The organism is Flavobacterium panici (assembly GCF_024499525.1).
GTDB classification, from domain to species: Bacteria; Bacteroidota; Bacteroidia; order Flavobacteriales; family Flavobacteriaceae; genus Flavobacterium; species Flavobacterium panici.
The window spans coordinates 1326445-1384115 of sequence record NZ_CP100437.1 but is presented as its reverse complement, the minus strand read 5'-3'; the positions used below and the strand labels follow the sequence as shown (position 1 = coordinate 1384115).

51 protein-coding genes and 1 tRNA gene (2 of these 52 only partly in view) are annotated in these 57671 nt (G+C 34.5%); 15 read left to right on the top strand and 37 right to left on the bottom strand.

The genetic code is table 11. The annotated features are described in order from the left end of the window. Together NLJ00_RS06230 and NLJ00_RS06225 are read left to right on the top strand one after the other, a co-directional pair. On the top strand, positions 1-340 hold the 3' end of the coding sequence (locus NLJ00_RS06230; RefSeq protein WP_256636599.1) for a helix-turn-helix transcriptional regulator. 458 nt of this gene lie to the left of the window's left edge; the window shows 340 of its 798 coding nt (coding positions 459-798); its start codon lies off the left edge, out of view; it ends in the stop codon at positions 338-340. 77 nt (positions 341-417) lie between these two features. Continuing rightward, the gene (locus NLJ00_RS06225; RefSeq protein WP_256636598.1) at positions 418-1278 is read left to right on the top strand and encodes a CPBP family intramembrane glutamic endopeptidase; all 861 of its coding nucleotides are present in this window, start codon (positions 418-420) and stop codon (positions 1276-1278) included. Positions 1279-1398: 120 nt separating this feature from the next. Here NLJ00_RS06225 and NLJ00_RS06220 read toward each other — a convergent pair whose 3' ends face one another. The 15 genes from NLJ00_RS06220 to NLJ00_RS06150 form a co-directional block, all read right to left on the bottom strand. After that, positions 1399-2595: a BamA/TamA family outer membrane protein gene (locus NLJ00_RS06220; protein WP_256636597.1), complete on the bottom strand. Its 1197-nt coding sequence runs from the start codon at positions 2593-2595 to the stop codon at positions 1399-1401. 62 nt (positions 2596-2657) lie between these two features. Continuing rightward, a complete protein-coding gene (locus NLJ00_RS06215) occupies positions 2658-3626 on the bottom strand; it encodes a SphA family protein (RefSeq protein WP_256636596.1) in 969 nt (322 codons plus the stop codon). Between the two features lie 51 nt (positions 3627-3677). After that, positions 3678-4868, bottom strand: coding sequence for a helix-turn-helix domain-containing protein (locus tag NLJ00_RS06210; protein ID WP_256636595.1), 1191 nt, complete (start codon positions 4866-4868; stop codon positions 3678-3680). A 130-nt stretch (positions 4869-4998) separates the two neighbouring features. Then, positions 4999-5577, bottom strand: a complete 579-nt coding sequence (locus NLJ00_RS06205) for a DUF4136 domain-containing protein (protein ID WP_053472892.1) — start codon at positions 5575-5577, stop codon at positions 4999-5001. A 223-nt stretch (positions 5578-5800) separates the two neighbouring features. Then, positions 5801-7201 (bottom strand): DUF2252 domain-containing protein, encoded by a 1401-nt coding sequence (locus tag NLJ00_RS06200; protein WP_256636594.1) that lies wholly within the window; start codon positions 7199-7201, stop codon positions 5801-5803. A 10-nt stretch (positions 7202-7211) separates the two neighbouring features. Next, positions 7212-8684 carry a DUF1254 domain-containing protein gene (locus tag NLJ00_RS06195; protein WP_256636593.1) on the bottom strand — a complete coding sequence of 491 codons (1473 nt, stop codon included), beginning with the start codon at positions 8682-8684 and terminating at the stop codon, positions 7212-7214. Positions 8685-8720: 36 nt separating this feature from the next. Then, complete coding sequence (locus tag NLJ00_RS06190; protein ID WP_256636592.1) at positions 8721-10172, bottom strand: DUF1254 domain-containing protein; 1452 nt, start codon at positions 10170-10172, stop codon at positions 8721-8723. A 39-nt stretch (positions 10173-10211) separates the two neighbouring features. Continuing rightward, positions 10212-11042: a hypothetical protein gene (locus NLJ00_RS06185; RefSeq protein WP_256636591.1), complete on the bottom strand. Its 831-nt coding sequence runs from the start codon at positions 11040-11042 to the stop codon at positions 10212-10214. A gap of 96 nt (positions 11043-11138) precedes the next feature. Continuing rightward, positions 11139-12152 (bottom strand): HAD family hydrolase, encoded by a 1014-nt coding sequence (locus NLJ00_RS06180; protein WP_256636590.1) that lies wholly within the window; start codon positions 12150-12152, stop codon positions 11139-11141. Between the two features lie 70 nt (positions 12153-12222). Then, positions 12223-13890 (bottom strand): arylsulfatase, encoded by a 1668-nt coding sequence (locus tag NLJ00_RS06175; protein ID WP_256636589.1) that lies wholly within the window; start codon positions 13888-13890, stop codon positions 12223-12225. 402 nt (positions 13891-14292) lie between these two features. Then, positions 14293-15726 (bottom strand): pyruvate kinase, encoded by a 1434-nt coding sequence (gene pyk, locus NLJ00_RS06170; RefSeq protein ID WP_053472897.1) that lies wholly within the window; start codon positions 15724-15726, stop codon positions 14293-14295. A 5-nt stretch (positions 15727-15731) separates the two neighbouring features. Further along, positions 15732-16220 (bottom strand): IPExxxVDY family protein, encoded by a 489-nt coding sequence (locus NLJ00_RS06165; RefSeq protein ID WP_053472898.1) that lies wholly within the window; start codon positions 16218-16220, stop codon positions 15732-15734. Positions 16221-16345: 125 nt separating this feature from the next. Further along, positions 16346-17086 carry a ribonuclease III gene (gene rnc, locus NLJ00_RS06160; protein WP_053472899.1) on the bottom strand — a complete coding sequence of 247 codons (741 nt, stop codon included), beginning with the start codon at positions 17084-17086 and terminating at the stop codon, positions 16346-16348. A 9-nt stretch (positions 17087-17095) separates the two neighbouring features. Continuing rightward, on the bottom strand, positions 17096-18349 hold the full coding sequence (fabF, locus tag NLJ00_RS06155; protein WP_053472900.1) for a beta-ketoacyl-ACP synthase II: 1254 nt from the start codon (positions 18347-18349) through the stop codon (positions 17096-17098). 243 nt (positions 18350-18592) lie between these two features. After that, positions 18593-18829 carry an acyl carrier protein gene (locus NLJ00_RS06150; RefSeq protein WP_007137004.1) on the bottom strand — a complete coding sequence of 79 codons (237 nt, stop codon included), beginning with the start codon at positions 18827-18829 and terminating at the stop codon, positions 18593-18595. Positions 18830-19004: 175 nt separating this feature from the next. On the opposite strand from NLJ00_RS06150, the gene purN reads away from it, so the two are divergent. Further along, positions 19005-19583, top strand: a complete 579-nt coding sequence (purN, locus tag NLJ00_RS06145; protein WP_053472901.1) for a phosphoribosylglycinamide formyltransferase — start codon at positions 19005-19007, stop codon at positions 19581-19583. A 152-nt stretch (positions 19584-19735) separates the two neighbouring features. Next, positions 19736-20215 carry a ribonuclease HI gene (rnhA, locus tag NLJ00_RS06140; protein WP_053472902.1) on the top strand — a complete coding sequence of 160 codons (480 nt, stop codon included), beginning with the start codon at positions 19736-19738 and terminating at the stop codon, positions 20213-20215. A 71-nt stretch (positions 20216-20286) separates the two neighbouring features. On the opposite strand, the gene NLJ00_RS06135 is transcribed toward rnhA, so the two are convergent. Continuing rightward, entirely contained in the window at positions 20287-20634 is a 348-nt protein-coding gene (locus tag NLJ00_RS06135) for a DUF6249 domain-containing protein (protein ID WP_180857093.1), read from the bottom strand. A 463-nt stretch (positions 20635-21097) separates the two neighbouring features. On the opposite strand from NLJ00_RS06135, the gene NLJ00_RS06130 reads away from it, so the two are divergent. From NLJ00_RS06130 to NLJ00_RS06120, 3 genes are read left to right on the top strand one after another with little or no spacing between them, the layout of a single operon-like run. Beyond that, positions 21098-21685 carry an RNA polymerase sigma factor gene (locus NLJ00_RS06130; protein ID WP_256636588.1) on the top strand — a complete coding sequence of 196 codons (588 nt, stop codon included), beginning with the start codon at positions 21098-21100 and terminating at the stop codon, positions 21683-21685. Next, the gene (locus tag NLJ00_RS06125) at positions 21669-22073 is read left to right on the top strand and encodes a hypothetical protein (RefSeq protein ID WP_256636587.1); all 405 of its coding nucleotides are present in this window, start codon (positions 21669-21671) and stop codon (positions 22071-22073) included. Before NLJ00_RS06130 ends, NLJ00_RS06125 begins: the two co-directional genes overlap by 17 nt. 12 nt (positions 22074-22085) lie before the next feature. Continuing rightward, positions 22086-22259: a hypothetical protein gene (locus tag NLJ00_RS06120; RefSeq protein WP_256636586.1), complete on the top strand. Its 174-nt coding sequence runs from the start codon at positions 22086-22088 to the stop codon at positions 22257-22259. Positions 22260-22522: 263 nt separating this feature from the next. Here NLJ00_RS06120 and NLJ00_RS06115 read toward each other — a convergent pair whose 3' ends face one another. After that, entirely contained in the window at positions 22523-22801 is a 279-nt protein-coding gene (locus NLJ00_RS06115; protein ID WP_256636585.1) for a hypothetical protein, read from the bottom strand. A gap of 245 nt (positions 22802-23046) precedes the next feature. Between NLJ00_RS06115 and NLJ00_RS06110 the strand changes: the two genes are divergently transcribed. From NLJ00_RS06110 to NLJ00_RS06100, 3 genes are all read left to right on the top strand, one after another. Then, on the top strand, positions 23047-23970 hold the full coding sequence (locus NLJ00_RS06110; protein WP_053472906.1) for a PfkB family carbohydrate kinase: 924 nt from the start codon (positions 23047-23049) through the stop codon (positions 23968-23970). Positions 23971-24052: 82 nt separating this feature from the next. Further along, positions 24053-25951, top strand: coding sequence for an amidophosphoribosyltransferase (locus tag NLJ00_RS06105; RefSeq protein ID WP_256636584.1), 1899 nt, complete (start codon positions 24053-24055; stop codon positions 25949-25951). A gap of 428 nt (positions 25952-26379) precedes the next feature. Further along, complete coding sequence (locus NLJ00_RS06100; RefSeq protein WP_053472907.1) at positions 26380-26685, top strand: hypothetical protein; 306 nt, start codon at positions 26380-26382, stop codon at positions 26683-26685. Between the two features lie 64 nt (positions 26686-26749). On the opposite strand, the gene NLJ00_RS06095 is transcribed toward NLJ00_RS06100, so the two are convergent. From NLJ00_RS06095 to NLJ00_RS06080, 4 genes are all read right to left on the bottom strand, one after another. Further along, positions 26750-27361 carry a superoxide dismutase gene (locus NLJ00_RS06095; protein WP_053472908.1) on the bottom strand — a complete coding sequence of 204 codons (612 nt, stop codon included), beginning with the start codon at positions 27359-27361 and terminating at the stop codon, positions 26750-26752. A gap of 139 nt (positions 27362-27500) precedes the next feature. Next, the gene (pth, locus tag NLJ00_RS06090; protein WP_053472909.1) at positions 27501-28127 is read right to left on the bottom strand and encodes an aminoacyl-tRNA hydrolase; all 627 of its coding nucleotides are present in this window, start codon (positions 28125-28127) and stop codon (positions 27501-27503) included. Between the two features lie 348 nt (positions 28128-28475). After that, on the bottom strand, positions 28476-29087 hold the full coding sequence (locus NLJ00_RS06085) for a 50S ribosomal protein L25/general stress protein Ctc (RefSeq protein ID WP_053472910.1): 612 nt from the start codon (positions 29085-29087) through the stop codon (positions 28476-28478). A gap of 120 nt (positions 29088-29207) precedes the next feature. Then, entirely contained in the window at positions 29208-30149 is a 942-nt protein-coding gene (locus tag NLJ00_RS06080; RefSeq protein ID WP_053472911.1) for a ribose-phosphate pyrophosphokinase, read from the bottom strand. 218 nt (positions 30150-30367) lie between these two features. Between NLJ00_RS06080 and NLJ00_RS06075 the strand changes: the two genes are divergently transcribed. Then, a tRNA-Leu gene (locus tag NLJ00_RS06075) sits at positions 30368-30447 on the top strand. A 106-nt stretch (positions 30448-30553) separates the two neighbouring features. On the opposite strand, the gene NLJ00_RS06070 is transcribed toward NLJ00_RS06075, so the two are convergent. The 15 genes from NLJ00_RS06070 to NLJ00_RS06000 form a co-directional block, all read right to left on the bottom strand. Then, positions 30554-30949: a hypothetical protein gene (locus tag NLJ00_RS06070; RefSeq protein WP_053472912.1), complete on the bottom strand. Its 396-nt coding sequence runs from the start codon at positions 30947-30949 to the stop codon at positions 30554-30556. A 118-nt stretch (positions 30950-31067) separates the two neighbouring features. Beyond that, positions 31068-31241 carry a hypothetical protein gene (locus NLJ00_RS06065; protein WP_165590696.1) on the bottom strand — a complete coding sequence of 58 codons (174 nt, stop codon included), beginning with the start codon at positions 31239-31241 and terminating at the stop codon, positions 31068-31070. 16 nt (positions 31242-31257) lie between these two features. Next, positions 31258-31722, bottom strand: coding sequence for an OsmC family protein (locus NLJ00_RS06060; RefSeq protein WP_053472913.1), 465 nt, complete (start codon positions 31720-31722; stop codon positions 31258-31260). Between the two features lie 204 nt (positions 31723-31926). Next, positions 31927-33105 carry an aldose epimerase family protein gene (locus NLJ00_RS06055; RefSeq protein WP_256636583.1) on the bottom strand — a complete coding sequence of 393 codons (1179 nt, stop codon included), beginning with the start codon at positions 33103-33105 and terminating at the stop codon, positions 31927-31929. A 95-nt stretch (positions 33106-33200) separates the two neighbouring features. After that, positions 33201-34709 carry an L-arabinose isomerase gene (araA, locus tag NLJ00_RS06050; protein ID WP_053472915.1) on the bottom strand — a complete coding sequence of 503 codons (1509 nt, stop codon included), beginning with the start codon at positions 34707-34709 and terminating at the stop codon, positions 33201-33203. Positions 34710-34844: 135 nt separating this feature from the next. Beyond that, positions 34845-35546, bottom strand: a complete 702-nt coding sequence (locus tag NLJ00_RS06045) for an L-ribulose-5-phosphate 4-epimerase (RefSeq protein WP_053472916.1) — start codon at positions 35544-35546, stop codon at positions 34845-34847. After that, positions 35530-37221, bottom strand: a complete 1692-nt coding sequence (locus tag NLJ00_RS06040; protein ID WP_256636582.1) for a ribulokinase — start codon at positions 37219-37221, stop codon at positions 35530-35532. Before NLJ00_RS06040 ends, NLJ00_RS06045 begins: the two co-directional genes overlap by 17 nt. Positions 37222-37388: 167 nt before the next feature. Further along, positions 37389-39374 (bottom strand): alpha-L-arabinofuranosidase C-terminal domain-containing protein, encoded by a 1986-nt coding sequence (locus tag NLJ00_RS06035; protein WP_256636581.1) that lies wholly within the window; start codon positions 39372-39374, stop codon positions 37389-37391. Between the two features lie 164 nt (positions 39375-39538). Continuing rightward, positions 39539-41521, bottom strand: coding sequence for a glycoside hydrolase family 127 protein (locus NLJ00_RS06030; protein ID WP_256636580.1), 1983 nt, complete (start codon positions 41519-41521; stop codon positions 39539-39541). 13 nt (positions 41522-41534) lie between these two features. Further along, positions 41535-42515 (bottom strand): arabinan endo-1,5-alpha-L-arabinosidase, encoded by a 981-nt coding sequence (locus NLJ00_RS06025; RefSeq protein WP_256636579.1) that lies wholly within the window; start codon positions 42513-42515, stop codon positions 41535-41537. Between the two features lie 111 nt (positions 42516-42626). Then, a complete protein-coding gene (locus NLJ00_RS06020) occupies positions 42627-43583 on the bottom strand; it encodes a glycoside hydrolase family 43 protein (protein ID WP_256636578.1) in 957 nt (318 codons plus the stop codon). A 250-nt stretch (positions 43584-43833) separates the two neighbouring features. Next, positions 43834-45453 carry an arabinan endo-1,5-alpha-L-arabinosidase gene (locus NLJ00_RS06015; RefSeq protein ID WP_256636577.1) on the bottom strand — a complete coding sequence of 540 codons (1620 nt, stop codon included), beginning with the start codon at positions 45451-45453 and terminating at the stop codon, positions 43834-43836. 12 nt (positions 45454-45465) lie between these two features. Then, positions 45466-47004 (bottom strand): alpha-N-arabinofuranosidase, encoded by a 1539-nt coding sequence (locus tag NLJ00_RS06010; RefSeq protein WP_256636576.1) that lies wholly within the window; start codon positions 47002-47004, stop codon positions 45466-45468. Positions 47005-47156: 152 nt separating this feature from the next. Further along, entirely contained in the window at positions 47157-48716 is a 1560-nt protein-coding gene (locus tag NLJ00_RS06005; RefSeq protein ID WP_256636575.1) for a RagB/SusD family nutrient uptake outer membrane protein, read from the bottom strand. 30 nt (positions 48717-48746) lie between these two features. Further along, positions 48747-51803, bottom strand: coding sequence for a SusC/RagA family TonB-linked outer membrane protein (locus NLJ00_RS06000; protein WP_256636574.1), 3057 nt, complete (start codon positions 51801-51803; stop codon positions 48747-48749). 561 nt (positions 51804-52364) lie between these two features. Between NLJ00_RS06000 and NLJ00_RS05995 the strand changes: the two genes are divergently transcribed. Then, positions 52365-53054: an NUDIX hydrolase gene (locus NLJ00_RS05995; RefSeq protein WP_053473033.1), complete on the top strand. Its 690-nt coding sequence runs from the start codon at positions 52365-52367 to the stop codon at positions 53052-53054. A 484-nt stretch (positions 53055-53538) separates the two neighbouring features. Here the strand turns inward: NLJ00_RS05995 and NLJ00_RS05990 are convergent, their stop codons facing one another. Next, positions 53539-54537 carry a GntR family transcriptional regulator gene (locus tag NLJ00_RS05990; protein ID WP_256636573.1) on the bottom strand — a complete coding sequence of 333 codons (999 nt, stop codon included), beginning with the start codon at positions 54535-54537 and terminating at the stop codon, positions 53539-53541. A 103-nt stretch (positions 54538-54640) separates the two neighbouring features. On the opposite strand from NLJ00_RS05990, the gene NLJ00_RS05985 reads away from it, so the two are divergent. The 3 genes in view from NLJ00_RS05985 to NLJ00_RS05975 are tightly spaced (at most 25 nt apart) and all read left to right on the top strand, a layout consistent with a single transcriptional unit that may run on beyond the window. Further along, on the top strand, positions 54641-55696 hold the full coding sequence (locus NLJ00_RS05985; protein ID WP_256636572.1) for an aldose epimerase family protein: 1056 nt from the start codon (positions 54641-54643) through the stop codon (positions 55694-55696). 25 nt (positions 55697-55721) lie between these two features. Beyond that, positions 55722-56882 (top strand): galactokinase, encoded by a 1161-nt coding sequence (galK, locus tag NLJ00_RS05980; protein ID WP_256636571.1) that lies wholly within the window; start codon positions 55722-55724, stop codon positions 56880-56882. 15 nt (positions 56883-56897) lie between these two features. Next, a protein-coding gene (locus tag NLJ00_RS05975) for a UDP-glucose--hexose-1-phosphate uridylyltransferase (RefSeq protein ID WP_256636570.1) crosses the window boundary here: on the top strand, positions 56898-57671 show its 5' portion. The gene runs 288 nt beyond the window's last position; the window shows 774 of its 1062 coding nt (coding positions 1-774); its start codon is at positions 56898-56900; its stop codon lies beyond the right edge, outside the window.

The following is a 57671-nucleotide window of genomic DNA, read 5'->3' as shown; positions in this document are numbered from 1 at the left end:
AAATCATTTGGAACGTTTTGATAAAAGTCCGTTTTGGGTGAAAAGTTTACAGGAATTACTGAATGACTGCTGGAACGAAAACCCGAATCTGCAGGATTTAGGACTGGTTTTAAATTTAAATCCGATTACGATTTCTAAACATTTTCCGAAGTATTTTGGCTGTACTTTAGGCGAATACATGCGCCGAATTAAAATAAATCGTTCGCTTTCGCTGATACAATCGCACGAAAGTAATTTAACCGAAATTGCCCTCGAATGCGGTTTTGCAGATCAAAGCCATTTTATTAGAACTTTTAAAAGCCAAACGGGATTTCTGCCAAAACAATTTCAAAAATTATAAAAGAGGCAAATTTCATTCTATTTTTTGTTTTTGATGTGCAATACTTTTGTCTCATCATAAATCATAAAACAAACCAAATGGAAACCCTTACCAGAAAACAAAAAATATTTAATTTCCCTGTTGTCAAAATCTTTCTTGCTCTGCTTACTTTTATGGCCGTTGTTATTATTGGCCAGCAAATTGCCGTAAAACTATTGGCTTTGACATCTCTTGACAAAGATTATAGAAATCTCTTAAAAGGACTTTTTGTTTCCTTTTCGTGTATTTTCAGTTATATTCTTTTCTTTAAAAAATATGAGAAAAGAACCATAACAGAATTTTCTACAAAAGGACTTGCCAAAAATATTAGTATTGGAGCTCTGATTGGCTTTATTTTACAATCCTTAACCATTTTAGTAATTTACCTTAACGGAAGTTACAGTGTTGTAAATATCAATCCTGTTTCGTTTATTCTGATTCCGTTTACCATAATGTTTACAGTTGCTATTATTGAAGAAATATTGGTGCGAGGAATTATTTTTAGAATTGTAGAAGAAAAACTGGGAAGTTATATTTCCCTTACAATTTCTGCTGTTCTATTTGGTGTTTTTCATTTGGCAAATCCTCACGGCACTTTAATTTCTGCAATCTGTATTACAACTGCAGGATTTTTGTTTGGAGCTATTTTCATGTACAGCCGTAATTTATGGATGCCGATCGCTTTGCATTTTGCATGGAATTTTACTCAGTCGGGAATTTTTGGAGCCATAACTTCCGGAAACGAAAAAACAAGCAGTTTATTAGAAGCAAAAATACAAGGTCCAGAATTTATTACCGGAGGAGAATTTGGTCCCGAAGGATCGATTCAGGCTATTATATTTTGTGCCGCTGCAACTATTATTCTATTAGTTTTAAACCACAAACAGAATAAAATTATCAAGCCGTATTGGGCGAAATAGAGTTTTTTTTGCCACGAATTGCACGAATTTCCACAAATTATATTTGAATTCCCGATATTTATTATCGGGAATTTTTATTTTACTTTTTATAATTAACAACTCACCATTAACAATTCACAATTATCTAAGCCAGTTACTACCAAAAACAATATAATACGCCCAATCTTCGGGGCCTTTTGCTACGTCAACTCCCATTCTCAGTTTGAATTTTCGGGCTAATAAATACCTAAAACCTGTCCCGTAACTATAGACAACGGGTTTGGCGAAAGCCTGATCCCAATCGTTAAAAGCACTTGCGAGACCTCCATAACCCATAAGACTCCATCTTCGGTATAAATCCCATCGTAATTCGGCTTCGGTAACAATGCTTGTTTTTCCCTGATATCTGGCGGCGGGAATTCCGCGTAAATTGATTCCGGGCAAGAGATAAAAAGGCGGACTCCCAAACGCCTGCTCTCCTTCTACCCTAAGCCCGCCAATTAATTTTTTTGTTAAGGGATAAAATCCTATTGCCGATAAATTGACGCGCCAGGCATCGTAATCGCTCCCTATTGCGTCATCTGACCAAAAGAAATCTGACTGAAGCCGGATTCCTTTATCTGGTGTAAATATATTGTCACGTCCGTCAAACTGAAGCGCAGCTCCAAGCTGACTTATGGTACTTTTAATGTCTTTTGGCTGTACAAATGGCGGCGGAAGATCAACATCGGGCAGGTTTATTTTTGAGTTTAAAAAAAGATATTGCGGTCCGGCACTCCATTTTGCGTTTCTAAATTGTTTAAGCCATTGTGTATAAAAAATAGTTGATCTAAAATTGAGTTTAAATTCCTGATCTTTTGCATTTGGGATATTATTAGCATAAAAAGATAAATTCATATCGCCATAACCTGCCATAACACGATATAAAATTCTGGATTTGACTAAGGTTCCAGACCGAAATGCGCCTGCCATCCAGCTTTTATTTTCGGTATACATACCAATTCCTCCTGTTATGTCTGGGTTTATAAAACGTTTTTTGCCGTTTTCGTCTACAACCGGCGGACGTTTTTTAAGAAAAACGGGAACGATTGCACCTCCAATTCCGCCCAAAGCTGGTTCTGTAATAACAGTAGGAACTACAATAAAACCGTGTGCATAAATAATATAATCGCTTAAGTCAAAAGCTCCGTCGAGAGAATCTTTTGTGGTTATATGTGGTTTCTGTGCCGTTTGTGCGGTTATGTTTTGAAGAGAAAAAAAACACAAAGCAAAAATGAAAACCAGTTGTAGAAAAAGTTTTCTGTTTTTTATGGAAGAATCTGAATATGTATTTCTCATTTAAATCAATTTAAAATTTATCTTATTCCTTTAAAAAAACATCAACTTCAATCCTTTTGAGATTATTCTTTTTTCTCTTTTGCCAGACTGAATACATGAGCAAGTGTCAGGAAAAAAGTATTTCCCTGAAAACGGCTTTCGGCTCCAAATTCTGAAATCCAGCGAAGTCCCGCAGAAGTTTTACAGCCTATATGGAAATAATTTACCTCAGCACCAACGCCTCCAATTTTGTCTTTGTCTGGTTCAATCACGAAATTGCCCACCGGAATTTTATCGTTTGAAATTTTATATTGCAAATAGTAAATTAAACCTGCATTTAATATTCCGCTTGGAGCAGTTTTCGCAGCATTAAGCGTGTAAAAGGTTTTTCCTAAACCTCCTTCAACACTTAAAATGTCTCCGGTTTTGATATCGGTATCTTTCTTTTTTCCGTTTATTTCATAAGAGGCTAAAGCCGAAAAATGAAATGTTTTTTTATCATTAAAATATACGGTTGTTCCGGCCGAAAATTCATTCATCAACATCCCTAAACCGGCATTATCTGAAGCTCCGGCGGTAAATTTTCCTGTTGGAAGATATAATTGATAACTAAAAACAAAATCGGCTCTTTTGTTGTGCCAGCCTAATTGAATGGGCTGTACATACATATCTGTAAAAGCGAGTGAATTTGTGGCATCAAGTGAATTTCCCTGAATGGTATTTGAAGCAAAAGCCAGCAAAATAGTCGCTCCGTAATTAGCTCCTAAAATTTTGAAATCACTTACATAATTAGCTCCAACTCCTGTTATAAACATGGTAATGTCTGGATTTGCGACAGATTCGTCACCGTCTGCATTTCGAAGGGAACCTGCATCATACAAATAACCCGGCACGTAAACGCTTAAAGTATTTGCCGGAGTCTGGGTTCCGGATTGTAATCCCATTGCTCCAAGAATATGACCGCCTTTTAACTGTGCATTTCCTAAAAAACAAACGAACAGAAATAATAAGATGAATACTGATTTTATGGTTTGTTTTGATTTCGTTTTCATGGTTTCTTCTTTAAATTAATGAGACTTAACAATCCGTCTTTACAAACTATTTTAATTTGTAGATTGTTTAAAAAAATAAGAACTGCTTTTTTCAGGGTTAATCCTGATTACTCTAAAATATTCTGAAGGAGATTTTCCGGTATGTTTTATAAAAGCCCTAAAGCAGGTTGTTCTGGATTTAAAACCAGATGCCCAGGCCATTCCTTCAAGGGAAAGATCTTTCCAGTCTGAATCGTTTATTTTTTCTTTAAAATATTCGATTCGTTTTAAATTAATATAATCCTGAAAGTGCAGATTGAATTCTGAATTAATTAAACAGGAAAGATTGTTTACGGTAATTCCGGTTTCTTCTGAAATATCCCGAATGACTAAATCTTTCTTTAAAAAGAGTTTTTTAGAATCAAAAATACTTTCTAGTCTTGCCAGATACAGCTGTCGTTTTTCCAGCGTTAACTCTTTTACTATTGGCTGTGAATTTTTGCTTTCCTGTGAAGCGTAGGTTCTCAAATCTTCATTGACAAAATCTGTTTCGTTTTCATTTGCATCATAAAAAAGCTGCGGTTTAAAATACAGCCATCCAACTGTAAATATTAAAACCGATGAAATAAGAATGTAGCAGGATAAATCTAAATTGTCGACGTTATTGATTAAAAAGAAATGCACGAAAAGTGTTGAAAACAAAAATAAAATAACCAGATTATAAACCCTGATCCAGCCTAATATTTTTATTCGCTGGAGGTGGTTTTCCTTAAATTTTTTAATGTCGTAATTTAAAATCATCATGGTTTGGCAAAATGCATACATAAGCCAAACGCTGAGACTTAACATTGAGAAAGGATTTTTTGTTTTTACCGAAATATAGTCTATCAAATAAATATTGGTGTAATTTCCAATCCAGACTAAAATAGTTAATGAGAAATAAATGAGGAATGGCAGAAAATGAAACCAGTCGTATTTTTTATAAGATGAGTTTGGGAATAAAATATTTCGAACGTATAAAAATGCGCACGGAGCTGCTAAAAAAATAAACGATTTGGTGATCATGAACAAATCCGGAAATTCCTTAAAAACATTTGCCGATAAGTAAAAATTATAGACACTTACAATTGCAAGACTAAACAAAAACAGTCCTAAGAAAAAACTTTTAGAATAGTTTTTCTTTGAGAAAAGAACCATAAATGAAGTAGCAAATCCTACAATTGTAGCTATAAAAAAGAAAAGCGAAAGTACTATATCGGTCATACGTTTTAAGCTTTGATTAGTTTGTCCTTTTTCTCTGAAAAGGGGGATTTTCAAAGAAAATAAAATGTGCGATCATAAGCTGTACTTACTAAATTTGAAAGTACAGCCTATTTAAAACAGTAGTTTTATGCTATTTTTTTACTGCCCCAGGAGGAAATCCTTCTAAGATTTTTTTGATAGAATTATTTATAAATTCTTCAGGATTATCTGGTTTACTGTCAATTTGAGCATTTCCAATTCCCTGCCAAAGTAATTTTTGTGTTTTTGTAGAAACTATATCGATAACTAATGAACCGTCAACATAATCATAAGTATTAAATGTTGTTGTGCCGCCGCCCATCATGGCTCCGCCGCCCCAATATCCATACGGACGATACATTCCGCCATAACCATAAAAATTAGAGTCGGCTGTAACTTGTGTTTTATTTTTTAAAATAGAAACTGCATTTACTTTTAAATCAGGATTTGAACTTTCTGTAAATCCTTTTGCAATCATTTCGGCACGAATTGCATTTGTAACACGGTCTACATTTAATTGATTTACCTGACCTTGCTGCGCTTTTAAATCATAAACTGCAAAAGTTTTATATTCACTAAAATTTGCAGAGTGATCGTAATCTGTTGTAACCTTAACTGTTGGGGAACAGCTGTAAATTAAACCCAAAAACAAAATTGGGATTATGCGAAGATTTGTTCTTTTAATATTCATTTTGTAGAATTTAAATTAATGATTAATTACTTAACTCGAAATTATTAATTCTGAAAAATCTTGAATGAAAGAATATACGGCTTCGACAATGCGTTAAAAAAACACAAAGAACTATATTACAGGCTTTTAGCAAACACTCAAAGATAATCAATTTATTTTATTGACATAAACATTTAGCAAAAAATTCTTACTTATTTATAATTGCTTTATTTATCCTGCAAAATCATATTTCTGCAGAAACCGGCAGTCTGCCTTCCTTTATGGCTTGGATCATTTTATTGTAGTCTAACTCATTTTGATCTGCATATAAAAGAGAAAACTTCGAAACTGCGTTGGCAAATTCATTATTATCACCAATATATCCGGATAAAACAGATGGATCTCCCGAACGTGCATGCGCTCTTGCAAGTGCCCATCCGCAGGCTTTGGCATAATCTTTCAGGTTTTCTTCTTTCATTATTTCAAGAACGGGTTTGACTTTAGCATCACGAAGCTGACGGATGTAAAAAAATCTTCCTCTATCGTCATTGGTCCATCCTAAAAATATATCCGAAGCAGACTGCATTAGTTTTTGTCCCATTACAATTCGCTCGCCTTCCTGATTGTATTTCTTTTTCGACTTTACATATTGTTCTAAAACACTTTGTCTTGCTTCTTTAAACTGCAAAAAAATGGGCTCGCCCGTGGCAGACATTAATAAACTTATACCGCAAAGTGTGCCTACACTTCCTACGCCTACCACTTTTATGGCAAAGTCATGCATAGAATATCTGCTTAACAAAATTTGCTTGTCTTCTGGCAATGATTCTATGTATCGCTTATGAACCAATTCTGCTTCTTTCATAATGATCTTTTCATCATTTTCCGATGAATGAAATATCAAAGGCGGTTCATCTTTTATTCGGGCGCGAACTCCATCCTGATATGTCATTTTTGCAAATTCCTTTTCATGTGCCGTATATTCGGCTGCTTTTTTTATTCGCTTTTGATGAAATTCTTTTATTTCTTCATCTTTTCCCAGTTCGATAAGTTCGGCAAGATCAATATCAGCATACCAAATTTGAAGCGCCGATAATTTGCTGTAATCCAGCATATGCCTTTTATAACTGTCTGCCACGTGCCAGGCAAATTCTTTATTGCTTTTATCAGCAAATTTGAGCCATCTTCCTGCAATCGCAAAACTTGCAGCTAACCGTTTTACATCCCATTCCCATGGACCTTGAAAAGTTTCATCAAAATCATTTATATCAAAAACCAATTTACGTTCTGGTGTCGCAAAACCTCCAAAATTCATTAAATGGCAATCCCCGCAAAGCTGTAAATCGATTCCTGTATTTGGTGTTTGTGCCAAATCTGCTGCCATAATTGCTGCTGCGCCGCGAAAAAAGGCAAATGGAGATTCCATCATTCTCCTGTATCGAATGGGCAGCAAACTTTCTATTCTTCCAATACTGGTTTTTATCAAAATATCGATAGGATCTTCCCGATTCTTAAATGGAGTATATTCCTGATGTGCAGAGCATGGAACTGTTTTTCTAATCGCTGCACCTTTCTCATAACGTTCTGCTTTTGATGCTAGTGGATCAAATGAAATTTCTGTTTTATCTGCTGCTTTTTCGACCATAAAAGGATTCTTATTTTACTTCTTTTATATCATCCATTTTCCAGCTTTTATCAAAATAAGCTGTCGTTGGTCCGTAAAAACGCATATAAGTAAACCAATGTTTTCCCGGTAAAGTCTGAACCCAGTTTTTTTCTTTTCCTGCTGGGGCTTTTGGTCCAAAATATAAATCGACAGAACCATCTTTATTTTTTATTAAATCCTTACGGGAAGATAAGTCTGCATTTTTCTGCGGATTATCTATTAAACAACGGGTTGCCGAATCATAAATCGTAATAGACCAAAAGTTAACTGCTGGCGGATTTGCCGGAATATTTAGTGTATAATTTTTTCCTCCTTCTAACCAGTTTCCTTCATTATCATAATATGATCCTAAGTAGGCCTGACCCACATTTGGTATTTTTGTTATCATGGCTTTTGAGTAGGTAACGGCTTCATAGAAATAGGATGATCGCTCAAAAAACTCATCATAATTATCAGCATGCTGCGATGGGTCTTTCATAATTAGCACATAATCCCATTTTTTATCCGGCCAGTGTTTTACATCTGAAAAACGCTTTTCAAATGAATTTGCCATTGCCATTTGCTGTCCTTTCTCTGCAGCGGCAATTAAAATTTTCTTCTGACGTTGATTTGGAGCAAAAGCTTTTCCTTTTTCTATACCAAGATTTCTTAACCAAGCCATAAAAAAACGATCTCTTTCTTCTACTGGTTCATTTTGTAAAATAGCATGAAGACGTTCCCAATATTTAATTCCTGGCGGCTGAATTCCTAACCATTTTTTACCTGTCGGCGGGCTAACCACTTTTGTTGGTCCGGGATTTGCTCTTTGTGCGTACGGATAAATTTTTACTTGTTTTAGCAGCGTTTCTGTAATTTTAGGATCAGGATCTAAAGCTCTAAACCCGAAAAACATATTTACTGTATTACATGGAACTATAAAATATCCATCGGCTTTAAAATCTTTAATTGTTGGAGGAACCAGGATGTATTTACCTCCTTTTCCTTTATCTGGTCCCATTTCTCCAATTACTGCTTGTTCTCGCTGCCAAAAATCTGCCAGTCCACCGGCAGTATGTCCAGCCGGCATTTCGATAACGGTTGGACCATTTGCTGCTAAATCTATAAACGTCATGATATAAGGCGTTGTAGCATTTGCGGTAAGAATTCCTAAACGATCGTCATAAGAGTTATATAAAACAAGATCGTTACTTGATGCTTTAAATGTTTTGTAGTGTTGCTGCTGCCATTCGGCGAAAGCCACAATAGGCAATCCCCATAAATAACATTGCGTTGCTTGTTGAAAATCCATTTCGTCAAATAATGCCGGAATAGATTCTTTTGAAGGCAGTTCGCCATCTAATTTAATCTGAGTTCCAGATTCTGAAACCAGCGTTGAGGATGCGGTTTCTGATGTTTCTTTTTTACATCCAAAATTTAATATCAGAGTAATTACTGCTAAAATTATAAAACATCTATTTTTCATAATGATTAATCATTTTGGTTTAAAATCAGGGAGTAATTATTTCACTTCTTCAACATCTCCCATTTTCCATGTTTTGTCAAAAAATCCTTTTTCCGGGCCGTAGAAACGTGCCAGTAATTCGAATTTTCGTTTTGGATCTGTCGGAACCCAATTTGATTCTTTTCCTGTCGGAGCTTTTGCACCAAAATAAATATCTACAGAACCATCACTGTTTTTTTGAAGTCCCGGCGATGTTGAGGCACGGCTTGCATATTTCATTCCTAAAATAAGTGCATGGGTTTCACGATCGTAGGCTGTTACTGACCAATATAATTTTACCGGAACTTTTGCAGGCAAATGAAGTTTATACAATTTTGAGCCGTCAAATTCTTCGCCTTTATCATCTTTAATTGATATTAAATAGAATTGTCCCGTTCCTAAATGTTTGGCACTAAAATAGGCTATTGAATAGGCGATCGCTCTTTCGCGTACCGGATAAAGGTTTGGTATGGAATAATCACTCGCTATTGATTTTACAAAATCCTGCGAAACCGGTAATGCCCATTTAGTATCATTATAAAAAGGCATTTTAAATGCACTTTGATACTCTGAATCAATCCAGGTATGAGCATCTTTTATTGCGGCATTTAAAATTTCCTGTCTTCTGGCGTCGGCCTGAAAGATTTTTCCTTTTTCAATTCCAATAGTTTTTAACTGATCAATCATTGCTAGGTCTCGGGTTATCCAAGGTTCTCTTTGAATAAACTGATTCAATATTTCAAAAAAATGAAAGTCGTACGGAATGGTGTTACTGAATGGAACTTCTAATAAATCAACAAATGTTGTTGCGGGCGGATTATCAGCTTCAGAAAGCGGATATATCTTAACTTTTTTTCCGTAGTCAACTGCTCTTTTAATATCATTTGGACTTCCGTCTGTAAGATTTGAACGCAATATTGCATATCCTTTAAAAGTTGAAGAGGGCATGGGTATATATCCTAACGGAACGGCGTCTTTATAATTTGGCGGTAAAATGAGGTATTTGCCTCCTTTTCCTTTGTCGACTCCTGCGGGGCCAATATCTTCTATTGCGGTTTGCCACCCATCATCTAAACTTCCTGTTAGCGATGAAACGCCTTCAACCGGAGGAATTTCTAAAACAACAGGGCCTTGTCGTGTGTCGTACAATGGATTTACATAAATTACGTCTGGATTTGGGGTTAAGGTTTGGTTTTTGGAATTGATTAATCCCGACCAATAAATTATTTGATTGTAATCGCCTTTTACTTTTACAAGACTTTCATGAAGCAATTCTGAATTAACGGCGGGAATTCCCCAAATCACGGCTTCAAATGCCCGATTATAAACAAGCTGTTCTTCAAAATCTGCAGGTTTAAATACTGCTGTTTTTGTAGTATCGGCAGGTGTTGAAGTTTCTTTTTTTGTTGTAGAATTGGTACACGAGACCAAGCAACTCATTATTATAATGGATAAAATTTTTAACTTCATGATTTGTTTTTTTAAGATGAAAGAAACTCCTAAACGATGTTATGAGCCCGGAAAAACAAAGGCTAAAATAGCACGTAATCCCCAATCTGGTTTTGATTCAGAAGGTCCTGTAATTGGAATTAAAGGCGAAATCGCAAACTGAACGACCTGATCACCTAATTTTGTTACGGCACCAATAGATGGATTTAATGAGATTAGGGTTGTTTTTGCATCCCAGTTTTGAGTTATTTCGGCGTTTACACCTAAACTGGCTCCGCTTTTATAACTGTGAGAAAGAAATATCTGGGTGTAAAACTGATTAAAATCGGCGCGGTCTTCATTCCCGGCAACTGACCAAATTTGATTGGCTATGAAACCTACTGAAAGTCCTTTTCCCTGATGCATTACTAATACACTTGGACCGACTCCAAATTTTTCTGTTCCTAATAATTCATCTGTTGCTGTTGGAATTAAAAATGCCGGACCTATACCTAAAATAAGGCCTTTTGTTTTTGGAGCAAAAAAAGCGGTAACCGTTGCATCGCTTAATCCAAATTGATGTGTATTGTTTCCTGTAATATCTCGTTGATCAACTACTGGCAATATATAACGGGTAATTAGATTTAAATTTTCTGTTAATTTAAACGGAATTACCGGCTGTATATTTATTATATATTTTGATCCGTTAAAAGGGCCAATACCATAATTTAAATTGTTCTGCAAAGGCACACTAATTAAACTCGCCACTGGATTTGCGAGTTTATCTGCTAATTCCTGCGCACTTGCTCCGGCTTTTGGCGCGGCTTCCTGAGCGGAAATAACAAAAGAGAAAGTAAAAAACAGAGTGCTGAAAAATAATTTATGACTGATATAATACCTGATTCGTTTCATAACTGTTTTTTTAAGTTTTTTAATCCATCTAAAAATCTCAATGAAACAACTTTTGATGTCAAAAGCTGCTTCATTTGAGATCCTAACTAATTCAAATTATTTATCTGCAAAAACTTTTTTCCAGTCGTCTTTTATACTTACTACATGCCACTTGTTTTTTGCGGCTGTACTTAATGATAAATTATCTTTTTCCTGATAGCTGTATTCTCTAATGGAATCGTTGTGATTGACCAATAATTGAAAGGATGGGTATTTGTTTCCCTGCGAATATTTCAACATGGCAATATCTCCTGCTCCGCCTTCGTTTCCGCAGGCAAAAACCGGACGCTGGCCAATATGCAGCTGTATGCCAACTGGTTTTCCTTCTTTATCATTAAAATGATCTAAAGCAGATTCTCTCTGCACGGCATTTTTGGCATCATCATATTTGTATTTAAAAGAAGTTCCTACGACCTGATCTTTTGGAATTCCGTAAAAATCCTGAGATATTGCTCTTACCACTTCAATTGTACCGCCTGTTACGATATAGGTTTTAAATCCGTTGGCACGGAGATAATTCAGCAGTTCTAATTGAGGCTGATATCGTATTTGTTTTACCGGAATATTTTTGCCCGGATAACTAGCCGTTTTAAAAAAATCATTTACTGATTTTTCAAATTCGTCCTCGGTCATTCCGGTGTGGGTTGCAGCAACAAGTTCTATAAGGGCTTTGTCACCTCCTTTTTCAAAAAAGGTTTTGTCTTTTTCTACTACAGCTTTAAAAGGTTGTTTTTGTGCCAAAGCCGGATTGGCTCCAACCATTTTTTTTACCTGATAAAAAGCAAATAATTCCTGAACATATGGTTTTTCTGCCCATAATGTTCCGTCGTTATCAAAAGTCGCAATTCTATCCTCTATCGGAATAAAATCGGGAGTTCCTTTTTTGGTTACTTTTTCAACATAAGCAATAATAGCATCTTTTAAAGCACCTTTATTCCAGCTGGGAAGCGGATCTCCAACTATAACTGCTGAACTGTCTTTAGGATTAACAGTTGTAGCGTCATCTGATTTATTTTTGCATGAAACCAATAAAAATAAAAGCAGAGACAATACATATATTTTCTGATACATAGTATTGATTTTTAAGTTATAGAGCTTGAATTATGGGGTAATAATTCAAGCTCTACTAAACATTTATTTTCTACTTTTTCTTTTTTGAATCTGTTGCTTCTTCCTCTTTTAATTTAGGTAAAACGTTTTTCTCAATATATTTTTGTGCCTTAATATCTTTCATTGTTTCTTCCATGATAGTATAAGCTGAGAAACTTGGCGGAATTGATCTTGGAGGATATTCCTTAAATGTTTCTGCAAAAACTACCACATCTTGTATCGCTCCATACATTAATTGTACGTGATTCATCTGCCAGTCCCAAAAAGTATTTGAAGTAATATCGGCTCTTTCAAAAGGATCCTGGTACAAATTGAATATTTTTTGTAAACGCAGTTTGGTAAAAGGTTCTGCCCAAACTCCCAATGTACCTCCCAAACGCTGTTCTGCAAAAACATATTTATAATCGCCTTCTCTTAAACCAACTAAAAGACCATCATCATCTGTATAAAAGAATTTATCTCTGGCACTTTTTGGTGTTTTGCCTTCTAAAAATTTACTTTGATCAAAACCATCTAAATGTACTTTATAGTTTTTTCCGTTTGCTGAGTAACCTTTTAAAAGCTTGTTAACGATATCGGGTTCTCCTGCAATTGAAGCAAATGTAGGAATCCAGTCATTATGACTCATCAATTCAGTAGTTACAGTTCCTGCTTTGATATGTCCTGGCCAGCGTACAATACAAGGTACACGAAAAGCTCCTTCCCAGTTTGTATTTTTCTCAGAGCGAAATGGTGTCATTGCTCCATCTGGCCATGTGTTCATGTGAGGGCCATTATCTGTTGAATAAACCACGATCGTATTGTCGGCGATTCCTAAATCATCTAATGCTTTTAAAATACTTCCAATAGTTTCGTCGTGCTCAATCATACCATCAATATACTCACTGTCTCCATGTGTATATTTTCCTCTATGTTCTGCTCTAACGTGTGTACGAAGGTGCATACGTGTAGCATTGAACCAACAGAAAAATGGTTTGCCTGCTGCATTTTGTCTTTTGATAAAGTCAATTGCAGCAGCTGATGTTTCATCATCTACCGTTTCCATTCTTTTTTTAGTAAGTGGACCTGTATCTTCGATTCTTTGTTTTCCAATTTTTCCAAAGCGAGGATCTACAGTTCCGTCATCTGTACTTGTTGCTGTACATTTTAATACTCCTCTTGGTCCAAATCTTTTTAGATATTCCGGATCTTTAGGATAATCCGGCAATTCTGGTTCTTCTTCAGCATTCAAGTGATAGAGGTTTCCAAAAAATTCATCAAAACCGTTTACGGTTGGTAAATTTTCATTACGATCTCCCACGTGATTTTTACCAAATTGACCTGTTGCATATCCTAAACTTTTCATTATCCCTCCAATAGAAGGATCTAACTGGCTCATACCCATTGGCGCTCCAGGAAAACCAACTTTTGTAAGTCCGGTTCTAAGACCATGCTGTCCTGTTAAAAAAGCAGCACGTCCTGCAGTACAACTTTGTTCTCCATAATAATGAAGAAAACGCATTCCTTCATTGGCTAAACGATCAAGATTGGGTGTAGTATATCCCATAAGTCCATCGCTATAGGCGCTAATATTGGTAGTACCAATATCATCGCCCCACAATACTAAAATGTTGACTTTTTTCTGAGCTTTCACCTGAACAATCGTGAAGCATATGAATGCAAAAAGCATTATGGCATTTCTAAATTTACTTTGTTTCATGGTAATAAGATTTGTTAATAATTCGTTTGTATAATGGTTTTTATCTAAAAATCGAACTATAATTTTCTACAAAAATGAAGTAGAAAAAGTAACCTGTATGTAAAGCAATTTCTTAGAACATTTAGCTGTTGCCTTTGAGGGAATTTGCAGAAACTGTTTTTTTTAACGTTTTGTTAAGTATCTCAAAATTAAGTAATAAAAACACGAATAATCCTATTTTTAAGGCTTTACGTTGTTGCAAATTATAACTTGCAACATGAAAATGGTTTTATTTTGCTCCATGATGTTGCAAATTATAACTTGAAACGGGAGGATTTATAAACTGAAGAATATATAAAGCAAAAAAAATCCACCCGAATGGGTGGATTTGATTTTAAAATATCGTGATCTTAAAAAAGAAAACTATTCTATTTCAGAAACTCTCATGGTATTAACCATTCCTTTTTCTTTAATTGGCATTGCAGCAAGATTAATTAAATAATCACCTTTTGATGCATAGCCTTTTTCAACTGCAATTTTATTTACATCGGTTACAGTATCATCTGTACTTTCTTCATTATCATAGAAGAATGATTTAACTCCCCATAATAAATTCAATTGTGTTAAGATTCTTTTGTTTGAAGTAAATACTAAAATATGTGCCGAAGATGGTCTCCAAGCCGAAATTTGGAAAGCTGTATAACCGCTGTTTGTCAATGTACAAATTGCTTTAGCTTCAATTTCGTTTGCTAATAAGGCTGCCTGGTGACAAACTGTTTTAGTAACAAAACGTTTTGTTTTAATTTGTGGAGTGTTTTGTGGAACCTGAATTAGTGGAGAATTCTCAACAGCCTCACAAATTTGTGTCATTCTTTGAATAACTTGAACCGGATAATTTCCAGTTGCAGTTTCTCCAGACAACATTACAGCATCTGCACCATCCATTACTGAGTTAGCAACGTCGTTTACTTCTGCTCTTGTTGGTGTTAAACTTGTAATCATTGTTTCCATCATTTGGGTTGCAACGATAACAGGAATTCTAGCTGTTTTTGCTCTGCGAATCAAATCTTTTTGTACTAATGGTACTTCGTGAGCAGGAAGTTCAACTCCAAGATCTCCACGAGCAACCATTAAACCATCGCAATATGCTACAATTTTATCCATGTTCTCAAGAGCTTCCGGCATTTCAATTTTAGCAATAATTGGAATTTTATATTCTGAATGCTTAGCGATTAATTCTTGTAAATCTTGTAAATCGCGAGGAGTTTTCACAAATGAAAGTGCGATCCAGTCTACTTTTTGTTCAATTGCAAAAATGGCATCTGCAATATCTTTTTCAGTTAAAGCCGGTAAAGAAATTTTAGTGTTTGGAAGATTAACTCCTTTTTTAGATTTTAATTCTCCACCCTGAATTACTTTAGCAACAACTTCTGTTTTTTTATCTGTTGAAACAATTTCGAAAATCAGTTTACCATCATCAAGCAAAATACGTTCTCCAACATTTACATCATTTGGGAAATTTTGATATTTCATGAATGCTTTTTTTGCATTTCCGATAATATCTTCTGCTGTAGTGAAAGTAATTTCGTCACCATCATGTACAACCGTTCCTTCTTCCATTACACCAACTCTAAGTTTTGGTCCCTGCAAATCTCCTAAGATCGCTGTAGTGTAACCAAACTCTTCGTTCAGGCCTCTAATAATGTTAATTTTTTCTTTTACTCCTTCGTAGTCTGCATGCGAAAAATTGATTCTAAACACATTCACCCCTGCGTCGATCATATCCTTGATAATCTCTCTCGTACCACATGCAGGGCCTAATGTAGCTACAATTTTGGTTTTCTTGTTTGTTAACATTTTTTTTAAAAAATTAGATTGTTTTTTGATTTTATTTTATTGGTATCTACAGCATAAATTGCCGCAATACTTTCTATTGAATTTAGTTGTTGCTGAATTTCTGAAAAATCGACAGCTTCCTCACTGTTATCGATTTTCAGGAAAAAATCTACTTTTTTGAATTCAGGAAGTAAATGAATTGTTGTAGAAACCTCACTTGTCTCATTAGAAAACAAATTCTGGAAATCATTTGTACTCACAGAAATGATCTCATTTTTATTCTGAATCAAATTCCACGATACAGCTTTCTCAGAATCATAATAATAAAATCTCGAAAAATTTGCCTCACCTTCTTTAGTCTGAGCATGGATCTCGTTTTTGCTCTTACTTAAGTTAATCGGAAGGTTCTTATTGATAAAATAGGCCAGTCTATAATCTTCTAATGAAGTATGAATTGCCATTAAATAATAATCAATTTCGTCAAATTCGTCTAAATCCAATCTATGAATAGCCATGTCATGAAAAATCAAGTTGTAAATATACTATTTCTAACGGAGCATCAATAGTTATAAGCAGCTTGTTTTTGTTAATTTATAAACGAAAACGATTTAGCATTAAGAAAATTACATCAAAATTGTAATTATTTCTTATCTATTTTTTCCTGAAATGCAAAATAGGCTCTTTGTGAAGCTTTCTCTTCTGCTTTCTTTTTTGAGGTTGCCCGCGCTCGTGCGATTACCTTATCGTCTATACTTAATTTGACACCAAACAAGCGTTGTCCGTCAATACCGTTATCTTCGAAAATGTCGTAATGAAAGATCCTCTTTTCTTTCTGACACCATTCGATAACTAAGCTTTTATAACTAATTACTTTTCCTTCCAGTCTTGCAATATCGACATAAGGTGTAATTACTCTTTTTTGGATAAATCTTTCGCAATACGAATAACCTTTATCTAAATAAATAGCACCAATAAGCGATTCGAAAATATTACCATGAATATTTTCTCCAAAATGCTGAACAGGTACTTTACTTTCTACAAAACGCACTAAATTCAAATCTTTGCCAAGTTCATTTAAATGTTCGCGGCTTACGATTTTTGAGCGCATTTTTGTTAAATATCCTTCGTCTCCATTTGGTGCCTTATTAAACAAATGCGCAGCAATTACAGCACTTAGCATAGCATCTCCTAAAAATTCTAAACGTTCGTAATTTATAGGATGCCCTGCTTCATCTAATTTATTTGACGATCTATGGGTAAAAGCTTTTTTGTAAAATTCAATATTTACAGGCTGAAAACCAAGAATTTTCTGAATAGTGTCAAAAAAAATCCCGTCTTCTAGAGAACGGGATTTAGAAAATATTTTTTTGATAATATTCATATACGAAAATTAGTCAGCGATTTTTTTAAACAATACACATGCATTGTGACCACCAAAACCAAATGTGTTACTCATAGCAACATTCACTTCTCTTTTTTGAGGTTGGTTTAAGGTAAGGTTTAATGCAGGATCGATATTCTCATCAACTACTGTATGGTTAATCGTAGGAGGAACAATACCGTGTTTCATTGCTAAGATAGAAGCAATAGCTTCGATAGCTCCGGCAGCACCAAGTAAATGTCCTGTCATTGATTTTGTCGAGTTGATATTGATGTTTTTTGCATGATCACCAAAAACGGCACTAATAGCTTTCAATTCTGCAACATCTCCAAGTGGAGTAGAAGTTCCGTGAGTATTGATATGATCAACATCTTCAGGGTTCATTCCAGCATCTCTCAGCGTATTTTTCATTACTGCAATAACTCCAATTCCTTCCGGATGTGGTGCTGTTAAATGGTAAGCATCAGATGACATTCCGCCTCCTCCAATTTCACAGTAAATTTTTGCACCTCTTGCTTTTGCATGTTCGTAATCTTCAAGAACTAAAGCTCCTGCTCCTTCTCCTAAAACAAAACCATCTCTGGTTGCATCAAAAGGTCTTGAAGCTGTTTCCGGACTTTCGTTTCTTGTTGATAAAGCGTGCATAGAGTTAAAACCTCCCATACCGGCAATGGTAATTGCAGCTTCAGAACCACCAGATACAATAATATCACACATTCCTAAACGAATGTAGTTGAAAGCATCAATTAATGCATTTGCAGAAGATGCACATGCAGAAACTGTAGTATAATTTGGTCCCATATAGCCGTTACGCATAGAAATATGCGCTGGAGCGATATCGGCAATCATTTTTGGAATAAAAAACGGATTGAACTTTGGGGTTCCATCACCTTTTGCATAATAAATTACTTCTTCCTGGAATGTTTCTAAACCTCCAATTCCTGCTCCCCAGATAACACCAACTCTAGTTTTGTCGACATTATCATCTGTAAGTCCGGCATCTTTAATAGCTTCATCACTGGCAGCAACTGCATATTGAGCAAATTTATCTAATCTTCGAGATTCCTTGCGATCCATGTAATCTTCAATATTGAAGTTTTTCACTTCGCAGGCAAATTTCGTTTTATGCTTCTCTGTATCATAATATGTGATAGGAGCGGCTCCGCTTACCCCATTCACAAGTGCATTCCAATAATCCTGGATATTATTCCCGATAGGAGTAAGTGCACCTAATCCTGTTACCACAACTCGCCTTAATGTCATAAATTATGTATTTTGTGTCTTTAAACAAATAAAACCCACGCTTTCTTAACAGTTTTGTTACTTAAGAGCCATGGGTATTACAATATAAATATATCTTTTTGATTGAAAATCAATCGAAATTTAAATTTAAAAAAATAATAACACCCGATTTCTAGAAATTCCAATTTTTTAAAAAAAACAAATTCCAATTTTGGAATTTGGACATTCAAACTTTGGAATTTTTAAAATTCGGGTGTGGTATTATTATTTTTTAGCTTCCTCGATATAAGAAATAGCTTGACCTACAGTAGCAATGTTTTCTGCTTGATCGTCTGGAATTTGAATATCAAATTCTTTTTCGAATTCCATAATAAGCTCAACAGTGTCTAATGAGTCAGCTCCCAAATCATTAGTGAAGCTTGCTTCTGTTACAACTTCGTTTTCGTCAACACCTAATTTGTCTACGATAATCGCTTTTACTCTTGATGCAATGTCTGACATAATCTTTAATTTTAGAATTTAATTTGTTGGCAAAAATAAAAAACTTTATTTTAAAACAACTATTTAGTTTATAAATGTGACACTAATTTATAAAATTAATTTCAAGAAAGGTCTTTTAAAGCTATTTATTTTCGATTTTTATTCCGTTTTTTGCATTCTCAAAATAAATTCTATTATGAAAAAAATTATCGTTTTTGCCTCAGGATCAGGAACTAACGCAGAAAACATTATAAAATATTTTTCGAACATTGAAATTGCAAAGGTCGTTTCGGTTTTTACAAATAATGCTTCGGCAAAAGTTATTGAAAGAGCAAAAAATCATCAAATTCCAGTCGAAATTTTCGAAAAAAACGAACTTTTAGAGCGAAACGTATTACAAAAAATACAAAAAATCGACCCGGATTTGATAGTTCTTGCTGGTTTTTTGTTGAAATTTCCTGAAAACATAATTGAACAGTATCCAAACAAAATAATCAACATTCATCCTGCACTTTTACCTAAATATGGAGGCAAAGGAATGTACGGAATGCATATACACAGGGCGATAGTTAATAATAAGGAGAAAGAAACCGGAATCTCTATTCATTATGTAAACGAAAATTATGATGAAGGCGGGATCATATTTCAGCAAAATGTTGTTTTAACTGATGAAGATACTCCTGAAACGGTGGCTGAAAAGATTCATGAATTAGAACAAAAACATTTTCCTGAGATTATTCATAGAATACTTGAAGATTCAGATTCTAAAATTTAAACCATATTAAGTTATATAAGATAATTTAAGGCTGGCGTTTAAAAACTAGATAAGAAATACTAAAAATTAGAATGAACTTTTAATAACCTAAGAAATATAAGACAATATTTTAAATGGACTTATATAACTTATATGGTTAACAAAAAAATAAAATGACCCAACACGAAGTACATATATATACAGATGGCGCTGCAAAAGGAAATCCGGGAAATGGCGGTTATGGCGTGGTCATGGAATTAGTTGGAACTCCGCATAAAAAAGAATTTTACGAAGGTTTTCGTCTTACTACTAATAACAGAATGGAACTTCTGGCTGTAATTGTTGGTTTAGAAAAATTGAAAAAGCCAAATATGAAAGTCCTTGTAATTTCTGATTCTAAATATGTAGTGGATTCTGTTGAAAAAAAATGGGTTTTAGGCTGGGAGAAAAAGAAATTTGCCGGTAGAAAAAATCCCGATTTATGGAAACGCTTTTTAATTATTTATCGTAAACATCAAGTAGATTTTAAATGGATAAAAGGTCACAATAATCATCCACAAAACGAACGCTGCGACGAACTTGCTGTTATGGCATCAGCGCAGCCCAAGCTTTCTGTAGATGTTTATTACGAAACTATTGGATCTAAAGAATAACAAAAACGCGCTTAAAACAATTGCTTTAAACGCGTTTTTTAGTTACTAACTTAAAATCTTTACAAACTCTACTACTCTTTATCCAAATCTTTTGCTGTTTTAAATCCAGTCAAAAGTCCAATTCCTGCCATTATAAAAATAATTGAAGGATAAACCGCTCCGTCATTTAGTGAAGTGTAAGTTGTAATCAATAAAGCAAGAAAAATTCCAACGCCACTTCCTATTAATAAAAATGCCAGATTTACAACAAGTATTTTCCAAGGCGAGACTCCATTTTTTTTTGCTTGTAAAAAGATACTAGCATCAACACCTTTTTCTATAAGTGCTAAACGCTCTCTGTTTCTTGTTGAGTAAACTAAATAAACGATCCCGAAGATCATTGCAAAAAAGCTAAGTGGTACTAAAATTTCTGGTCCCATAATTTTATATTTTTTTAATTGATTGATACTCCATATGACGAGGCTTTTTAAATTGAGGTTACAAGAAAATTAAAAAAATTTAAAATTTTTTAATTCCAAATTCCAAAACCTACTGATTATCAGTTAATTTTGAGATTTATTAAAAATATTTAATAACAAATACGAGTCGTAATTGTCATTTCGACGAAAGAGAAATCTCCGCGAGAAGCTCGTCAAGGATTAGACTCTCGTTGCGGAGTTTACTTGTGGAGATTTCTCCTTCGTCAAATGACAAGAATACGTGAACAAATTGTGAATATAAATTTTTGACAAAGTTCTATACTTATATATATGTATATATAACCAAATTGGAATTTGGAATTTTAATATTGGATTTTCCATTTAGAATTTGTTCTTTCAAAAAAAATAGAATTTATTTTAAATTTCTTGTAACCTAATTAAACAAACTGTCGTCCTATATAATATGAGTACAATAAGTGATCAACATTATATCGATAAAGTTCTGCAGGGCGAGACAAATGCGTTTGCCGTTCTGGTGGATCGTTATAAGGATATGATTTTTACTTTGGCACTCAAAATGGTTAAAAATCGAGAAGAAGCAGAAGAAGTTTCACAAGATACGTTTATTAAAATTTATAGTTCATTGAATAAATTTAAAGGTGAATCTAAATTTTCGACCTGGATTTATAAAATTGCTTATAATACTTGTCTGGACAGATTAAAGAAAAGTAAAAAAGATGATTTTAATATTTCGATAGATGATTTTTCATCTCATTTAATAAAAACAATGGATACTGCTTTAACCGCTTTAGAAGACAAAGAACGAAAGCAAACCATTCAAAAATGTTTAAATTTGTTACCAAGTGATGAAAATTTCCTTTTAACTTTATTTTATTTTGATGATCAAAATTTAGAAGAAATTGGAAAGATCATGAATATATCCGCAAATAATGCGAAAGTAAAATTATTTAGAAGCCGACAAAAATTAGCCGTAATTTTGAGACAGCAGTTAGAACCTGAAATAATAGAATGTTATGAAAGAGAGCGATAAAAATATAGAGCAGCTTATTGAAAAAATGATGGCCGAAGAAAAACTGCAGTCGCCATCAATAGATTTTACCTCAAAAATAATGGCAAAAGTCGAATTATTAGAAGAGAAAAAAATCAAAGTATACAAACCTTTAATTTCTAAATCGGTTTGGATTTTTATCGGATTGGCTGTAGCAGCATTATTAATTTATATTTCTCTTTTTTCAGTTTCAGAAAACAATTGGAAAATCGACGAAATTGGAAAATTATATTCTGACAAAATTTCAACAGCATTTTCAGGAATTCATTTTTCGAAAAATATTTTGTACGCCTTTTTGATTGTTCCTTTTATGATTTTAGTTCAGGTTGGTCTTTTGAAAAATTATTTTGATAAGAAGTATCAGTTGTAGATTATTTAAAAAATGAAAATAGAAAAAACAGAAAATAATTTATCTAAGGAAGATTTTTCAAATTGGATAAAAAAAGCTGAAAAATCTCCAGTGATTTCTTTAGAAGAGTTTAATGAAAAATGGGAAGAAAAAATATTACAAATAAAAAAACTTCATTTAAAAGAATCTTCTCTTTTACTTAAATAATCAATTGCTCGATAACAATCGGAGCTTATATCATATTTGTTTATATAAAGAAAGTAGGCTATAGTTGAGTGCTCCCCTTCTTTTATGACCGCTCGATTAAGAACTAATCTTTTTGATGCTGTTTCTTTTGAATACTTTTTTAAAAATTTATCAAATCCTAAATTTAAATATTCATTTTCTATTTTTGAATTCAATTTAAACCTTTGAGGATAATTCGGTTTTCCAAACAATCTTTCATCCAAGACAAGCTTTTCATTTAAAACTTAATTTAAAAAATCCTTGAAAGATTTAAATTTTTCAGAATAATACTCATTATAAAAGAAAAACAATTCATTACTATTTATTAAAACAATTTCATTGCTTTTAATGCGAAAATATAAATCTGTAAATGACGTTGGCGGAGGTGGCAATCTTACAACTCCTTCTTTTATTTCTCCCCGATCAGCTAAAATTTCTATCATTTCTTCAGAAAAATTAGGATCTTTTCTTTCACAGGAAATCAAAAGACAAAACAATATTAATAAGTTTATTATTTTCTTCATAAATGAGTTTTGATGTTTGAACAAATCTAGCAAAAATCTTTACTGCTTTTTTTCAAAATAAAACTTGCAATTTAAATCCGGAAAACATATTTTAAGCACTCGGAAAAACTAAATATAATTCATTCATTTACAATAGAATTAGACCCGAAATCGTTATTGTTTTTTTAAGAAAATTTTGAGAACCTAAACCGTTGCAAGATTGTAACTTATAGAGTATCTTTGCACCCTAATTCGAAATTCATAAAATGAATAAATTATTGATTGTTGGAACGGTTGCTTTCGACGCGATTGAAACTCCTTTCGGAAAAACAGATAAAATTTTAGGTGGTGCTGCAACGTACATTGGTTTATCAGCTTCATTTTTCAACTTGCAATCGGCCATAGTTTCTGTAGTTGGCGATGATTTTCCTCAAGAACATTTAGACTTATTAACTTCAAAAAATATTGATATCTCTGGTATCGAAATTGTAAAAGGCGGTAAAACGTTTTTTTGGAGCGGTTTATACCACAATGATTTAAATTCTAGAGATACATTAGTAACTGAGTTGAACGTTTTAGCTGATTTTCAGCCAAAAGTTCCTCAAAACTACAAAGATGCTGATGTTGTAATGTTAGGAAATTTACATCCGTTAGTACAAAGCAGCGTTTTAGATCAATTAGAGAAAAAACCAAAATTAGTTGTTTTAGATACAATGAACTTTTGGATGGACTGTGCTCTTCCGGAATTATTAGACGTTATTAAACGTGTAGATGTTATTACAATCAATGACGAAGAAGCAAGACAACTTTCTGGTGAATATTCATTAGTAAAAGCAGCGGCTAAAATCCAGGATATGGGACCAAAATATGTGGTGATCAAAAAAGGAGAACACGGCGCACTTTTATTCCACAACAGAGAAGTATTTTTTGCACCAGCTTTACCGCTTGAAGATGTTTTTGACCCAACCGGAGCCGGAGACACGTTTGCAGGAGGATTTTCTGGATTCATTGCACAAAGCGAAAACATTTCGTTTAACAATTTGAAAAATGCAATTATTTACGGTTCAAATTTAGCTTCGTTCTGCGTAGAGAAATTTGGAACTGAAAGGATGGAAACATTAAGCAAAGCAGAAGTAGCGATTCGATTACAGCAATTTAAGTCGTTAACTCAGTTTGACATAGAAATATAATGCCCAAAAGCCTCGATAACACGGGGCTTTTTTTTATTACGTTAATACACACAACTTACAACAACACAAAATACAAGAAACAATGAGCGACGCTTTAAAACACGAATGTGGTATAGCCTTAGTTAGACTTCTTAAACCGCTTGAATATTATAAAGAGAAATACGGAACTGCTTTTTACGGAATTCAGAAAATGTATTTGATGATGGAAAAACAGCACAACCGTGGACAAGACGGAGCTGGTTTTGCAAGCATCAAACTTGATGTTGAACCTGGACAACGCTACATCAGCAGAGTTCGTTCAAACCATTCGCAGCCAATACAAGATGTTTTTAAACAAATCAATGAGAGAATCAGTGAGGAATTAAAAGCACAGCCTGAAATTGGTGACGATGTTCAAAAAATAAAATCAGAAATTCCATATGTTGGTGAATTGTTTTTAGGACACGTTCGTTACGGAACTTTTGGAAAAAACAGTATCGAAAGCGTACATCCATTTTTACGTCAAAGTAACTGGATGCACCGTAACTTGATTTTGGCCGGAAATTTCAATATGACTAATGTTAAAGAACTTTTCGAAAACTTAGTTGAACTTGGACAGCACCCAAAAGAAATGGCAGATACTGTTACAGTAATGGAAAAAATTGGTCACTTCTTAGATAAAGAAGTTATGCAATTGTACCAAGACTGTAAAGCCGAAGGTTACTCAAAAAGAGAAGCTTCACCAGTAATTGCTGAACGTTTGGATATTGCAAAAATATTAGCTCGTTCTGCTAAAAACTTAGATGGCGGTTATGCAATGGCTGGTTTATTAGGTCATGGCGACGCTTTTGTTTTTAGAGATCCAGCCGGAATTCGTCCAGCATATTTTTACCAAGATGATGAAGTAGTAGTTGTAGCTTCTGAAAGACCTGTTATTCAAACTGTATTTAATGTGCCTTTTGAAAACGTTCAGGAAATCGATCCGGGTCACGCTTTGATTATCAAGAAAAACGGAAAAGTTTCTATGAATCAAATCTTAGAACCAACTGTAAAGAAAGCTTGTTCGTTTGAAAGAATTTATTTCTCAAGAGGAAGTGATGCTGAAATTTATCAGGAACGTAAAAATTTAGGTAAATTAATTTTGCCTGCAGTTCTTAACGCAATTGACAGCGATACAGACAATACTGTTTTCTCTTACATTCCAAATACAGCCGAAACTTCATTTTATGGTTTAGTCGAGGCTGCTCAGGATTTCTTAAATCAGAGAAAAAACAATTATATTCTGGAAAACAGAAATACACTTACTGCAGAAACGCTTCAGGAACTTTTAGCTGTAAAAATACGTACAGAAAAAGTGGCTATTAAAGATGCTAAACTTAGAACCTTTATTACTGAAGACAGCAGCCGTGATGATTTAGTTGCTCACGTTTACGATGTTACTTATGGTGTAATTAAACCAGAAGACAATTTAGTTATTATTGACGATAGTATTGTTCGTGGTACTACATTGAAAATGAGTATCATTAAAATGATGGATCGTTTAAAACCAAAACGTATTGTTATTGTTTCATCGGCACCACAAATTCGTTATCCTGACTGTTACGGAATCGATATGGCAAAACTTGAAGGACTTGTTGCCTTTAGAGCTGCTTTAACATTATTGAAAGAAAGAAACTTATATTATATTGTTGACGAAGTTTATGCTAAATGTAAAGCTCAGGAAAATTTCGCAGACACAGATGTTGTGAATTATGTAACTGCAATTTACGACCAATTTACACCAGAAGAAATTTCAGATAAAATTGCCGAGATGTTAAGTTCTCCGGAAATTAATGCCGAGGTAAAAATTATTTTCCAAAAAGTAGAAGACTTACATATTGCATGTCCTAAAAACTTAGGAGACTGGTACTTTACAGGTGATTATCCTACCCCAGGAGGAAACCGCGTTGTAAATCGAGCATTTATGAATTTCTACGAAGGAAAAGACGCCAGAGCGTATTAAAAAAGTATTAATAAAAGGTTAATTTGTGCATTTCATCGGTTTTTTTTGCCGTTTATCCTGTTTGTTTGGTAAAAATGAAAAGCTACAATACTTTTGGGAAACCATAACATTAGTAGGTTAAGTTTATGGTAGATTTGGGGCAAAAAGGGTGGAAGAGATTCCACCTTTTTTATTGGAATAAACTCAAGTATTTCTCCTTTAACATATTATAGTCATTTCATCGGATATATTTACCTTTCATCCGAAAAATTTTCTTAATAAAAATAACTGTCATACATTTATAAAACCATAACATTAGTAGGTTAAGTTTATGGTAGATTTGGGGCAAAAAAGGTGGAAGAGATTCCGCCTTTTTTATTACAATAAAATCAAAGTTTTTCGGTTTATAAAATTATTAATATCGCACTTCAATTATTTAAACCAATCATATGCAATTTCTTAAAAAGTTTTTTATTCTTATTATCCTAAGTCTTTCCTTTATCAGTTGTTCCGGAACAAAATCTACTACTGCAAATACAACTAAAGATGGCAGTTCAATTAAAAATGCCATCAAAGTAAAAAGTGTTTCAGAAGAATATCAAATTGTGAGACAGCTGTGCCCTAATTGCAAAATGAACGGACAGGCTCTACTGAGTGAAGGAAATAAACATTACGATTTATTAAGTTTAACTAACGAAAAAGGAGAAGAGGTTAAATATTATTTTGACATCAACAGTTTCTTCGGAAAATGGTAAAATAAAAAAAGACGGATAACTTTTTAGTCATCCGTCTTTTCTCTTTATTCTTTACTCTATTTTCTTATTTGTCTAAAGCATATCTTCTAGCAACTTCTGTCCAGTTAATTACACTAAAGAAAGCTTCAATATAATCCGGTCTTCTGTTTTGGTAGTTTAAATAGTAAGCATGTTCCCAAACGTCCATTCCTAAGATTGGAGTTCCACCATTACCAGCAACTTCCGGCATTAATGGATTATCTTGATTTGGAGTACCTACAACTTCTAATTTTCCTCCTTTAAGTACTGTTAACCAAGCCCATCCTGAACCAAACTGAGTTGCTCCGGCTTTAGCGAATTTTGCTTTAAATTCTTCAAAAGTTCCAAAAGAATCTTCGATAGCAGCTAATAAATCTCCTGTTGGTAATCCTCCTCCGTTTGGAGACATTACTGTCCAAAACAAGTTGTGGTTGTAAAAACCTCCACCATTGTTACGAACTGCAGCGTTTGATTTATCTAAGTTAATTAAGATATTTTCGATTGTTTTTCCCTCTAAATCTGTTCCTGCGATAGCAGCGTTAAGATTTGTAGTGTATGCATTGTGGTGCTTTGTATGGTGGATCTCCATTGTACGCGCATCAATATGTGGTTCTAATGCATCATATGCATAAGGTAATTGTGGTAATTCAAAAGCCATGATATAAGGATTTTTATGGTTTATAATAATTTATCCCAAATTTAGACATTTAACTTTGTAATTGAAAATACTATTTCGTTATAATTCAATTTAATTAATTGATAAATTGATTTTTTTTAATATAAATAACTGAAAATCTTTATTTTCCATTAAACGTTGTCATGGTATTTTCTAATCCTGCCGTTCCAAAAGATCTAATAATTTCGGCTGAAGTTTCTAAACGTTCCGGTAATTTCGAATTTTCATCATCATTCCATTCTCCCAAAACATAATCTATCTGCTGTCCTTTTTTAAATTGATCGCTGATTCCAAATCTAAAACGGGTATATTGCTGTGTATTCAAAACGAGATTAATGTTTTTTAATCCGTTATGGCCTCCATCGCTTCCTTTTGGTTTGATTCTGATGGTTCCGAATGACAGGTTTAAATCATCTGTAATTACAAGAATATTTTCCAGCGGAATATTCTCTTTATCCATCCAGTATTTTACTGCTTTTCCGCTAAGGTTCATGTAAGTGTTTGGTTTAAGCAGAAGAAATGTTCTTCCTTTAAACTTATATTCGGCTAAAGATCCTAGTTTTACGGTTTCAAATGACAGGCTTTCTTTTCTGGCTAAAAAGTCTAATACTTTAAATCCGATATTGTGTCTTGTGTTTACGTATTCGGCTCCAATATTTCCTAAACCAACAATTAAATATTTCTTCATATTATCTATGTTCTCTTCTTTTTGTGTTGATGAAAACAGTTTTGTTATCCATTTTATCATGTTTGCAAAAGTATGATTAATTAGAGAATGTGCCAATTGGTTGATTGGATAATTATTTTTTAACTGTGAATATTCTTTAAGGATGGCACACGGATGATGCGGATGAAACAGGTTTACACTGATTTTTATTTGTATGTTCAATATTTTATCCTGAGCGATCCCAAAGTCTCGGGAGAAGGACCGTAAGGTGTTCGATAATCTAAATTTAATACTTTGTGCGGGCTTCGACTTCGCTCAGCCTGACAGCAATGAAAAAACTTAGTATCTCAGCACCTTAGAAACTTAGAAACTCAAAAAAAAAGCCCCAATCGTAAGATTGAGGCTTTTTGTATTGAATAATTGAAAAAATTATTTTTTCTTTCCTTTTGCAGGAGCTTTTGCAGCTTTTGCAGCTTCTTGAGCAGCTTTCATAGCAGCACGAGAAATTCTTACTTGAGCAACAACTGTGTTGTCTGGGTGCATGATTTTGTATTCTGGAGCACCAACTTTAGTAACGTATAATTTGTTACCCATTTCAAGTGGAGTAATATCAGCTTCAACAAAATCAGGAAGATTTTTAGGTAAAGCTTTTACTTTTAATTTACGAGTGTTTAAACGTAAAACACCTCCAGCAAGAACACCTTTAGATGTACCAACAATTTTCACAGGAACTTCCATTGTGATTTCTTTGTCATCAAATAATTGGAAGAAGTCAATGTGTAAAATTTTGTCAGATACAGGGTGAACCTGAATGTCTTGCAAAATTGCATTGAATGATTTTCCTTTTCCAAGTTCGATCACAACTGTGTGAGCGTTTGGAGTGTAAACCAAGTTTTTGAATGCCGCAGCGTCCGCTGAGAAATGTACTGCCTGATTTCCTCCGTATAACACGCAAGGAACCGCTCCAGCATTACGTAAGGCTTTAGTTGACACTTTGCCCACGCTTTCTCTTTCTGATCCTTTAATTGTAATCGATTTCATTGTAAAAAAATATAGTTATTAATAAATATTCTTAATTTGCTTTAAGCTTTAGGCACTAGGCTTTATGCTTTTTAAAATATAAACAAAAGCTTACGGCTTAAAGCCTACAGCATACTGCTTTTACATTATAAATTTTCCACTAATGGAATTGTTGTGGTGCACCATGTGCATAACTTCTGCAAAAAGAGGTGCACAACTCACTACTCTGATTTTATTTGATTCTTTCTTTAACGGGATTGAATCAGTAACGATTAATTCTGTTAATTTCGAATTTTCAATTTTCTCATATGCACCGCCTGATAAAATAGCGTGTGTACAAATTGCTCTTACGCTTAGCGCTCCTTTTTCGATCATTAAGTCGGCAGCTTTTGCTAAAGTTCCTCCTGTATCGATCATGTCGTCTACTAATATTACGTTACGACCTTTTACTTCACCAATCAATTCCATAGTGTCGATAACGTTGGCTGCTTTTCTTTGTTTATAACAGATTACTACATCTGATTCTAAAAACTTAGAGTAAGCATAAGCTCTTTTTGATCCTCCCATATCTGGAGATGCAATAGTCAAATTTTCTAAATTTAAACTCTGCACATAAGGCAAAAAGATTGTAGATGCAAATAAATGATCTACCGGTTTTTCAAAGAATCCCTGAATTTGATCTGCATGCAAATCCATTGTCATGATTCTTGTTGCTCCTGCAGCAGTTAATAGATTTGCTACTAACTTCGCTCCAATCGGCACTCTTGGTTTGTCTTTTCTATCCTGTCTTGCCCAACCAAAATAAGGCATAACAGCTGTAATATGTCTTGCTGATGCACGTTTTGCCGCATCAATCATTAATAACAACTCCATCAAATTATCTGCAGATGGGAAAGTTGAACACACAATAAAAACACGTAATCCTCTGATTGACTCTTCGTAAGACGGTTGAAATTCTCCGTCACTATACGTTGACATCGTTACTTTTCCTAACGGAATTCCGTATTGTTCTGCAATTTTTTCTGCAAGATAAACACTTTGTGAACAAGCAAAAATTTTAGCTTCTGGTTCTAGGTGCGACATTATAATTTGTTGTTTTGTAGTTAGTTGTGTGTGCGTCGTTTTAGCGAGGTGCAAATTTATAAAATTTATTGGACACTGAAAGGAAATATTTAAGTATTTTTAGTAGATGATTTAATTTTATTTTTTACATTTGCACCGTGTTAAAGGAATGGGCACATTTTTGATCTCATTCTATTGCGTTAAAATAACTGATTTATCATTATTTTTTCGTCTGCTAAGCCCGGATGGCGGAATTGGTAGACGCGCTGGTCTCAAACACCTGTGGGAAACCGTGCCGGTTCGACTCCGGCTCCGGGTACAAAAAACCTCTTCTTAACGGAAGAGGTTTTTTTAGTTTGTAGAATTAAGAAAAGTTAAAAGAAACAATTCTTGACCATCTCTATATGAATGATTTTAAATAATAATCATTTATGAACGTTGTTTTTTATTTTTAAAGCAGTATGTCTTTTTAAAATTAAATCATAATTTTCATTAATATCAATTAATGGTATAGTTTTTCTATTTTTAATTTCATCATAATCTGAATATTCTGGATTATATTTTAGAAACTCTTCTACTTTATATTCTCTTTCTTGAAGCATCTCCCGGTTAACTTTTATTCTTACAATTATACTATTTAAAGAATCGATTGGTAAACCATTTATCTTTGACTCATCTAAAGTGCTTACTAAACTATCATAATCTCTACATATTTTTTTAAAGACATCTAAATCATACAACGCACTTGATACATTAGAAGGTAATTCTTTTTTTTCGCATGAAGCAAAGACAATAAACAATAGTATTAATGTTTTTTTCATTTCCTTTTATTAAAATTTGTAATTATCAAATCTATTCTTTTTAGATTTTGTTTATTTACGGATATCCATAATCTTTAAAACGAAACAACATATATGTCGTTAATTTTCATCAACCAGACTATCTATTGAACAAATGAGGAAAACGTTTTTTAGTTTCCTTCATAACCTCATCCTGAGGAATCACTTTTCCTTTTTCAATATCATCCAAAGCCTCATCAATAGCTCTCTTTTGAAAATCACTTAATAAAGATTCATCATCTTCATTCTTATTTTTTATCTTTTCTGTTTTCATAGTTTATTATTATTCATTAATCAATCTCACAACTCGCCTCATGCAAAACAGGAAAATTGCACGAATTAGCAATAAAACACAATTGATTTGCTTTAAAATGTAAATCCAGAGCTAGTTCGATTTGATCTGGATTTGAGATTTTTACTTTCGGATATAATCTAACCTCAACAAAACGTCCGCTTCCGTCTGGAGAAACTTCGAGTGTTGCCTCAGCGTTGTCTGAATATTCGAGAACCTCAATTGCATTTTGAGAACATACATATAAGTATGACATCATATGACAGGAAACCAAACTACTCAACAATAAATCTTCAGGATTATATAATGATGGATCTCCTTTGAACGCTTTTGCTGCTGAAACATCTAAAACTGGTTTTCCTTCAATTTTAATTTGATGGTTTTTGCTGTAGAATTTTTTTAATTCTTCAGATGGGCTTTGTTTCGAAGTCCAGTTTAGTTGCGCTTTAAATAAATGTTTCATTTCGCTAAGTTAAGATTTTTATAAGTTCTAAATAGATTAATCTCGCAAAGGCGCGAAGACGCCAAGAAAATAAAAACTTTGCGTCTTCTCGCCTTTGCGAGATTCAAAAAACTCACTTTTAAACCGCAGAAAACATAAAAAAACCTCGAAAGCATAAACTTTCGAGGTTTCTTAGAGAATTAAACTAATAAACAAATTCTAAAACTATTTCTTCACTGAGAATTTAAAGGTAGTTTTAGTTTTGTATTTTTCTCCCGGGTTTAAAACCGTTGTTGGGAAATTTTTCTGGTTTGGAGAATCCGGATAATGCTCTGTTTCTAAACAAAGTCCAGTTCTGTGAGCGTATGTTTTTCCATCACGTGTTGGAAGAGTTCCGTCAAGGAAATTTCCTGAGTAAAACTGAATTCCAGGTTCGTCTGTAGTCATTTCCAGAATTCTTCCGCTTGGTGCGTGATATACTTTTGCAATGATGGTTTTTCCCTTTTCAGGATTGTTCAATACCCAGCAGTGATCGTATCCTTTTCCTCTTTCTAATTGTTCATTCTTCACTTCGATATCTTTTCCAATTAATTTTGGTTTTCTGAAATCAAAAGGCGTATTGGCAACATCGTCTAATTTTCCTGTTGGAATTAAAGTTGCATCAACCGGAACAATTTTATCAGCATTTAAAGTCAATTCATGATCTAAGATTGTTTTCGAAAAATCTCCGGATAAATTAAAATAAGTGTGCTGTGTTAAATTCACAACCGTCTTTTTATCAGTTTCTGCTTCATACAAAACTTCTAATTCATTATTATTTGTCAACGTGTATGTTACAAAAACTTTTAAGTTTCCAGGATAACCTTCTTCCATATCTTTACTTAAATAAGATAATTTTAAAGAAGCTGTTTCACCCGATTTAATTTGCTCAGCTTTCCAAACCACTTTAAAGAAACCTTTTGGTCCGCCGTGTAAAGCATTTGGAGCGTTGTTAATTGCCAATTGATAGTCTTTTCCATCTAAAGTAAATTTTCCTTTAGCGATTCGGTTTCCAAATCTTCCAATTAAAGCTCCAAAAAACGGGTTTTCTTTTTCATATTCTGCCAAAGAATTGAACCCAGTTACCACGTTTTCAGAAACACCTTCTTTATTCGGAACTTTTAAATCCGTAATAATACCACCAAAAGTGATGATATCTACTTCCATTCCGTTTTGGTTTTTCAGCTTGTAACTATCGATTTTTTCTCCTTTTGCAGTTGTTCCATAAGAAGATTTTTCAATTGTTACCGCTGCTTTTTGATCTGAAACTGTCGAATCCATTTTTTTATCGTTTTTGCATTGAACTGAAACTAAAGCCACACTTAAGAGGCCGATTCCAAAAATACAACGTTTTAATACATTCATAAATGATATTTTTTGGTTTGTAAAAAGTTAGATGTTAAAGGTTAAAAGTACAAAAAACTCTGAACCTTTGCCTCTTTGAACCTTTGCAACTTCAATTAAAGTCCATGCTGAAACAAATGAAAATAAGCTTCATTGGCATTAATCTTATCTTTAAACTCTCTTACTGTAGTTTTTTCATCAATAACCAATAATTCGATTCCGGCAATATCAGCGAAATCTTCCATATATTCTGTTGTTAATGACTGACTGTAAACGGTATGATGCGCTCCTCCGGCAAGAATCCATGCTGTTGCAGCAATTTCAAGGTTTGGTTTACAATCCCATAAAACTCTTGCAACTGGTAATTTTGGTAATTCAGCCATTGGTTTAACTGCTTCAACTTCGTTTACAATTAAACGGAAACGAGTTCCCATATCAACTAAAGAAACATTAATTGCATCCCCTGCAGGCGAATTAAATACCAAACGTGCAGGATCTTCTTTTCCACCAATTCCTAAAGGATGTACTTCGCAAGAAGGTTTTCCATCGGCAATAGATGGACAAATTTCCAACATGTGTGATCCTAAAACATATGATTTTTGTGGTGTAAAATGATACGTATAATCTTCCATGAAAGAAGTTCCCCCTTCAAGCCCAATATTCATTACTTTTAAAGCTCTCACCATTGCAGCGGTTTTCCAGTCTCCTTCTCCACCGAAACCGTAACCATCGGCCATTAATCTTTGTGTAGCAATTCCCGGTAATTGTTTCCAAACACCAAGATTTTCGAATGTATCTGTAAAAGCACCAAAACCTCCTTCTTCAAGGAAAGCTCTTAATCCTAGTTCGATTTTTGCAGCTTCAACTAAAGAAATCCTTTGTGCTCCGCCTTCTTTTAAAGAATCCGTTAAAGTATATGATTGTTCGTAAACGGCTAATAAATCGTTTAGTTCCTTATCCGATACTTTTTCAATATGTTTCGTTACATCTGAAGAATCATATCCGTTTACTGAAACGCCAAAACGAATTTGAGCCTCCACTTTATCACCTTCTGTAACGGCAACTTCACGCATATTATCTCCAATACGAGCTACTTTTAAATTTTGAAGTTCATCCCAACCTAAAACGACTCTTGACCAGATTCCTAATTGTTTTTGAACTCTTTGATCTTCCCAATGTCCAACAACCACTTTACGTTTTTTACGCAATCTTGACATAATGAAACCAAATTCACGATCTCCGTGAGCTGATTGATTCAGGTTCATGAAATCCATATCGATAGATCCCCACGGAATTTCAGCATTGTATTGTGTATGCAAATGGCATAATGGTTTTTTTAGGATATTTAATCCGCCAATCCACATTTTTGCCGGTGAAAAAGTATGCATCCAGGCAATAATTCCAATACAGTTTTTAGTAGAATTCGCCGCTAAACAAACATCTAAAATCTGCGAAGGCGATTTTACCACATCTTTATAAACCACTTTTACTGGTATTGAAGATGAAGCATCTAATCCTTTTGCAATTATCTGAGAATGTTCCGCTACTTTTCTTAATGTTTCTTCACCGTATAATTCCTGGCTCCCTACTACAAACCATACTTCTTTTTGAGATATATCAATCATTGTTTTGTTTATTTTGTTTCAAGTTTCAGGTTTCAGGTTGTTGAACCTAAAAAGCTTGAATTGTTATTTTATTATTTTGTTTTGTTTCAGATTTCAATCCTAAATCTAAAATCGTTAATCTAAAATCTAAAATCCTTACTGTCCGTAATACGAATCTTTTCCGTGTTTACGGTTGTAATGTTTCTTTATTAATGAATCTTTTAATTTTGGTGCGTTTGGGTTTATTTGCAAAGTGAGGTACGCCATTTCAGCCACTACTTCCAAAACTTTACTATTATAAACTGCTTTTGCTGCATTTTTTCCCCATGCAAATGGACCGTGATTTCCTATCAAAACCATTTCTACTTCTTCGTAGGAAAGATTTTTTTCTTTGAAACAATCCAAAATCTGAATTCCGGTATTGTGTTCGTAGTTTCCTTCAATAAGAGAATCTGCCATTGGCGGAGCACACGGAATATCAGCAGTCAAGTGATCAGCGTGTGTTGTTCCGAAAATTGGAATATCCCTTTGCGACTGTGCCCAAGCAACAGAGTAGGTTGCGTGTGTATGTGCAACTCCGCCAATATTTGGCCAGTTTTTATATAAATAAGCATGCGTTTTAGTGTCTGATGACGGACGCATTGTGCCTTCAATAATGTTGTTGTCAAAATCGACAATTACGATATCTTCCGGTTTTAAATCTTCATACGGAACACCACTTGGTTTAATAGCAAAAACACCATTTTTTCTGTCCACGGCACTCACATTTCCAAAAGTATATACCACCAAATTCAATGCATTTAACTGCATATTGGCTTCGTAACATTCCTGTTTTAAATCTTTATAAAGAGAGCTCATGTTCCGATATTTTAAGGTTTGGATCTGCAAAAGCACTTAATTGTTCGTATCCCAAAAGCAGTTTGTGATACGCTGCCACTTTATCTAATTGAGGGAAATATTCTCCGTCAAAATCACTTCCTATTTTTTGGCTTGCTTCGATTACATTTGGATAAATTCCTGCTGCAACGGCTGCATAGATTGCTGCTCCTAAAGCCGGAGTCTGATCTGAAGCCGCAATTTTAATTGGCTTATTTAAAACATTTGCCAAAGTCTGCATGATAAAAGGAGATTTACGAGCAACGCCTCCAATTCCGATTACGCTATCAATTTTTACGCCTTCTTCTTCAAAACGATCTACAATTTTCTTCGCTCCAAAACAAATTGCGTTTACTAAAGCTTTGAAAATATGTGGTGCTTTTGTTCCTAAAGAAAGATTTGAAATCGCACTTTTTAATTCCTGATTAGCATCTGGAGTTCTGCGTCCGTTGATCCAGTCTAAAGCAATTGGAAGACTTTCTGAAACTGGAATTTTCTCTGCTTCTTTAGTCAACTCCACAATTAATTTATCACTGAATTCTTCTCTTAATTGTTCTTTTTGAGCATCATTTAAAACAGATGAAGAACCTAATAAATGATCTGTAGGCCAAAGCAATAATTCTTTGTACCAAGCCAATAAATCTCCAAAAGCAGATTGTCCAGCTTCTAAACCAATAAATCCCGGAATTACAGAGCCATCAACTTGCCCGCAGATTCCGCGAACAGTTTTTGTTCCTACTTCATCATAAGAACCAACCAGAATATCGCAGGTTGAAGTTCCCATAACGCGGACTAAAGTATTTTCTCCAATCTTAGCTCCAACAGCTCCGGAATGTGCATCGAAAGTTCCCACAGCTACAACTGTTTCTGTCGAAAGTCCTAAACGGTCTGCCCATTCTTTGCTTAAATTTCCTGCTGATAAATCAGATGTATAGGTTTCATCATATAAATTTCCGCGAAGCTGTGCTAGATACGGATGTAATTTTTCTAAAAATTCAACTGGTGGAAGTCCGTTCCAGTCTGCGTGCCACATTGCTTTGTGACCTGCTGCGCAACGGCTTCTTTTGAAAGTTTTTAAATCTTTATCTTCAATTAATAAATACGTCATTAAATCGCAGTGCTCCATCCAGGTATGCGCTGCATTTCTAACCGCTTCATCTTGTCTTGCAATATGCAGGATTTTTGCCCAAAACCATTCTGATGAATAAATTCCGCCCACATATTTCGTAACGTCTTCTCCGCCCCAGCTTACTGCCAGTTCGTTGATTTCGTTTGCTTCATTTATTGCTGTATGATCTTTCCATAAAACCATCATTGCATTTGGGTTTTCCTCAAAACCTTTCGTCAATGCTAATGGAGTTCCGTCTTTTGTAACCGGAACCGGAGAAGATCCTGTTGTGTCGATACAAATTCCGCGAACCAATTTCGGGTCAACTTTACTTTCTTTTATAACGGTTTGAATTGTGATTTCCAATCCTTCAATATGATCCAAAGGATGCTGACGAAATTGATTTATAGAAGCGTCACAATATTGCTTGTTTTTCCATCTTTTGTAATGAGAAACATTAGATGCTAATTCCTGTCCATTCTCAGTATCAATAAGCACCGCACGAACAGAATCTGTTCCGTAGTCTAATCCTATTACGTAATTTTTCATTCGAAATTAATTTTAAATAATGACAAATATAATTATAAATAATTTATAAGTGTACAAAAAACACTTAATAAAATATGGCTCCTGAATTTTTACAAATAATGCATCAAAACAAGGGTTTAAGACCAAAACAAAAAATAAATGTTAGTGTTACATTTATTACATTGCGATTATTTCATCTTAATTTTCAAAACGGTAACAGAGTATGCCGGAAAATCATATTGAACCTTACTTCCGTTCACCTTAAATTCACTTTCTTTTGGACTAATTTTAGTTGGAGACTCAAAAGAATTCTCGTCATTTATTCCGTCTCCTTTTAAGATTATTGCCATTCCTTTTGAATCTAATTTTGCTCCTTTTATATCAATTGAAGTATTTTGAGCCGTTGCAGAAGCATTCACAATTTTCAGAATTACTTCTTTAGAATTCACATCTTTTACTGCTGAGGCGAACAAATCATTTTGTCCTGTAACCGCTTTTCCTTCTTTTGTAATGTTGATTAAATCTGTTCCTTTATTATTAGAAAATAACTTTTGAACATAATAATTTGGCGTTCCGTACGATTGTAAATTATTAAACCAAATCATGTCCGGCGTCCATTGCCAGCCTTCAACGTGAGCTAATAAAGGTGCGTAAGATGTTAATTGAACAACCTCAGCATTGCGTTCCATTCCGGTCATGAAAGCGGCTTCAGAAAATGCACATTCCCAATTGTTTTTATTATCAGGACTTGCAATCGCTACACTTTGCGCTGCATATTCTCCGGCAAAAATCTTTGGCCCTTTTCGGTCATAATTATCATAACGTGTTACATTTTTACGAAACCAAGCCGGGTCTTTATAGTAATGTTCGTCAACAATTTCTGCATTTAACTGCTTCAATTCTTTCATGCCGTAATCATAAAAATCTCCGTCGGGAAATGGTCCTAAACCAGACACAATAGTAATGTTTGGATATTTTGATTTGATAGCTTTTTGAAAAACTTTAAAACGCTCGATATAATCTGGTCCCCATTGTTCATTTCCAACTCCAATGAATTTTAAGTTGAATGGTTTTGGATGTCCCATATCAGCCCTAACTTTTCCCCAAGCGGTTTCTGTTCCGCCATTTGCGAATTCGATTAAATCTAAAGCGTCCTGCACATAAGGATCTAACTGATCCATGGGAACTAATTGTCCCGTATTAAACTGACAAGCCATTCCGCAGCTTAAAATGGGAAGCGGAGAAGCACCAATATCTTCTGAAAGTTGGAAATATTCGAAGAAACCTAAACCAAAACTCTGGAAATAATCCGGTGCCGGTCTGTGTGCAAATTCCATATTCCAACGGTTAATTGCAGTTTCTCTTTCTTCAACTTTTCCTACTGATTTTTTCCATTGATAACGTTCTGCCAAAGTTCTTCCTTCCACAATACAGCCTCCCGGAAATCGTAAAAATCCCGGTTTTAAATCGTATAATAATTGTACTAAATCTTTACGAAGTCCGTTTTTTCTTCCTGCCCAGGTATCTTCTGGAAATAATGAAATATTATCCAGATCGATTACTCCGTTTCCTTCAAAAGTAATTTTGAGTTTTGCTTTAGCTTCAGTTGCGTTTGATGTTAGTTGTGCCGTATAATTTGACCAGTCTTTTGATGTTGGATCAACATAAGTTTCTCCCAAAACTTTGTTGTCTTTATCTATAAACTGGAATTTGATTTTCGAAATATTCCCTGAAATTTTGGCTGCTTTTAAAGTCAAATTATATTTCAAATCTTTCTTGATTCCCATTCCTCTGAAGCCTTCGTTTACCAATTGATAACCATTAGCATCGTTAATCGTAACTCGGCAATAATTGTGGTTTGTCCCTTTTTGTGAATACTGAATTACAGTTGCAATTCCAGATTGCTGGTTTAATTTATGACGATCGCTGTTTGGCTCATTCCATCCCATCATTGGAAACAAAAATTCAAATGATCTGTTTTTAATCATTTCGGCGTACAAACCTCCATCGGCAGCAAAATTGATGTCTTCAAAAAACACTCCGTACATCGTCGGCTGAATTTTCGTGATGGTTTTGGATGCATCAACCTCAAGATTGTTTTTTTGTGCCGATGTATACATGCTTGTCAGTAACGCTCCGCAAAGGGTAATTTTGGTAATTAAATTGGGCTTCATTTTTTTATGTTTATGTTTTTATGGCACGCAGAGGATGCGGATAAAAACGGATTTTTAATTTTTTGTTCTCCTGCAAGGTTTCCAAAACCTTGTAGGTATTATTAAGTTCCTCAAGTTTAAAAATTAAACCTACAAGGTTTTGGAAACCTTGCAGGAATAGAATCTTAGTTCTTATAGTCCAACCAAACTTTCATTTTCCCAACTCCGCGATTTGACCAAGAATAATATGGAATTGCTTTGAATTTTGAATTTTCTATGACATTTACGCCTTGCAATAAATTGGCTTCTTTTTTTACTTTGAAAGTATCTTCAGACGCTACATTTATTTTGTCGAAATTGGTTTTGTTGTCGATTTCTTCTACGGCGTAAACGATTGGCCCGTATTCTAAAGAAACTTTATTTTTATTAGTTTCTACTTTTGAATTCGTTTCTACTTCCTGAACTTCCATTGGGAAATTAAGGTTGATTTTGTCGCCTTTTTTCCAATTTCTTGTAATGATATAATATCCATTTTCAGGCTGCATTTCTATTGTTTCTCCATTCAAACTAATTGTTGATTTTTGAGTTGAAGCTTTTTTATATGAATATAAATCTCCAGGCAAAACTTCATTTCTTGCCCAACCCGGAACTCTAAGTTTGATTGTGAACTGATTTTCTTTTTTCGGATTAACTGAGATTGTGATTTTTCCGTTCCAAGGATATGCTGTTTGTTGTGAAATCTGTAAATCGGTTTTTCCTAAAGTGAAAGAGGCATTGTTTGACGCGTATAAATTCACATATAAAACATCTTTTGATTTTGAATAAATAAGCCCCGGAATCGACGGAATAAATCGAATTAAATTAGTTGGACAGCAAGAACAATCAAACCACGCCTGACGTGTACAAGATCCTCTGTTTGATTTAAAAACGCCATCGGCTTCTAAGGCATTTGGATAGAAAAATTCTTTTCCGTCTAATGAAATTCCAGAAATTAATCCGTTGTACATAGTTCTTTCGATCACATCAAAATATTGTGATTTTCCGTATAAATTATGCAATCTGTGGTTCCAGTATACATCGCCAATTGCAGCGCAGGTTTCGTTGTATGCGGTTAAGTTTGGCAATTCATAATTAGCTCCAAAAGCTTCTCCGTCGTGTCTTGAGCCAATTCCGCCTGTTATGTACATTTTCTTGTTTATCATATTATTCCATAAATTATTTACGGCATCGGTATAACCTTTGTCTTTTGTCATGGCAGCAATATCAGTCATTCCTGCGTACATATAAACGGCTCTTACAGCATGACCAACGACTTCATTTTGCTGAATTACCGGAATATGATCTTGTGCATATTCGCCATATAATTTATGATTGTTTGGATTTCCGCGATTGTCTAAATAGTATTTTGCTAACTTTAAATAATCTTCTTTTCCGGTAATTTGATACAATTTTATCAAACCCGTTTCTACAATTTGATGTCCCGGAACTCCTTTTACCTGACCGGGTTTATCGCCAAAAGTTTTCACTAATAAATCGGCATTTTTGATGGCGATATCAAGAAAATTTCTTTTTCCTGTTGCTTCATAATGTACAACGGCAGCTTCTATTAAATGTCCTGCGTTGTAGCATTCGTGGCTTATTTGCAATGATTCCCACCGTTTTCCTTCAATTACAGGAACCCAAGGTGCTGGCGGTTTTGCAGGATTTATGGTTCTCCATGTGGTTAAATAACCGTCTTTTTCCTGACCAATTTTTACAATGGCAATTAAGGAATCGAGTACTTTTTCCAATTTCGGATTTGGAGCAGAAATTAAAGTGTTTGATGCACCTTCGATAATCTTATAAACATCAGTATCGTCAAAAGGCATTTGCCCTCGAACTTCTCCTTTTTTTTGTTTTCCGGCGATTAAGAAATTGTCGAAACGGCCTTCTTCATTACATTTTTGAATGGCGTATGCAATCGTAACTTCCTGCACTCTTTTGATAATAGGCAGCCAAAATGAATCTGTCAATTTTACATTTTGAATATTAACAGGCTCTATTTCGTAACCTGCTTTTAAAGCCGAAGTTTTAGCAGACTGCACCACATCGTTTTTGGTTTCTTTGCAGGAAATCAAAACGAAAAATGAGATAAAAACCGGTATTAAAGTGAAAGTATATTTTTTCATTTTATTAATTATTCTATTTTAAAATCGGCCAAAAATCGGCGTCCCATTGCATTTCTTTTACTACTAATCTTGGCGTTCCGTTGGATTTCTTTTCGTAGGCATGGTAAAAAATATAATCTTTACCATCAAACGTATAAACACTGTTATGGCCTGCACCAAAATAATTTTCATCGCCCTGAACGACTACACTTCCGCCGCCTTCTGTCAATAATTTCCCGTCTTTATCAACATAAGGTCCGGTTACATTTTTTGATCTTCCTACGACCACTTTATAAGTGCTTTTTTCTCCGCGGCAACATAAATCCCAAGAAAGAAATTGATAATAATACCCGTTTTTCTTAAAGATAAATGGAGCTTCGAGTGCGCCGTCTCCGGGATCGGAATCTGGTAATTCAAAAGTTCTTTTACGTTTCGAAATCGTATGCCATTCCTGAGGCTGTGCGATTGATTTTAAATCGGGATTTAGTTTTACCATTTTCAGTCCTTCCCAAAAAGAACCGAAAGCCAGCCAAGGTGTATTGTTTTCATCAAAAATTAAATTCGGGTCAATGGCATTCCACATATCACGATTTGGCTGTGATTGAATGACAATCCCCTGATCGACCCATTTATAATTTTTATCTTTTGAATCTAAAGTCGTATTAGTCGCAACGCCAATCGCCGAAGTATTTTTGGCGAAAGCCGAAACGGAATAATAGAGATAATAAGTGTTGTTATGAAATGAAATATCGGGCGCCCAAATATGGTTTTTGAAATCGGCTGCAACTCCGTCTGCCCAAACTGGTTTGTCTTTGAAAACTTGTGGTTCGGGATTCCAGTTTTTTAAATCTTTGGAGCTAAAAACACTGATTCCTTTTCCGGTACAGAACAAATAATACATGTCTTTTTGTTTGATGACAACGGGATCGTGTACTACAATTTCCTGTGCAAACGAAACTAAACTAATCCAGAAGATTAGAATAGAAAGTGCGTATTTTATGTTTTTGTAAACCATATAAGTTATATAAGTAAATTTAAGTTTGGTTTTATCTGAATGTTTTTAGGTCATATAAGCTGAGGCTGAAAACTGTGACTGATTACTAAAAACCTGAATACTGAACACTAATCATTGAATTCCTTCCGATGTCATAATTACTCTTTTCATCGTTCCGTCTTTGTTATAAAATAATTTATCGACACAGACTGATCTTCTAAAACTTCCTCCGTCGGGAATTGATGCTCCGTTGTGATAAATGAAATACGATTGTCCTTTAAACTCAATTATCGATTGATGATTCGTGTTGCTATTTCCTGCTATTTCGTTCAAAATTCCTTTAAATTCCCATGGGCCGTTGATCGATTTGCTCATCGCGTAGGCGATTTTTTCAGGAAATTCATAAGCGTATGACAAATAATACCAGTTTTTATGTTTGTGAATCCATGGTGCTTCGGTAAAATGCGGTAATTCTATGTGATGAATTTCACCGTCAAGTTCGGTCATGTTTTCTTTTAATTTGGCGTAATGACAGGCGGTATTTCCCCAAAACAAATACGCTTGTCCGTCAGTATCAATATAAACTGTCGGGTCAATATCGTCCCAGCTTATAGTGGAAAATTTGGTCATGTCATTTGTAATTAAGGCTTTTCCCAACGCATCTTTAAAAGGGCCAGTCGGACTGTCTGAAACGGCAACACCTATTGACTTTCCGGTTACAGAACCGTGTTCTACTGTTACATACCAATAAAATTTTCCGTTTCTTTCGATTACCTGCGAAGCCCATGCGTCGCTTTTTGCCCATTTAAAATCGGTTACTTTTAAGGGTACCGGATGTGATTCCCATGTTTTCATATCAGAGGAAGAGTATACCAGCCATTCGTTCATTTTATAAAAGTGAAAATCATTTGGTGCTTCGTCGTGACCTGCGTATAAATACACTTTGTCTTTATAAACCAATGCTGCGGGATCTCCGGTGTATTTATCTTTAATAATGGGATTATTAAATTTTGACGAATCGACCTGAGCAATGCTTTTGCACGAAACAATTAAGAATAAAATGTATAAGCTTCTAAGTAAATTCTTCATTGTGATATAGTTTTATATTTTTTGCCACAGATTAAATGGATTAAAATGATTTCTTTTTAATCTTTGGCTTTATTTTTTTGCCGCGAATTGCACTAATTTTCTCGAATTAAAATTTGTGGAAATTCGTGAAATTCGTGGCTTATTTTTTCTCACACAGATTTTTTAATCTTTTTTAATCCTTTAATCTGTGGCCATTCTTTAATACTTGGAATTTGGGATTTTAAAAAATTGGAATTTTCTCATTGAGTTTTTAATTTATTTTCTTTCCCCAAACGGCTAATCCTGCGCTGTTTATTCCGGTATAAGTTAAAGTCACTTTTCTTGTTGCTGATTCCCAATCCCAAGCATCGATGACGTTGCATTTTACTCCGTTTATGGTTGCAATTTTTTTAGTCGCGTCATACGACCAGGTTCCGGTTACATCACCGCTTACTTTTTTATCTGCTGTTAAATAAATCGTAACTGATTTTTGCATGGTTTTATATTGGTAATTCATTGTAATTTGTTCCCAGGTTCCCACTAAACTTGCGTCGGCAATTGTAGTTGTTGGAACTCCTGCATAGCGTTCCGGCTCTACAACAGGCCAGCCGTCTTCTGTCCATTGAATAGCGTGAACATGTCCCATCATTACGGCATTTGAAACGTTGATTCCAGCAACACCTTCCGGCAATCGCGCCTGTGATGCATAATACCATTGTTTGGTTGTTGGGTTTTGAAAAACGGCACAATGCGAAAATCCAACCCAGCCGGTATGATTTTTAAACTGATATGGATGTGTTACCATCGGGTAACATTCTGCTCCATTGGTAATGCTAATTCCGGTGTTGGTTACATAAGGGCCTAAAATATTTTTTGAACGTGCTACACGTGTATTATAGGCAACGGATAATTCATCATAAGCCAGAAATAAATAGTAGAATTGTGTATCTGGATTATAAATAATTTCAGGGCCTTCGAGTGCCTGCCAGCGGTTTGTATTTACATTTCCGCGTCCGGCGATTCTGGTTCCGTAATCGTCGATTGTTTTTAACTTGTCTGGTTTTCCGGTTGCCGGATTTAGTTTTAAAGCGGCAATTCCGGAATGCCAAGAACCGTAAATTAAGTATTGATCGCCTTCTGGAGTTTCGATAAAACTTGGGTCAATGGCGTTAAATTTAAAATAAGCGTCCCAATCGTTTCCTCCGTTACGAACGTAACTTTTTACGCCGTCTGGTTCTGAGCAGACTACCATTCCTTTATCAGTCCAATTGTTTGAGGCTAAATCATTTGTTTCGGTCAAACCAATAAAAGCACGTTCTGTCCATGAAGTATTGGTGTCTGTTCCTGTAATTGGATTAGTTACCACAATGCTGTAATACATTCTGTAAATGTTCCCGACTTTGCGAACGCATGGTGCCCAATATCCATAATTTGGGTTTGCAATTGGAGGAAGTGCCGGATTCATTCTGGCTCTTTTATTATTTAAGGAATCTTTTACCCAAGCCGGAGCCTGAGTCATTGATGATCCCATAAATTCCCAATTGATTAAATCTTTTGATCTTCTGTAGAAAAAATGTCCGTTTCCGTCATGAGCATTTCCATAAGAAGCATCTGTTTGGTACATATAATAATATTCTCCCGATTTTTCAACGGATGGATCATGTACGTTGGCTAAATTCCATTGTGTTCTGTTTCCCCAGCTTGCTATTGCCGTATAATTATCTGCATAAGTAGGCCCGGGAAAAGCCGGCGTAACCACAGGCGGATCTACGACTACGGGCGGAGTAGGAGTTTCTAACGCCGGATCATCTTTGGAGCAGCTTGATAAAACTGCCATCACCAAAAACCCGATGAAAGGAACAATTTTTAAAATGGAATTTGATTTTTTCATCTTTTTTATCTTTTATTTTCCTTCTAAAACAATTACTGAGAAAGGAGGAATCGTGATTTCAAGTTTTCCTTTTTTGTTTTCGAAACCTTTAAAAACTGTTGGTACAATTTTGTTTGGTGCATCGAATGAATTGTAATCCTGCAATTTTGCTGATGTTAAAACTGTTGCTGTAAAGTTTTTAACGCCAAGATCGTTGGTGTCGATTTCTATTTTGTTTTTATTTTTAGCATCAACATTGACTACTGAAATATGAACGGCTCCGTTTTTATCTTTTGATGCTGAAACGGATACCGCAGGAAGTGTTTCTCCTTTAACGGTATACAATGGCGACTGAAAAGTGATTGGCAGTAATTTTGCATCCTGATGAACGCTGTACATTTTCATTACATGATAGGTTGGCGTTACAATCATTTTAGCCTTATCGGTAAGGATTACGGCTTGCAGAACATTTACACATTGTGCCAAATTTGCCATACGAACTCTGTCTGCATGATTATTGAAAATGTTTAAAGTTGCTCCGGCTAAAACGGCATCGCGCATCGTGTTTTGCTGATATAAAAATCCTGGGTTTGTTCCTTTTTCTACTTCGTACCATCCGCCCCATTCATCTACAACCATAGCCACTTTTTTCTCTGGATCGTATTTATCCATTACGACTGCATGTTTGGTAACGAGTTCTTCCATTTTCAAGGCAGACTGCATGGTTTTAAAATATTCTTCTTCAGAAAAATTAACTCCGTCTCCTTTTTTACCCCAATCAATTACGGCATAATGGTGAACGCCGACTCCGCCTAACATATTTAACGGAATATTTTTCATTAAGACTTCTGTCCAGTTGTAGTCGCTGCTGTTTGCTCCAGATGCAATGCGGGTAATTCCGCCTGAATTATTCCAATCTGACATAAAAGTGGTGAATTTGCGGTATTCGCCAGCGTAATAATCTGCAGTCATGTTTCCACCGCAGCCCCAGGCTTCGTTTCCAATTCCCCAGAATTTTACTTTCCAAGGTTCTGTTCTTCCGTTCTTTTTACGCAAATCACTCATTGGACTTTTGCCTCCAAAATTGGTATACTGAACCCAGTCTGATAATTCCTGAACGGTTCCGCTGCCTACGTTTCCTGATAAATACGGTTCTGCTCCCAATACTTCACAAAGGTTTAAAAAGTCGTGTGTTCCAAAACTGTTATCCTCGGTTACTCCGCCCCACCATTGATTTACAATTGTAGGCCTTTGTTCTTTTGGGCCAATTCCGTCTTTCCAATGATAGGTATCGGCAAAACATCCTCCGGGCCATCTTAAATTTGGAATTTTTAGATCTTTTAAAGCAGCGATAATATCATTTCTGACTCCTTTTGTGTTGGGTATTTTTGATGTATCTCCCACAAAAAAACCTCCGTAAATACAGCGTCCTAAATGTTCGGCAAAATGACCGTAGATATTTTTGTTGATTGTAGGCGCATCAGCATTATTTTTTATAGTAACAACTGTGCTTTGGGAGAATCCTGCCTGACAAAAGGCGATAAGAAATGTAATTAATAGTGCTTTTTTCATAGGTTTTTAATGTTGGAATATCATGTGAAGATTTTGAATTCTTCACATGATATTAGGTATTCTAACTAACTCAAAATTTATTTTTAGTCACAGTTTTCAGTTTACAGTCTCAGTCCCAGTCTCACTGTGAACTGTGACTAAGAACTGAAAACTCAATAACTGTCATTCTGTTTTGTTCCCGGATTATTATCCATTTCTAACTGCGGAATTGGGAAATATTCACGTCCTGCTGTATACGAATTAAACTCGGCGTCTCTTGTTTTCAGCCATGCTAATTTTGTTGGATTTTGAAGCCAACCCCAGCGGCGTATGTCATCAAAACGGTGGCCTTCCAATGGAAATTCTAAAAATCTTTCGTGCCCGATTTGTTCTCTCATCTGGTCTTGGTTCATTCCCGGTTTTGTAACTGATAAATCGGGCAGATTTACTCGGTTTCTAACCATTTGAATGTATGTATATGCTCCCGGAGTATCGCCTGTTTCGTTTAAAGTTTCAGCATACATTAAAAGAATATCGGCGTATCTTAACAATCTTTCGTTAATTCCAGAACGCCAGTCGTATTCGTCTGCAAATTCTCCATCAGAATTTTGATATTTTCTACAGAACAAATCGTTTAAATCTCCTGGGCTTGAGGCATAAAAAGCCGCAAAATCTCTTCCGTATAATTTTGTTCCGGGTTTATTGTAAAATATTGTGGCATCTAAACGCGGATCAACGTCTCCAGTTTTTGTTTTTTCTTCTTGAAATTCATTAAATAAGGCCCATGTTGGCTGTACATCTGTCCATCCAAAAGCTCTTGGTGCATACGTAATGGCACGTGCAGATGTTTTCCCCCAGCCAGATGCAGGTGCACCGCCCCAGCCTAAATCAACACCGCCGGCATCTCTGCTAAATTGTACTTCAAACAGGGATTCTGAATTGTTTTCGTTTGCTGTTGTAAAATTGTCCCGATAGTTTGAAACTAAAGAATAAACTCCTAAATCAATCACTTGTTTAAAAGTCGTTCTGGCATTTGTAAAATCTTTAGTGAACAAATAGGCTTTTCCTAAATATCCTAAAGCTGCTCCTTTTGTTGCGCGTCCTTTTTGACCTGCATCCGGACCTGTAACGCCAACATAAGAATTAGGCAGTAATTCGGCGGCTGTTTTAAAATCGGCAATAACCTGAGCCCAGCCTTCTTCATTTGATTTCTGCGGATGATATACCTCAACGTCTAAAGGAATTGGTACATTTTTAAACATATTTACTGCATGAAACAAATACAATCCTCTTAAAAAATAGGCTTGGCCTAAAATTCTGTTTTTGAGTGCTTCATTTTCAAATTGAATATCAGGAACATTGGTTAAAACCTGATTGGCACGATAAATCCCCTGATAATAAGTTTCAAAAGCCCATCCGTAAATGGCTGCGTCGGCTACATTGGAGTTAAAATGTCCAACGTTGTACATAGATGGCCAAGGGCTGTTTGTGCGAGAATCATCGGCTTTTGCATCTAATAATAATGGCGTACTTCTCATGTACGTTCCATCTGTCAATAAACTTCCGTATACGGCATTAATTCCTTCAAGTGCATCCTGATCTGTTTTCCAAAAAGAATCTACTGCATCATTATTTGGGTCGAGTTGGGTCAAATCTTCATCGTCAACACAGCTTGTTGTTACAACAGCCAGTGAAAAGAAAACCGCTATATAGTTAAATATTTTATATTTCATTTTAATACGTTTTTAGTTGGTTAGGCTCGTTTAAAAATTTACTTCAACACCCAAAGAAATAGTTCTTGGATTTGGAAAAGATCCTGCATCATATCCTCTTGAAAGTAGTCCGTCACTATTAAAATCAGGATCGTAACCCTTGTATTTCGTGATCGTTAATAAGTTCTGCCCATTGATGTAAACCTTAGCGCTTTGAATAAATTTATCTTTTAACGGAATGTTATACCCTAATTCCATTGTTTGCAGTCTTACATAATCCCCGCTTTCAATAAATCTGTTTGAGTCTCTTGAATTTCCGTTTGGATCACCAATAACCGGAGCCGGAACGTTGGTATTTGTATTGGATGGCGTCCAATAATTTAATTCGTCTGTGTGATGGTTTGTATATTGTCCAATCATCAAATTACGGTACATGGCATTGAAAATTTTATTTCCGCCGCTGCCCTGCCAGAACATGGAGAAATCAAAATTGGCATAAGAAGCACTAAAATTCACTCCGAAACCATATTTAGGAATTGTTACACCCTGAAAAGTTCTGTCGGCATCTGTAATGGCGCCGTCGCCGTTTACATCTTTAAATTTAATATCTCCGGGAGCCGCTCCGGTTTGTGTTGGAGAAGCCGCAACCTCAGCCGCATTTTGGAAAATACCAATCGCTTCCCATGCAAAAAGTTCACCCACAGATCTTCCAACTTCTGTTTTAGAAACTGCTCCGTAAAGCGGATTTGAATTCACTCCAATTTTGGTAACTTCATTTTTCAGTGTTCCAAAATTGGCTGAGATATCATATTTAAATTTATGATGATGATTACTATATGATGCTGTAAATTCTAAACCATGATTTTTCATGTCTCCTGCATTAGTAAAAATACTTGCCGGAAAAGCTCCTGTAGAAAACGGCAGCGGCACCGTAACTAAGATATCTGTTACTTTTTTAGAAAAATATTCTGCTGTAAATTGTAAGTCGTTATTAAAAAAACCAAGTTCTAAAGCAATGTTGTTACTGCTTGTTTTTTCCCATTTTACATTTGGGTCAAGAGAACTTACTACGGTTGTACCCGGTGCCAGTTCGTTGTTGAAATCGTATCCGGCGAAACTGTTTACTGTTGAAGCAAAAAAGTATTGCGGAATTGTATTATTTCCCAATGTACCATAACCACCGCGAAGTTTAATATTGCTGATCCATTTTGGTAAGGTTATGAATTTTTCGTTGCTGATTTTCCATCCTCCAGAAAAAGAGTAGAAGTTTGCCGAATTATTGATCTCACTAAATAGAGAAGTTTTATCTTGTCTAAAATTAGCCTGAAGCAAATATCTGTCATCATAAGAATAATTTAATCTGCTGATATATGAAATTCCCGTTATCGTAAACTTGTACTCACCTGCATCTCTGGAATCTGCGTACTGCATCATGCTTATTTCGCCCGGTTTAAAACCTACGCCTCTTGACCAGTGATTGTAATTTTCTCTTCTTTCCTGAATCCATCCGGCAAGAGCGTCTAGTTTATGTTTTCCAAGCGTAACTTCATAAGTCAGTAAATTATTCAGGAACGTTCTTAATTCATTTCCGTTAGAAATATCTAAGGAAGCTTCGTCATTTGTGGTGATATAATACCATCCTAAATCACTTGGCGGAATAAATTTTCTGTTTTGCCAGTCGGTTCTGTCGTAACTTACATCGAGTTTATATTTTAATCCTTTTACGATTTCAATTTCTCCCCATACATCACCAAGGAAACGGTTTCTTTTTCCATTATTCTCAATTAGATTATTATATCCAATTGGATTCATCGAAATCGCTCTTTGTGTTAAATTATCCGTACCGCCGTATCCGCCCAATCGGTTAGAATCATAAACCGGCATTGTTGGAACTGCTCCTAATATGTCACTGATAACCGTTTGTCCTGCATTGTATTCATTAAAAATTTCTTTATCAGATTGTGTGTAGCCTATTTTTACACCATACTTGAATTTTCCTTTTTTTCCGTTCAAATTCAAATTAGTAGACAATCTCTCATAATCCTGAGGGGTTTTAACATAACTGGTATTTTTAAAATAATCAACATTAAAACTATAGGCTATGTTTTCTGCACCTCCATTAAGTGTAAGCGCCTGATTTTGTATAACTCCCGTTTGTAAAGCTTCTTTTTGCCAGTCTGTGTTTACATTTGTGATATAAGAAGGGCTGTTTGGATCATTTCCCGGTGCAATACTTACCGGAACACCCGCTCTAATATCTCTGTTTCTTTCGGCTTCACTGGTAATTTTTTGGTAACCTTCACGATCTGTAACATCCCATTTTTTAGCTACATTCTGAAGTCCTACGATCGATTTGAATTTCACGTCCATTCGGCCTGCTTTCCCTTTTTTTGTGGTAATAATTACGACTCCATTTGCACCACGAACACCATAAATTGCTGCCGAAGAGGCATCTTTTAAAACCTGCATAGATTCTATTTCTCCCGGAGCAAAATCATACGGAGCATCTACCATAATTCCGTCAATTACAAAAAGCGGATTATTATTGGTAAAGGAAGTTATCCCTCTAATTTTGATATTGACAAAACCTCCCGGCTCTCCTGATGATTGTACGGTTACGCCCGGAACTTGTCCCTGAAGCATTTTTGCCGCATCATAAGTAACTGTTTTTTTTGCCGACTCTAAGTTTACAACACTTACAGAACCTGTTAAGTCTGATTTCTTTTGTGTTCCGTAACCAATAACCACAACTTCATTTAATTTGTTTGTGTCTTCGCTTAAGGCTACGTCTATTTTTAATTGATTTGCTACCGGGATTTCACGAATTTGAAATCCTATAAATGAATAAACTAAAACATCTGTAGAAGATGCTTTAATCGTATACTCTCCGTCAAATCCAGTTGTGACAACTGTTTTGGTTCCTTTTATCATGATGTTTACGCCCGGCAAAGGCAGATTGTCTTGTGCCGAAGTAACAACTCCGCTAATCGTTTTGCCTTGAGCCGACATTTGATTAACAGAAAAAATTAGCATGCAAATTGCTAAAATCCAGTCTTTTTTTGGCAATAAAAAATTGCAGTAAAAAATTAATTGTTGGTTTGTTATCATACTGGTTTGTTTAAGGTTGGTTTTGTGGTTAGTTAATAAGTGTTAATCTTACATTTGTAAATTTAAATAAAAAAAATGCGCAAAAACAAATTAATATGACAAAAAAACATCTGAAAAAAAACATATATCGTAATTTAAGTGTATTTATAACATTTAAAAAATTGCTATTTATTTCAAAAAAAGAAACGTTTTTGATGCGTTAATTGTGTAAAAAGTACACTTTTAGTCAAAAAGCCACTTTTTAATCAAAAAAACGCCTTATTAAAAAAAGATATAAATGAGTTGTTTTTTAATTATTTAAACACAATTTAATTGCTATTTTTGTAAATAAAAACCTATTTAAACAATTGGTGGTTTTAACTTTTTTTCAAAAAACTGTCCTGTATTATCCTGTTTTTGAATTAAAAAAATCTTAAAAAAGAAAAATGAATGTTATTTTTGTTCAAAAAGTGATTTTTTTAACTCTATTTTTGAAGTGTTATTATTGTAAGTGTAAAATCTACATTAATAAATTATGAAACAATTGAGGAAGTTTATATCTTTACCAATAAAATATTGAATATGCTAAACAGTTATAGCTCTGCCGATAAGGTTTTACTAGCGGTAGATTGTATTATTTTTGGATTCGACAGTGACGGTTTAAAAATACTTTTAATTCAAAGGGACTTTGAACCTGAAAAGGGAAAATGGTCTTTAATTGGGGGGTTTTTAAAACGTGATGAAGTTTTAGACGATGCGGCTATCCGAATTTTAAATACATATACAGGTCTTAACGATATTTATATGGAGCAGTTATATGCTTACAGTGAGATTGATCGTGACCCTGTCGAAAGAACAATTTCGGTTTCGTATTTTGCTTTGATTAATATCGAAAACCACAACGAAGAATTAATTAAAAATTATCATGCTGAATGGTTTCCTATAAACGAGGCACCGCATTTAATTTTTGACCACAATGACATGGTTCAAAATGCGATAAAAAGACTTCGTTATAAAACTTCGATAAAACCAATTGGATTTGAATTGCTGCCGGAAAAGTTTACTATGCGTCAGCTATTAGAATTGTACGAAGCGATTTTAAGCAAAGAATTAGATAAGAGAAACTTTATCAGTAAAATAAATTCTCTTGAAATCCTGAATAAATTGGAAGAAAAAGATATGCAGTCATCCAGAAAAGGATCTTATCTGTATACTTTTAATAAAGAGAAGTATGAAGAGAAATTACTTAATGATTTTGTACTGAATTTATAAGAAAAGTTTAGCCCACGGATTTTACGGATTTGGACTAATCTTAATTTTTTTCTGGAAAACTGAATAAAGTTTTTCACGCAGATTTTGCAGATACCGCAGATTATACGTTTTAAGTTTAGCCACAGATTAAAAGGATTAAAATGATTTTTTTAATCTGTGTGAATCTTTTTAATCTGTGGCTATTTACTATAAAAAAACAAAACCCTGAAATCCACAATTTTCAGGGTTTTTTCTTCAATAAAACTACTATTAAAAAAATAAACAAAATTATTTATATCTTTTTAACCTTGTTTTTAGCGGTTATTATGAACACTAACCCCTAAAACAAATTAATAAGTGTAAAATTCACATTTGCAAATGTAAGCAAAATATATCTTCAAAAACAAGAAATTGTTTTTTATTAATTTACTATTAGATTTTTCAAACAAAAAGCTCTTTTACTGTGATATAAACAATCATTTTGCTAAAATTCTTTATCAATTCATTACAAAGAATTTCGCATAATTAACGATGATTTGTTTTCTATTTGTTCCTTCTTTCCTTTAAGAACCATTTCGGCGAGGATTTTTCCCATGGCTTCAAAATGTGTCGAAATAGTGGTGATTCCGTTGGCTGCAATTTTTTTCAAAGGTGTTTCATTATAAGATATAATTCCAAAATCAGCTCCGAGTTTTAAATTTTTATCTCTGGCGTTTTCGATTACACGAACTAAATCACGATCATTCGGAATTATGTATAAATCTCCTTCGGAAATTTCTCTGTTGGTAAATTCAGCAATAACTTCCGATTCAAAATTATATTCGGCACAAAAATCTTCAAAACCCAATTTCATTCCCAGCGGTTCGCGAAAACCAGGAAAAATCAAAATCAGTTTTTTGTATTTGCGTAATCGCTCTTTACCTCTTTGCAATCCTTCAAAAATATCTTTTTGGTGATTTTGATAAATGGCCGGATATATTTTCAAATCAGGATTAGTCTGATCCAGTATAATTACGTCACCTACTGGTAGGGTTTTTATCGAAGCAACAATATCTTTTAAATTTGTGGGCATCAAAATGTATTTGGTATAATTGCCGTTGCTGTCGTTTATCAGCTTTTGAAAAACCTGGCTGTTGAAATGGTGAAAGAAAATATCCACCTGAACATTTTTTCCAATGTTGTTTAAAAACGAGTTATAAATATCTTCCTTAAAAATATTAAGCTCATCAAAAAGTAAAAAAATCTTTTGTTTTATAGTGATTTCAACGCTTTTAACGTAATATCCTTTTCCGGGAATGGCATAAATAATTCCTCTTTTTTTGAGTTCTTCATAGCCCAGCAAAACGGTATCGCGCGATAATGAAAACGCCAGACAGACTTTATTTACTGACGGAAGCCTGTCGCCTTTTACTAATTTTTCTTCTTCAATTGCTTTTTCTATTGAAAGAATTATCTGCTTATATTTTGGCAGACCAATGTTATTTTGAATCGAAATTATATTCATAGGAAAAGAGAAATTTTGTGCAATATACAAAAACTGGTAGGTACTGGTATGCAAAAGTAAAGAAATGTTTCTATTTTTGAATTTCACTTTTGGCAAAATTTACATGGAAATAAAACATAAATCGCATTTAAAGGAAACTTATAATTCTAAATCCTTTGGTTTCACCCCAGATAATAACGAAATTCTTTCTTTAGAATTATCGAATAAAAATGGTATGAAAGTCGAGATTACAAATTATGGAGCGACCGTAACGTCTTTACAAGTTCCTGTTTCAAACGGAAACCTTGTTGATGTGGTTTTAGGTTTTGATTCTGTCTCTTCTTATTTGGAATCTTATTTGCTGCCAAGTGCTCCTTATTTTGGAACAACGGTTGGACGTTATGCGGGAAGAATTAATAAAGGAACTTTTTCATTGAATGGAAAAACATATGAGTTGGCCAAAAACAATAACGGAAATTCCCTTCACGGCGGAAATAATGGTTTTGGAAGAAAAGTGTGGAACGTTACCAATCAAACTTTGGGCGAAAATCCTTCAATAACTTTTAGTCTTATAAGTAAAGATTTAGAGGAAAATTATCCTGGAGAATTACATGTTGATTTGACCTATACTTTGACAGAAGAAAATGAACTGAAATTATATTATAAAGCAGTTTCAACAGAAGATACGATTATAAATTTAACGCATCACAGTTATTTTAATCTGGACGGACACGAAGGAAGTGTTTTGAATCAGACCGTTTTTATTGATGCTGAAAAAATAGTAGAGACGAATCACGAAAATATTCCAACCGGAAAATTTATAGATCTTACAAATCATGAATTTGATTTTAGAGCTGCGAAAAGTTGTCCGGCTTCAATCGATAATTCTTTTGTAATTGAACCAACAAAAAATGCGGTGGCGGTTTTATCGAGCTCAAAAAATAATTTAAAAATGAGTGTTTACACAAATCAGCCAAGTGTACATATATATGTGGGCGGAAACTGTTTTGATATTTTAAAAGGAAAAAATGATGTGATTTACCATAAAACAAGCGGCATTTGTTTTGAAACTCAAAATTTTCCAGACGCTCCAAACCACGCACATTTTCCAAATTCTGTTTTGAAAAAAGGCGAAGAATATAATCAGAAAACCGTTTATAAATTTGAAAATATAAACTAAAAAACAACGAACCAATTACACTATAATGAATGATATTTTAATACAAAATACGACTGCTTTTTTTGAGAAATCATTTGGCTCGAAGCCAGAAAAAGTGGTGCTTTCTCCGGGAAGAATTAATATTATTGGAGAACATATTGATTACAATGACGGTTTTGTTTTACCGGCTGCAATTGATAAAGTGATTTGTTTTGCATTTGAAAAAAACAATTCAAAGAAATCGAAAGTAATCGCAATTGATTTAAATGAAGAATTTGAAATTGATTTAACTCAGGAAGTAAAACTGAGCGATGTTGTCTGGACAAATTATATTCGCGGTGTTATAAAACAATTGCAGGATAACGGATATTCGTTTGAAGGTTTCAACTGTGTTTTTAGCAGTAATATTCCGGTTGGTTCCGGATTGTCTTCTTCTGCGGCTTTAGAATGTGGAACTTTATTTGGAATCAAACAGCTTTTTGATTTAAAAATTGAAAAAGTTGATATAGCATTATTAGGACAAAAGGCAGAACACTGGGTTGGAATTAACTGCGGAATTATGGATCAGTTTTCGAGCGTTCACGGTCTTGAAAATAAGGTTATAAAATTAGATTGCAACACGCTGGATTTTGAATATCACAATGCTGACTTTAAAGATTATTCATTGATTTTAATGGATAGTAATGTAAAACATTCTCTTTTTACATCGGAGTATAACACGCGTAGAATTGAGTGTGAACAAGGTTTAGCAATAATTAAAAGTAATTTTCCTGAAGTAAAAAGTTTCAGAGATTGTTCTGAAGAACAGCTTTTAAGTATTCAGGATAAAATGAGCGAAACTGTTTTTAAAAGGGTTCATTTTGTTGTAAAAGAAATCAACCGGGTTATAAAAGCCTGCGAAGCGCTGGACAATGGAGATATTGAACTTTTAGGACAATTGCTTTTTGAAACGCATTATGGTTTATCCCAGGAATATGAAGTAAGCTGCGCTGAGTTAGACATGCTTGTAGACACTGCAAAAGCAGATGATGCCATTATTGGTTCTCGCGTTATGGGAGGCGGTTTTGGAGGCTGTACTATAAATTTAATAAAAAAAGGACATGAAAATCAGGTAAAAAGTAAGTTTTCAAATCTTTATTTAGATACATTTGGGATTGAATTAAAATTTTATGATGTAAAAATCTCAAACGGAACAACATTACTTTAATACCGACACAACACAATGAAAAATTTTGACATTAACGAAGATCCCCACAGACGTTTTAATCCCTTAATTAATGAATGGGTTTTGGTTTCACCTCATCGTGCAAAACGTCCGTGGCAGGGACAAAATGAAACCATTTCGACAGAATCACTTCCTAAACACGATCCCGAGTGCTATTTATGTCCGGGAAATGTTCGTGCAAACGGAGTAAGTAATCCTGCATACAAAAACAGCTTTGTTTTCGACAATGATTTTGCTGCTTTAAAACAGGATGAAATTATTTTTGAAGAAGATATTAAGCACACATTTTTTAAGGCAAAACCAGAACAGGGAATTTCGAGAGTGGTTTGTTTTTCTCCAAGACACGATCTTACGCTTCCGGAAATGGAAGTTTCAGACATTGAAAATATTGTAAAAACCTGGCAGAAAGAATATACAGATTTAGGAAATATAAAATACATCAACCACGTTCAGATTTTTGAAAATAAAGGAAGTGTTATGGGCTGCAGTAACCCGCACCCGCACGGACAAATCTGGGCTCAGTCTTCATTGCCAACTCAGGTTGAAAAAACACATAACAGCTTAAAATCGTATTTTGATAAAAACCACAGAACTTTATTAGAAGACTACGTTCAAGCCGAATTAAAAGTAGGAAGCCGTATCGTTATCGAAAACGAACATTTTGTGGCATTAGTTCCGTTTTGGGCAATCTGGCCTTACGAAACTATGATTGTAAGCAAAAGAGCCATCAGCAAAATCACTGATTTTACGGCTGAAGAGGTTTCGGCTTAC

Coding starts and splice junctions, on each gene's coding strand:
- NLJ00_RS06225 (WP_256636598.1), top strand. CDS start 418: ATGGAAACCCTTACCAGAAAACAAAAAATATTTAATTTCCCTGTTGTC.
- NLJ00_RS06220 (WP_256636597.1), bottom strand. CDS start 2,595: ATGAGAAATACATATTCAGATTCTTCCATAAAAAACAGAAAACTTTTT.
- NLJ00_RS06215 (WP_256636596.1), bottom strand. CDS start 3,626: ATGAAAACGAAATCAAAACAAACCATAAAATCAGTATTCATCTTATTA.
- NLJ00_RS06210 (WP_256636595.1), bottom strand. CDS start 4,868: ATGACCGATATAGTACTTTCGCTTTTCTTTTTTATAGCTACAATTGTA.
- NLJ00_RS06205 (WP_053472892.1), bottom strand. CDS start 5,577: ATGAATATTAAAAGAACAAATCTTCGCATAATCCCAATTTTGTTTTTG.
- NLJ00_RS06200 (WP_256636594.1), bottom strand. CDS start 7,201: ATGGTCGAAAAAGCAGCAGATAAAACAGAAATTTCATTTGATCCACTA.
- NLJ00_RS06195 (WP_256636593.1), bottom strand. CDS start 8,684: ATGAAAAATAGATGTTTTATAATTTTAGCAGTAATTACTCTGATATTA.
- NLJ00_RS06190 (WP_256636592.1), bottom strand. CDS start 10,172: ATGAAGTTAAAAATTTTATCCATTATAATAATGAGTTGCTTGGTCTCG.
- NLJ00_RS06185 (WP_256636591.1), bottom strand. CDS start 11,042: ATGAAACGAATCAGGTATTATATCAGTCATAAATTATTTTTCAGCACT.
- NLJ00_RS06180 (WP_256636590.1), bottom strand. CDS start 12,152: ATGTATCAGAAAATATATGTATTGTCTCTGCTTTTATTTTTATTGGTT.
- NLJ00_RS06175 (WP_256636589.1), bottom strand. CDS start 13,890: ATGAAACAAAGTAAATTTAGAAATGCCATAATGCTTTTTGCATTCATA.
- pyk (WP_053472897.1), bottom strand. CDS start 15,726: ATGTTAACAAACAAGAAAACCAAAATTGTAGCTACATTAGGCCCTGCA.
- NLJ00_RS06165 (WP_053472898.1), bottom strand. CDS start 16,220: ATGGCTATTCATAGATTGGATTTAGACGAATTTGACGAAATTGATTAT.
- rnc (WP_053472899.1), bottom strand. CDS start 17,086: ATGAATATTATCAAAAAAATATTTTCTAAATCCCGTTCTCTAGAAGAC.
- fabF (WP_053472900.1), bottom strand. CDS start 18,349: ATGACATTAAGGCGAGTTGTGGTAACAGGATTAGGTGCACTTACTCCT.
- NLJ00_RS06150 (WP_007137004.1), bottom strand. CDS start 18,829: ATGTCAGACATTGCATCAAGAGTAAAAGCGATTATCGTAGACAAATTA.
- purN (WP_053472901.1), top strand. CDS start 19,005: ATGAAAAAAATTATCGTTTTTGCCTCAGGATCAGGAACTAACGCAGAA.
- rnhA (WP_053472902.1), top strand. CDS start 19,736: ATGACCCAACACGAAGTACATATATATACAGATGGCGCTGCAAAAGGA.
- NLJ00_RS06135 (WP_180857093.1), bottom strand. CDS start 20,634: ATGGGACCAGAAATTTTAGTACCACTTAGCTTTTTTGCAATGATCTTC.
- NLJ00_RS06130 (WP_256636588.1), top strand. CDS start 21,098: ATGAGTACAATAAGTGATCAACATTATATCGATAAAGTTCTGCAGGGC.
- NLJ00_RS06125 (WP_256636587.1), top strand. CDS start 21,669: ATGAAAGAGAGCGATAAAAATATAGAGCAGCTTATTGAAAAAATGATG.
- NLJ00_RS06120 (WP_256636586.1), top strand. CDS start 22,086: ATGAAAATAGAAAAAACAGAAAATAATTTATCTAAGGAAGATTTTTCA.
- NLJ00_RS06115 (WP_256636585.1), bottom strand. CDS start 22,801: ATGAAGAAAATAATAAACTTATTAATATTGTTTTGTCTTTTGATTTCC.
- NLJ00_RS06110 (WP_053472906.1), top strand. CDS start 23,047: ATGAATAAATTATTGATTGTTGGAACGGTTGCTTTCGACGCGATTGAA.
- NLJ00_RS06105 (WP_256636584.1), top strand. CDS start 24,053: ATGAGCGACGCTTTAAAACACGAATGTGGTATAGCCTTAGTTAGACTT.
- NLJ00_RS06100 (WP_053472907.1), top strand. CDS start 26,380: ATGCAATTTCTTAAAAAGTTTTTTATTCTTATTATCCTAAGTCTTTCC.
- NLJ00_RS06095 (WP_053472908.1), bottom strand. CDS start 27,361: ATGGCTTTTGAATTACCACAATTACCTTATGCATATGATGCATTAGAA.
- pth (WP_053472909.1), bottom strand. CDS start 28,127: ATGATAAAATGGATAACAAAACTGTTTTCATCAACACAAAAAGAAGAG.
- NLJ00_RS06085 (WP_053472910.1), bottom strand. CDS start 29,087: ATGAAATCGATTACAATTAAAGGATCAGAAAGAGAAAGCGTGGGCAAA.
- NLJ00_RS06080 (WP_053472911.1), bottom strand. CDS start 30,149: ATGTCGCACCTAGAACCAGAAGCTAAAATTTTTGCTTGTTCACAAAGT.
- NLJ00_RS06070 (WP_053472912.1), bottom strand. CDS start 30,949: ATGAAAAAAACATTAATACTATTGTTTATTGTCTTTGCTTCATGCGAA.
- NLJ00_RS06065 (WP_165590696.1), bottom strand. CDS start 31,241: ATGAAAACAGAAAAGATAAAAAATAAGAATGAAGATGATGAATCTTTA.
- NLJ00_RS06060 (WP_053472913.1), bottom strand. CDS start 31,722: ATGAAACATTTATTTAAAGCGCAACTAAACTGGACTTCGAAACAAAGC.
- NLJ00_RS06055 (WP_256636583.1), bottom strand. CDS start 33,105: ATGAATGTATTAAAACGTTGTATTTTTGGAATCGGCCTCTTAAGTGTG.
- araA (WP_053472915.1), bottom strand. CDS start 34,709: ATGATTGATATATCTCAAAAAGAAGTATGGTTTGTAGTAGGGAGCCAG.
- NLJ00_RS06045 (WP_053472916.1), bottom strand. CDS start 35,546: ATGAGCTCTCTTTATAAAGATTTAAAACAGGAATGTTACGAAGCCAAT.
- NLJ00_RS06040 (WP_256636582.1), bottom strand. CDS start 37,221: ATGAAAAATTACGTAATAGGATTAGACTACGGAACAGATTCTGTTCGT.
- NLJ00_RS06035 (WP_256636581.1), bottom strand. CDS start 39,374: ATGAAGCCCAATTTAATTACCAAAATTACCCTTTGCGGAGCGTTACTG.
- NLJ00_RS06030 (WP_256636580.1), bottom strand. CDS start 41,521: ATGAAAAAATATACTTTCACTTTAATACCGGTTTTTATCTCATTTTTC.
- NLJ00_RS06025 (WP_256636579.1), bottom strand. CDS start 42,515: ATGGTTTACAAAAACATAAAATACGCACTTTCTATTCTAATCTTCTGG.
- NLJ00_RS06020 (WP_256636578.1), bottom strand. CDS start 43,583: ATGAAGAATTTACTTAGAAGCTTATACATTTTATTCTTAATTGTTTCG.
- NLJ00_RS06015 (WP_256636577.1), bottom strand. CDS start 45,453: ATGAAAAAATCAAATTCCATTTTAAAAATTGTTCCTTTCATCGGGTTT.
- NLJ00_RS06010 (WP_256636576.1), bottom strand. CDS start 47,004: ATGAAAAAAGCACTATTAATTACATTTCTTATCGCCTTTTGTCAGGCA.
- NLJ00_RS06005 (WP_256636575.1), bottom strand. CDS start 48,716: ATGAAATATAAAATATTTAACTATATAGCGGTTTTCTTTTCACTGGCT.
- NLJ00_RS06000 (WP_256636574.1), bottom strand. CDS start 51,803: ATGATAACAAACCAACAATTAATTTTTTACTGCAATTTTTTATTGCCA.
- NLJ00_RS05995 (WP_053473033.1), top strand. CDS start 52,365: ATGCTAAACAGTTATAGCTCTGCCGATAAGGTTTTACTAGCGGTAGAT.
- NLJ00_RS05990 (WP_256636573.1), bottom strand. CDS start 54,537: ATGAATATAATTTCGATTCAAAATAACATTGGTCTGCCAAAATATAAG.
- NLJ00_RS05985 (WP_256636572.1), top strand. CDS start 54,641: ATGGAAATAAAACATAAATCGCATTTAAAGGAAACTTATAATTCTAAA.
- galK (WP_256636571.1), top strand. CDS start 55,722: ATGAATGATATTTTAATACAAAATACGACTGCTTTTTTTGAGAAATCA.